At 70.9% G+C, this 45,528-nt stretch carries 47 protein-coding genes and 1 pseudogene; 28 read left to right on the forward strand and 20 right to left on the reverse strand.

All coding sequences use genetic code 11. From position 1 onward, the window contains the following. Nucleotides 1-284: 284 nt before the first annotated feature. From ACIA5D_RS50035 to ACIA5D_RS50050, 4 genes are all read left to right on the forward strand, one after another. The gene (locus ACIA5D_RS50035; RefSeq protein WP_396037810.1) at nucleotides 285-2,441 is read left to right on the forward strand and encodes an FUSC family protein; all 2,157 of its coding nucleotides are present in this window, start codon (nucleotides 285-287) and stop codon (nucleotides 2,439-2,441) included. Between the two features lie 74 nt (nucleotides 2,442-2,515). Beyond that, entirely contained in the window at nucleotides 2,516-3,121 is a 606-nt protein-coding gene (locus tag ACIA5D_RS50040; protein WP_396037811.1) for a hypothetical protein, read from the forward strand. Nucleotides 3,122-3,206: 85 nt separating this feature from the next. Next, nucleotides 3,207-4,004: an endonuclease/exonuclease/phosphatase family protein gene (locus ACIA5D_RS50045; RefSeq protein WP_396037812.1), complete on the forward strand. Its 798-nt coding sequence runs from the start codon at nucleotides 3,207-3,209 to the stop codon at nucleotides 4,002-4,004. Nucleotides 4,005-4,015: 11 nt separating this feature from the next. Further along, nucleotides 4,016-4,924 (forward strand): phosphotransferase family protein, encoded by a 909-nt coding sequence (locus ACIA5D_RS50050; protein WP_396037813.1) that lies wholly within the window; start codon nucleotides 4,016-4,018, stop codon nucleotides 4,922-4,924. Between the two features lie 1,143 nt (nucleotides 4,925-6,067). On the opposite strand, the gene ACIA5D_RS50055 is transcribed toward ACIA5D_RS50050, so the two are convergent. From ACIA5D_RS50055 to ACIA5D_RS50075, 5 genes are all read right to left on the reverse strand, one after another. Further along, entirely contained in the window at nucleotides 6,068-7,087 is a 1,020-nt protein-coding gene (locus tag ACIA5D_RS50055) for a branched-chain amino acid ABC transporter permease (protein WP_396037814.1), read from the reverse strand. Further along, nucleotides 7,084-7,941: a branched-chain amino acid ABC transporter permease gene (locus ACIA5D_RS50060; protein ID WP_396037815.1), complete on the reverse strand. Its 858-nt coding sequence runs from the start codon at nucleotides 7,939-7,941 to the stop codon at nucleotides 7,084-7,086. Before ACIA5D_RS50060 ends, ACIA5D_RS50055 begins: the two co-directional genes overlap by 4 nt. Then, a complete protein-coding gene (locus ACIA5D_RS50065) occupies nucleotides 7,941-8,597 on the reverse strand; it encodes an ABC transporter ATP-binding protein (RefSeq protein WP_396037816.1) in 657 nt (218 codons plus the stop codon). Before ACIA5D_RS50065 ends, ACIA5D_RS50060 begins: the two co-directional genes overlap by 1 nt. Before the next feature lie 97 nt (nucleotides 8,598-8,694). After that, nucleotides 8,695-9,459 carry an ABC transporter ATP-binding protein gene (locus ACIA5D_RS50070; RefSeq protein ID WP_396037817.1) on the reverse strand — a complete coding sequence of 255 codons (765 nt, stop codon included), beginning with the start codon at nucleotides 9,457-9,459 and terminating at the stop codon, nucleotides 8,695-8,697. Then, the gene (locus ACIA5D_RS50075) at nucleotides 9,456-10,634 is read right to left on the reverse strand and encodes an ABC transporter substrate-binding protein (RefSeq protein WP_396037818.1); all 1,179 of its coding nucleotides are present in this window, start codon (nucleotides 10,632-10,634) and stop codon (nucleotides 9,456-9,458) included. The genes ACIA5D_RS50070 and ACIA5D_RS50075 overlap by 4 nt, the downstream gene beginning before the upstream one ends. A gap of 119 nt (nucleotides 10,635-10,753) precedes the next feature. On the opposite strand from ACIA5D_RS50075, the gene ACIA5D_RS50080 reads away from it, so the two are divergent. Together ACIA5D_RS50080 and ACIA5D_RS50085 are read left to right on the forward strand one after the other, a co-directional pair. Beyond that, a complete protein-coding gene (locus tag ACIA5D_RS50080; RefSeq protein ID WP_396037819.1) occupies nucleotides 10,754-11,542 on the forward strand; it encodes a PaaX family transcriptional regulator C-terminal domain-containing protein in 789 nt (262 codons plus the stop codon). Nucleotides 11,543-11,590: 48 nt separating this feature from the next. Beyond that, on the forward strand, nucleotides 11,591-12,580 hold the full coding sequence (locus tag ACIA5D_RS50085) for an SEC-C domain-containing protein (protein WP_396037820.1): 990 nt from the start codon (nucleotides 11,591-11,593) through the stop codon (nucleotides 12,578-12,580). Between the two features lie 66 nt (nucleotides 12,581-12,646). On the opposite strand, the gene ACIA5D_RS50090 is transcribed toward ACIA5D_RS50085, so the two are convergent. Next, nucleotides 12,647-15,142 carry a LamG-like jellyroll fold domain-containing protein gene (locus ACIA5D_RS50090; protein ID WP_396037821.1) on the reverse strand — a complete coding sequence of 832 codons (2,496 nt, stop codon included), beginning with the start codon at nucleotides 15,140-15,142 and terminating at the stop codon, nucleotides 12,647-12,649. A gap of 211 nt (nucleotides 15,143-15,353) precedes the next feature. Between ACIA5D_RS50090 and ACIA5D_RS50095 the strand changes: the two genes are divergently transcribed. Together ACIA5D_RS50095 and ACIA5D_RS50100 are read left to right on the forward strand one after the other, a co-directional pair. Further along, a complete protein-coding gene (locus ACIA5D_RS50095) occupies nucleotides 15,354-16,916 on the forward strand; it encodes a diguanylate cyclase domain-containing protein (RefSeq protein WP_396037822.1) in 1,563 nt (520 codons plus the stop codon). A gap of 131 nt (nucleotides 16,917-17,047) precedes the next feature. Beyond that, a complete protein-coding gene (locus ACIA5D_RS50100; RefSeq protein ID WP_396037823.1) occupies nucleotides 17,048-17,779 on the forward strand; it encodes an AAA family ATPase in 732 nt (243 codons plus the stop codon). 267 nt (nucleotides 17,780-18,046) lie between these two features. Here the strand turns inward: ACIA5D_RS50100 and ACIA5D_RS50105 are convergent, their stop codons facing one another. Next, nucleotides 18,047-18,964 carry an SDR family NAD(P)-dependent oxidoreductase gene (locus ACIA5D_RS50105; RefSeq protein ID WP_396037824.1) on the reverse strand — a complete coding sequence of 306 codons (918 nt, stop codon included), beginning with the start codon at nucleotides 18,962-18,964 and terminating at the stop codon, nucleotides 18,047-18,049. 126 nt (nucleotides 18,965-19,090) lie between these two features. Here ACIA5D_RS50105 and ACIA5D_RS50110 point away from each other — a divergent pair, with 126 nt between their 5' ends. After that, nucleotides 19,091-19,909 (forward strand): helix-turn-helix transcriptional regulator, encoded by an 819-nt coding sequence (locus ACIA5D_RS50110; RefSeq protein WP_396037854.1) that lies wholly within the window; start codon nucleotides 19,091-19,093, stop codon nucleotides 19,907-19,909. Between the two features lie 3 nt (nucleotides 19,910-19,912). On the opposite strand, the gene ACIA5D_RS50115 is transcribed toward ACIA5D_RS50110, so the two are convergent. Together ACIA5D_RS50115 and ACIA5D_RS50120 are read right to left on the reverse strand one after the other, a co-directional pair. Beyond that, nucleotides 19,913-20,410 carry an LURP-one-related/scramblase family protein gene (locus ACIA5D_RS50115; protein WP_396037825.1) on the reverse strand — a complete coding sequence of 166 codons (498 nt, stop codon included), beginning with the start codon at nucleotides 20,408-20,410 and terminating at the stop codon, nucleotides 19,913-19,915. 97 nt (nucleotides 20,411-20,507) lie between these two features. Continuing rightward, nucleotides 20,508-21,110, reverse strand: coding sequence for a hypothetical protein (locus ACIA5D_RS50120; RefSeq protein ID WP_396037826.1), 603 nt, complete (start codon nucleotides 21,108-21,110; stop codon nucleotides 20,508-20,510). 212 nt (nucleotides 21,111-21,322) lie between these two features. On the opposite strand from ACIA5D_RS50120, the gene ACIA5D_RS50125 reads away from it, so the two are divergent. The 4 genes from ACIA5D_RS50125 to ACIA5D_RS50140 all read left to right on the forward strand — a co-directional run bounded on the left by ACIA5D_RS50125 (nucleotide 21,323) and on the right by ACIA5D_RS50140 (nucleotide 25,169). Then, the gene (locus ACIA5D_RS50125; protein ID WP_396037827.1) at nucleotides 21,323-23,098 is read left to right on the forward strand and encodes a glycoside hydrolase family 6 protein; all 1,776 of its coding nucleotides are present in this window, start codon (nucleotides 21,323-21,325) and stop codon (nucleotides 23,096-23,098) included. 212 nt (nucleotides 23,099-23,310) lie between these two features. Then, nucleotides 23,311-23,811 (forward strand): MarR family winged helix-turn-helix transcriptional regulator, encoded by a 501-nt coding sequence (locus ACIA5D_RS50130; RefSeq protein ID WP_396037828.1) that lies wholly within the window; start codon nucleotides 23,311-23,313, stop codon nucleotides 23,809-23,811. Further along, the gene (locus ACIA5D_RS50135; RefSeq protein ID WP_396037829.1) at nucleotides 23,811-24,410 is read left to right on the forward strand and encodes a hypothetical protein; all 600 of its coding nucleotides are present in this window, start codon (nucleotides 23,811-23,813) and stop codon (nucleotides 24,408-24,410) included. Before ACIA5D_RS50130 ends, ACIA5D_RS50135 begins: the two co-directional genes overlap by 1 nt. Before the next feature lie 9 nt (nucleotides 24,411-24,419). Continuing rightward, nucleotides 24,420-25,169 carry a PP2C family protein-serine/threonine phosphatase gene (locus ACIA5D_RS50140; RefSeq protein WP_396037830.1) on the forward strand — a complete coding sequence of 250 codons (750 nt, stop codon included), beginning with the start codon at nucleotides 24,420-24,422 and terminating at the stop codon, nucleotides 25,167-25,169. Here the strand turns inward: ACIA5D_RS50140 and ACIA5D_RS50145 are convergent. Genes ACIA5D_RS50145 through ACIA5D_RS50160 form a run of 4 tightly spaced genes read right to left on the reverse strand, consistent with a single transcriptional unit; the run spans nucleotide 25,147 to nucleotide 28,006 of the window. After that, nucleotides 25,147-25,875, reverse strand: coding sequence for a sugar phosphate isomerase/epimerase family protein (locus ACIA5D_RS50145; protein ID WP_396037831.1), 729 nt, complete (start codon nucleotides 25,873-25,875; stop codon nucleotides 25,147-25,149). The genes ACIA5D_RS50140 and ACIA5D_RS50145 overlap by 23 nt on opposite strands. Before the next feature lie 19 nt (nucleotides 25,876-25,894). Then, nucleotides 25,895-26,677, reverse strand: coding sequence for a hypothetical protein (locus ACIA5D_RS50150; RefSeq protein ID WP_396037832.1), 783 nt, complete (start codon nucleotides 26,675-26,677; stop codon nucleotides 25,895-25,897). Then, nucleotides 26,674-27,177: a SigE family RNA polymerase sigma factor gene (locus ACIA5D_RS50155; protein WP_396037833.1), complete on the reverse strand. Its 504-nt coding sequence runs from the start codon at nucleotides 27,175-27,177 to the stop codon at nucleotides 26,674-26,676. Before ACIA5D_RS50155 ends, ACIA5D_RS50150 begins: the two co-directional genes overlap by 4 nt. A 31-nt stretch (nucleotides 27,178-27,208) precedes the next feature. Then, nucleotides 27,209-28,006 carry a PaaX family transcriptional regulator C-terminal domain-containing protein gene (locus ACIA5D_RS50160; RefSeq protein ID WP_396037834.1) on the reverse strand — a complete coding sequence of 266 codons (798 nt, stop codon included), beginning with the start codon at nucleotides 28,004-28,006 and terminating at the stop codon, nucleotides 27,209-27,211. A gap of 66 nt (nucleotides 28,007-28,072) precedes the next feature. Here ACIA5D_RS50160 and ACIA5D_RS50165 point away from each other — a divergent pair, with 66 nt between their 5' ends. Genes ACIA5D_RS50165 through ACIA5D_RS50180 form a run of 4 tightly spaced genes read left to right on the forward strand, consistent with a single transcriptional unit; the run spans nucleotide 28,073 to nucleotide 31,804 of the window. Then, on the forward strand, nucleotides 28,073-28,975 hold the full coding sequence (locus tag ACIA5D_RS50165) for an SDR family NAD(P)-dependent oxidoreductase (protein WP_396037855.1): 903 nt from the start codon (nucleotides 28,073-28,075) through the stop codon (nucleotides 28,973-28,975). 1 nt (nucleotide 28,976) lies between these two features. Continuing rightward, nucleotides 28,977-29,843: an amidohydrolase family protein gene (locus tag ACIA5D_RS50170; RefSeq protein WP_396037835.1), complete on the forward strand. Its 867-nt coding sequence runs from the start codon at nucleotides 28,977-28,979 to the stop codon at nucleotides 29,841-29,843. A gap of 11 nt (nucleotides 29,844-29,854) precedes the next feature. Then, complete coding sequence (locus tag ACIA5D_RS50175; RefSeq protein ID WP_396037836.1) at nucleotides 29,855-30,307, forward strand: MaoC family dehydratase; 453 nt, start codon at nucleotides 29,855-29,857, stop codon at nucleotides 30,305-30,307. A 3-nt stretch (nucleotides 30,308-30,310) separates the two neighbouring features. After that, complete coding sequence (locus tag ACIA5D_RS50180) at nucleotides 30,311-31,804, forward strand: long-chain fatty acid--CoA ligase (protein ID WP_396037837.1); 1,494 nt, start codon at nucleotides 30,311-30,313, stop codon at nucleotides 31,802-31,804. Nucleotides 31,805-31,885: 81 nt separating this feature from the next. Here ACIA5D_RS50180 and ACIA5D_RS50185 read toward each other — a convergent pair whose 3' ends face one another. Continuing rightward, nucleotides 31,886-32,656, reverse strand: a complete 771-nt coding sequence (locus tag ACIA5D_RS50185; protein ID WP_396037838.1) for an enoyl-CoA hydratase/isomerase family protein — start codon at nucleotides 32,654-32,656, stop codon at nucleotides 31,886-31,888. A 192-nt stretch (nucleotides 32,657-32,848) separates the two neighbouring features. Between ACIA5D_RS50185 and ACIA5D_RS50190 the strand changes: the two genes are divergently transcribed. Then, nucleotides 32,849-33,727 carry a fumarylacetoacetate hydrolase family protein gene (locus ACIA5D_RS50190; RefSeq protein WP_396037839.1) on the forward strand — a complete coding sequence of 293 codons (879 nt, stop codon included), beginning with the start codon at nucleotides 32,849-32,851 and terminating at the stop codon, nucleotides 33,725-33,727. A 4-nt stretch (nucleotides 33,728-33,731) separates the two neighbouring features. Beyond that, the gene (locus tag ACIA5D_RS50195; RefSeq protein WP_396037840.1) at nucleotides 33,732-34,544 is read left to right on the forward strand and encodes a fumarylacetoacetate hydrolase family protein; all 813 of its coding nucleotides are present in this window, start codon (nucleotides 33,732-33,734) and stop codon (nucleotides 34,542-34,544) included. Here ACIA5D_RS50195 and ACIA5D_RS50200 read toward each other — a convergent pair. Then, nucleotides 34,537-35,457 (reverse strand): RNA polymerase sigma-70 factor, encoded by a 921-nt coding sequence (locus tag ACIA5D_RS50200; protein WP_396037841.1) that lies wholly within the window; start codon nucleotides 35,455-35,457, stop codon nucleotides 34,537-34,539. The genes ACIA5D_RS50195 and ACIA5D_RS50200 overlap by 8 nt on opposite strands. Continuing rightward, entirely contained in the window at nucleotides 35,454-36,356 is a 903-nt protein-coding gene (locus tag ACIA5D_RS50205) for an NAD-dependent epimerase/dehydratase family protein (RefSeq protein WP_396037842.1), read from the reverse strand. The genes ACIA5D_RS50200 and ACIA5D_RS50205 overlap by 4 nt, the downstream gene beginning before the upstream one ends. A gap of 114 nt (nucleotides 36,357-36,470) precedes the next feature. Here ACIA5D_RS50205 and ACIA5D_RS50210 point away from each other — a divergent pair, with 114 nt between their 5' ends. The 4 genes from ACIA5D_RS50210 (at nucleotide 36,471) to ACIA5D_RS50225 (ending at nucleotide 39,148) form a co-directional block, all read left to right on the forward strand. Then, a complete protein-coding gene (locus tag ACIA5D_RS50210; protein ID WP_396037843.1) occupies nucleotides 36,471-36,620 on the forward strand; it encodes an SDR family NAD(P)-dependent oxidoreductase in 150 nt (49 codons plus the stop codon). Between the two features lie 87 nt (nucleotides 36,621-36,707). Then, entirely contained in the window at nucleotides 36,708-37,889 is a 1,182-nt protein-coding gene (locus ACIA5D_RS50215; protein ID WP_396037844.1) for a serine hydrolase domain-containing protein, read from the forward strand. A 291-nt stretch (nucleotides 37,890-38,180) separates the two neighbouring features. Beyond that, nucleotides 38,181-38,507 (forward strand): hypothetical protein, encoded by a 327-nt coding sequence (locus ACIA5D_RS50220; RefSeq protein WP_396037845.1) that lies wholly within the window; start codon nucleotides 38,181-38,183, stop codon nucleotides 38,505-38,507. A 26-nt stretch (nucleotides 38,508-38,533) separates the two neighbouring features. Next, entirely contained in the window at nucleotides 38,534-39,148 is a 615-nt protein-coding gene (locus tag ACIA5D_RS50225) for a class I SAM-dependent methyltransferase (protein ID WP_396037846.1), read from the forward strand. A 201-nt stretch (nucleotides 39,149-39,349) separates the two neighbouring features. Here ACIA5D_RS50225 and ACIA5D_RS50230 read toward each other — a convergent pair whose 3' ends face one another. Beyond that, nucleotides 39,350-40,219, reverse strand: coding sequence for an oxidoreductase (locus tag ACIA5D_RS50230; RefSeq protein ID WP_396037847.1), 870 nt, complete (start codon nucleotides 40,217-40,219; stop codon nucleotides 39,350-39,352). Nucleotides 40,220-40,320: 101 nt separating this feature from the next. Here ACIA5D_RS50230 and ACIA5D_RS50235 point away from each other — a divergent pair. The 3 genes and pseudogenes from ACIA5D_RS50235 to ACIA5D_RS50245 form a co-directional block, all read left to right on the forward strand. Further along, nucleotides 40,321-40,884: pseudogene (locus tag ACIA5D_RS50235) on the forward strand (helix-turn-helix domain-containing protein); the annotation flags it as partial. After that, nucleotides 40,808-41,161 (forward strand): hypothetical protein, encoded by a 354-nt coding sequence (locus tag ACIA5D_RS50240; protein WP_396037856.1) that lies wholly within the window; start codon nucleotides 40,808-40,810, stop codon nucleotides 41,159-41,161. The pseudogene ACIA5D_RS50235 and the gene ACIA5D_RS50240, both read left to right, overlap by 77 nt. 72 nt (nucleotides 41,162-41,233) lie before the next feature. Further along, on the forward strand, nucleotides 41,234-41,815 hold the full coding sequence (locus ACIA5D_RS50245; protein ID WP_396037848.1) for a histidine phosphatase family protein: 582 nt from the start codon (nucleotides 41,234-41,236) through the stop codon (nucleotides 41,813-41,815). On the opposite strand, the gene ACIA5D_RS50250 is transcribed toward ACIA5D_RS50245, so the two are convergent. From ACIA5D_RS50250 to ACIA5D_RS50260, 3 genes are read right to left on the reverse strand one after another with little or no spacing between them, the layout of a single operon-like run. After that, complete coding sequence (locus tag ACIA5D_RS50250; RefSeq protein ID WP_396037849.1) at nucleotides 41,768-42,346, reverse strand: carboxymuconolactone decarboxylase family protein; 579 nt, start codon at nucleotides 42,344-42,346, stop codon at nucleotides 41,768-41,770. The genes ACIA5D_RS50245 and ACIA5D_RS50250 overlap by 48 nt on opposite strands. Next, a complete protein-coding gene (locus ACIA5D_RS50255; RefSeq protein WP_396037850.1) occupies nucleotides 42,343-42,801 on the reverse strand; it encodes an IclR family transcriptional regulator in 459 nt (152 codons plus the stop codon). Before ACIA5D_RS50255 ends, ACIA5D_RS50250 begins: the two co-directional genes overlap by 4 nt. Beyond that, entirely contained in the window at nucleotides 42,798-43,100 is a 303-nt protein-coding gene (locus ACIA5D_RS50260) for a helix-turn-helix domain-containing protein (RefSeq protein WP_396037851.1), read from the reverse strand. The genes ACIA5D_RS50255 and ACIA5D_RS50260 overlap by 4 nt, the downstream gene beginning before the upstream one ends. A gap of 142 nt (nucleotides 43,101-43,242) precedes the next feature. Between ACIA5D_RS50260 and ACIA5D_RS50265 the strand changes: the two genes are divergently transcribed. Beyond that, on the forward strand, nucleotides 43,243-44,502 hold the full coding sequence (locus tag ACIA5D_RS50265; protein ID WP_396037852.1) for an amidohydrolase family protein: 1,260 nt from the start codon (nucleotides 43,243-43,245) through the stop codon (nucleotides 44,500-44,502). After that, nucleotides 44,499-45,251, forward strand: a complete 753-nt coding sequence (locus tag ACIA5D_RS50270) for an alpha/beta fold hydrolase (protein WP_396037853.1) — start codon at nucleotides 44,499-44,501, stop codon at nucleotides 45,249-45,251. The genes ACIA5D_RS50265 and ACIA5D_RS50270 overlap by 4 nt, the downstream gene beginning before the upstream one ends. The last annotated feature ends 277 nt before the right edge of the window (nucleotides 45,252-45,528 follow it).

The following is a 45,528-nucleotide window of genomic DNA, read 5'->3' on the forward strand; positions in this document are numbered from 1 at the left end:
AACCCGCCAGCATCCGCCACCGGACGCCAGCCACGATCCGCCTGCAACTCTTCCCACCACCAACACCATGATCAACTTAAGCTACGCGGCATTGGACAAGCCCCCACGCGCGCTGCCGGGCATGCACCCGGCGGAACTCTTCACGCGCCGGCGAATAACGACGAGGGCCATGGGGTGGCACACGGCAGCCCAGCCCGCTCGAACCAGACCCCCATCCAGACAGATCTCTGGAGCGATGTCGCGGCCGGTGTTCCGCTCCCGGCCGAGGTGGCAAGATCTGGCACGTGAGCTGGCTGAGGCGGCACGACCCGCAACTGGTGGCGGTCCGGCGGGCCGTCCGGGTCACCCTGGTCGCCTGCCTGGGGTTCTACCTCTGCCGGTACGTGCTGGACGCGCCTGCCATGGCGCCGTACGCGTTGTTCGGCGCGGTCGCGCTCGGTGCGCTCTCGCAGATACCCGGCACGCCGCGGCGCCGCGCCCGTACGCTGATCATGGTGTTGCCGGTCGCCTGGGCCCTGGTGTCGGTCGGCACGCTGCTGTCGTTCAGCACCGTCGCGGCGACCGCCGGCATGTTCCTGCTCGGCTTCGCGGTCAGCTACGTCGGCGTCGGCGGCACACGGCTGGCCGGGCTGGCCGCCGGCATGCAGCTGCTCTACATCCTGCCGTGCTTCCCGCCCTACGACCCGGGGTCGCTGCCGGCCCGTCTGATCGGCGTGACCATGGCGATCGTGCTGCTGTCGATCGCCGAGGTGACGCTCTGGCCCGACCCGTCCCCGGCGCCGTACCGCGAGAAGCTGGGCGCCGCGATCGGCGCGCTGTCCGGGTGCCTCGAAGCCGTGGCCGACACGTGGAGCGGCGACGCCAAGGGCCGCGAGCGCCTGGCCGCGCTGCTGCCGGAGGCCACCGACGCCGCCGACGCCCTCCGGCCGTCGCGGCTTCCCCCGCTGCAACGCCCCGCCTCGGCCGGCCGCCGCGACCGCGCGCTGAGCTCGGCGGCCGGGACGGCGCGGCTGCTGCTGGGCCGGGCGGTCGACCTGTTCTTCACCGACGAGCGGGGCTCGGTCACGCTGCCGGCGGCGACCCATCTCGTACGCGAGACGGCCGGCTGCACCGCGGCCGCCGCGGCCTGGCTGCGCGGCGACGGCCCGCTGCCCGACACCGGTCGCGTCGCCCAGGCGCTCACCGAGTTCCGGGTGGCCCGCATGAACACCGACCCCGGCGGCATCACCCCCGAGCGGCTGCGCCTGGGCGCGCTGGCGCTGTCCCTCGGCGAGTGGACCAAGAACCTGATCTTCGCGATCCGTATCGCCGCCGGCGAGCGCCCCGACCACCCCGACCCCACGCCCGAGTCGGCCCGGCCCGGCCCGTTCTGGTACGCGTACCGCAGGACTCCCGCCCTGTACTGGCACCGCCTGCGCGAGAACCTGACGCCGCGCTCGGTCGCCTTCCAGGGCGCCCTGCGCCTGGCCGCCGCCCTGGCCGCGGCCCGCCTGCTGGCCGGCGTGCTCGACCTCTCGCACGGCTTCTGGGTGCTGTTGACGATCCTCACGGTCCTGCGCACCTCGGCCGCCGAGACCCGCTCGGCCCTGCGCCCGGCCCTGGTGGGCACCGTGGCCGGCTCGCTGGTCGCGGCCCTGCTGCTGATCGGCGGCATCCACCCCACCGCGTACGCGATCGCCCTGCCCATCGTCATGATCGTCGGATTCGCGGCCGGTCCGCTGGTGGGCCTGGGCTGGTCCCAGGCCTTGTTCACGCTGGTGATCACCTTCGTGTTCGCCCAGGTCACCCCCGTGGACTGGCGCCTGGCCGAGGCCCGCGTCCTCGACGTCCTGGTCGGCGCCGCGATCGGCGTCCTGATCGGCCTGTTCGCCTGGCCGCGCGGCGGCGGGGGCGAACTGCACCGGGCCACCAGCACGTTCCTCACCGCGTCGGCCGGCGTGATCCGCGAGACGGTGGCCGTGATGGCCAAGGGTCAGCAGCCCGGCGCCGCGATGCCCGAGGCCCGCCTGGCCGGCCAACTGGCCGACGCGTCCTTCGCCCTCTATCAGAGCGAGCGCCACCGGCCGGCTTCGGTGGACTGGCAGGCCACGCTGCTGGCCGGCCACCACGCCGTGCGCGGCGCCGAGGCCCTCGTGCGCTCCTGCCCCGCGGGCGGACTGCTGCCGTGCGTGGAGCCGCTGACCAGCCTGTCCGCCGACGTGGCCGGCCGCTACGACCAGGCCGCGGCCGCGCTGGCCGAGCACGGTCGGATGCCGTCGTTCGCGGCCGCGCCCACCGGCCTCGCCTGGCCGGCCGATCTGGGCCAGGACCTCTACATCATCGCCGACCTGCGCGTCTGGCTGGACGGCCTGCGCGAGGACATCGGCGCCGTCACCGGCCGCCCGGAAGGCGTGGGCGGCCTGCGGGCGCGGGTGGCCCAGCTGGCCGACGGCGCGACCTGAACCGGCGTGGCCCGGGTGGTCCGAGTTCCGCTGTTCCGGCGGCGCGCGACGTTGATTTGCGACATTCTGCGCAAGTGGCGCAGATGAGCCGGGCCGAGGCGACCCAGGGGGTGGAGCAGCGGCTGGCGGCGACCGTGCACGCCTATCCGGGGCTGCGCGTCGAGGCCGTGCCGGCCCAGTTCCTGCGGATGCCCGCGTCGCACAGCGGCGGGCGGCGGGTGCTGCGGGGCGGGCGGCTGCCCGAGGCCGACGACGAGGTCTTCGCGGTGATCGCCGAGTTGTGGCGCGACGCGGGCTGCCAGGTCACCGACGGGCCGGCCGCGGACGGGCGGCTCCTTCAGGTCGAGGATCCGGACGGGTACTTCATCTCGCTGGCCCGGCATGACCTCGACGACCCGATCCTCACGGTGGCCTCGCCGGCGTTCCCCGCGCCGTTTCTCGATCCGGGGCTCGCCGCGGGCCTGGTGGCCGGGGCCGGTGTCGGATGTTTCGGGCCGTGCGTGGCCAAGGTCGGGCCGTCGGCGATCATCCCGGGGCTGGCGTCCTACTGGGGATGGGTGCCGATCTTCGCCCTGGTGCTGGCGGGGAGCCTGTGGTTCCCGGAGACCAGGCGCTTCGGCATCGGGCTGGCCGTCACGGGCACGCTGATCGGCATCACCGTCTCCGCCATCTTCTCCTGACACCTTCTCCCGCGGCGCCCGGAAGCAACGATCCTGCGACCGGCATTGCCTGCGGTGAGCGCGCCGAGCCGCCGAACGTGACGGCATGCGAATCCGGCTGGTCTTGGCGCTTCTTACTGCCGTGTTGTCCGTCCTGGTGGGTACGCCCGCGCAGGCGACCCGGCCGCCGGCGGTCAAGGCGGTGACGTTCAACGTGTGCGGCAACGTGTGCCGCTACGGGGAAGTGAGCAGCACCGCCGGAAACATCGCCTACAAGATCCGGGCGCTGGGCGCCTCGGTGACGATGCTGCAGGAGCTCTGCTACTCGCAGTTCCTGGGGATCCGGGAGCGGCTCGCCCGCTACGGGTACTCGGCCGAGTTCGCGCGGGCGTCGAGCGGCGGGCGGTGCGACGACGACGACCGCAAGCACGGCAAGGCGTTCGGGATCGCGATCGTGGCGCGCGGAAAGATGACCGGCAAGGTGCTCTACAAGCTGCCCAGCCCGTACGGCACGCACCAGGAGGGCCGGGCGGTCCTCGGCGTCACGGTGCGGCTGCCCGGGCGGACGCTGTTCGCGGTGACGACCCACACCGCGCTCGGGCCCAACCTCTCCGTCCAACTGGGCGCGCTGCGCCGGTGGCTCGTGCCGATCGCGTCGAACCGCCCGGTGCTCTTCGGCGGCGACCTCAACGTGGCGCCGGACAGCGGGGACCTCGACGCGTTCTACGCCGCCTTCGATGAGGCCAACGCCGATCGGGCCAACGGGCTGCCGACGTTCCTGCCCCGCCCCACCCGGAAGATCGACTATCTGTTCGGCAGCAAGGGATTCCTCGCGCCGGCCGGCGTGGCCAGCGCGAACACCGGCTACTCGGACCACAGCATGTACCTCGGGGCGTTCCGGTAGATCATGTCGGCATGGAACCGACACTGCGGGACTGGATCGAGACCGAGGCGCTGCCGGGCCGGCGAGTGGCCGGCGAGCGGACGCTGACCGGGGGCTACAGCAACGACAACGTGCAGGTCACGATCGACGACGGGCGCCGGTTCGTGCTCCGCCGCTACCGGGGTGCCAACCGGTGCGCGGTCGAGGCGGCCCTCGCCCGGCGGCTGACCGGGGTGATCCCGGTGCCCGAGGTGGTGGCCGCCGACGAGACCGGCAAACGGGCCGGCGAGCCGGTGCTGCTGTCGGCCTTCGCCGAGGGCCTCATGGTGGGCGACGACCTGGGCGATCCGGCGGCCGACGGCCTGAGCCGGGAGCTCGGGCTGGTGCTGGCGCGCCTCGGGTCGGTGACCTTCGACGCGCCGGGGTTCTTCGCGGACGAGCGGCTCGAGCCCGACGGCGCCGAACCCACGCTCGGGCTCGACGCCTTCGTGGACCGCAGCCTCCGCGATGGCAACGCGCACGGCCACCTCAGCGCGGCCGAGCAGAATTCGCTGCGGCGTTACGCCGAAGAGGCGGCGCCGGCGGTGGCGGCGCTGGCGGGCAGCCGCCGGCTGGTGCACGCCGACTACAACCCGAAGAACATTCTCGCGGTGGGCGACCGGGTCACGGCCGTTCTTGATTTCGAGTACGCCTTCAGCAGTTCGCCGCTGTTCGACGTGGGCAACATGCTGCGCTTTCCGCGCCGGCCCGGTTTCGCGGAGAGTTTCGTGGCCGGGTTTCGGGACGGGGGCGGAGAGCTCCCACCGGACTGGCGGGAGCTCAGCCAAGCCCTCGACCTCTACTCGCTTGCCGATTTCCTGACCCGGCCGGTCGAGCACCGCTATTTCGGCCGCTCCCTGGAGCGGATCCGGGCGCTGCTCAACGGAAGGTCCGGTGACTGACCAACGGCCCCGGACGGAAGTTCACGAAGGCCGGCGCGTCGCCGAGCCCCAGCTCCAGCGCGGCCCGCTGCAGGCCGGCGGTCGTCGCCCGGTCGTCCCAGCGACCCGTGACCGCCCGGTGCTCGGCAGCCTGGACGGCCGCGATCAGTTCCGACGACGTGAACGAGCAGTGCCCGCGCCGCGCGACATAGGCCTGCCGCAGCAGCGGGCCCTGGGCCTGTTGCGCGTACCGGTTCTCGTACTCGACTGGCGCCAGCTGGTCGTAGAGCGTGTGCATGGTCAGCATCGGTACATCGAGCCGGCCGGTCACCGTCGAGGTGCGGGTCAGCGACGCCACGGCGGGCCGGTCGGCGCGCACGGACGCGTCGCGGGTCAACGTCTTCAAGTCGGCCGAAAGAGAAAGTCCCGCCGACCGGTAGAGGGATTCGACCGTCGCGCGGTAGGGCGACCGCGACAGCAAAGACGCGTAGTTCACGCCGGCGTTCCAGGAAGCGTTTCCGCCCGCGCTGAGCTCGATGTAGTAGCGCGACGGCATGATGAACGGCAGCGTGGCGACGAGCCAGTCGTACTGGGCCTGCGCGATTCCCTCGGGGTCGGCGGGCGGGGTGGCCTGCGAGGCCGACCAGGTGGGCATGTTCAGCAGGGCGGTTCCCAGGGCGACCCGGGCGCGCCCGGCCGCGGAGTCGCGGGCGGCGGTGGCCGCGGCGGCGAGCTGGGAGGCCGCGGCGGCGCCGTCGGCGGGACTCGCGTATCGGACCAGCGGGACGGCGACGCCGAGCAGGCGGGACAAGGCGTACTCGCCGTCGAGCTGGTAGTTGTTCAGGTCAATGCCGCCGCCGAGCAGGCCGCAGGTGGAGACCGCGGCGTCGAGCCGCCGGCCGGCCCGTTCCGCCTCCTGGGTGCTGATCAGGCCGCCCATCGAGGTGCCGAGCGCGATGGTCGTCCGCGGCTTTCCGATGACCTTCTCGACGGCGGCGAGCGAGGCGAACTGGTCGCGGGTCGCGCTGGAGAGCGCCCACAGCGAGCCGTTCGGATCGTAGGAGGACCCGACCAGCGCGTAGCCGCGGTCGAGCATGGCCTGCTTCGCGTCGGGCGACGGCGCGTTCGAGGCGGTGAGCGTGCCGAACCCGTGGCTGTAGAGGATCAGCGTGCCGCCCCAGTCGGCGGGGACGTCGGCGATCCAGGTGGCGCCGTCGGGGAGGGTTCCGGTGTACTGGGTGTCGGTGGCTTGTGCGGGCGCGCCGACCGAGAGCGTGGCAGCCAGGACGGCGGCCGCCGCGAGACGAAGCATCGTGACCTCCTGCGCAGGGTGGGGACGATTCCGCCGGGCACGAAAAGCACCACGGCGATCAGCAGCAGCGCGTAGACGGCGTACGAGAGCACGCTGGGCGCGTAGCTGGGCATGCCGGGTTGCGTGGCCAGCGTCGTGAGCAGCTGGACGACGAGGGTGATCAGGGTGGCGCCGACGAGCGCTCCGGCGATGCTGCCGATGCCGCCGACGACGGCCATCACGACGTACTCGATGGAGAGCAGCACCGGGAACGAGCCCGGCGCGAGATATCCGAGAAAGAAGGCGTAGATGCCGCCGGCAAGGCCGGCGAAAGCCGCCGAGATCGCGAAGACCAGCAATCGGTACGCCCCGACGGGCACCCCGCTGGCCTCGGCCGCCATCTCGCCGGTGGCGAGCGCGCGCAGCCCCCGCCCGACCCGCGAGCGCACCAGGTTCCACGCGACGACGCTGACCAGCGCGACGCCGGCCACGGCCAGAAACAGGTAGTGGACATTTTCGTCGAGCTCGAAACCGCCGATCGAGAGGTAGGGGAGGCCCTGCAGGCCGATCGCGCCGCCGGCCCAGTCCGCGTCGCCGAGCACCGACAGCAGGATCAGCTGTAGCGCAAGTGTCGCGAAAGCCAGCTGATGCCCGCGCAGCCGCAGGATCGGGATGCCCACGACCACGGCGGCGAGGGCCGCGGCCACCGGCGCGAGCAGGAGGCCGAGCAGCGTCGGCACACCGTGCAGCGAAAGCAGCCCGGCCGTGTACGCGCCGATCGCGTAGAACGACGCCTGCCCGAGCGAAACCTGCCCGGCGTAACCCATCAGCAGCGAAAGCCCGACGACCGACATGGCGGAGAGCCCGAGCAGGATCAGGACGGTCTGGTTCACGCCGCCGCCTCCACCACGTCGCGGCGACCGGCCCGGACGATCAGCACGGCCAGCATGAAGATCAGCGCGACCTCCGTCTGGTACGACGTGCTGAGGTACCCGCCGACCAGCGCCTGCACCACGCCGAGCAGCAGCCCGCCGACGAGCGTGAGGCCGGGCCGGGTCAGGTTGCCGAGGATCGCCGCCGAGAAGCCGTTGACGACCAGGGCCACGTCGCTGTCGAAGGAAACTTGCTGCACCGGGGTGACCAGCACGCCGGCCAGCCCGCCCAGCGCGCCGCCGACCGCGAAGGCGAGCAGCCCCATCCGCAGCACGCTGATTCCCACGACGCGGGCCGCGTAGGGGTCGGCGGCCGTCGCGGTGAGCGCCTTGCCGAGATCGGTGCGGGCGAACAGCAGCGCCGTCGCGGCCAGCACGACGGCCGTCACCCCGATGATCAGCAGATAGTGCGTCTGGACGCGGCCGCCGAGCACGGTCACCGAGCCGGGCAGGCCCGCGAACGACCGTGGCTGGTCACCCCAGAGCAAGATCTCTATCGCGTACGCGAAAATGCCGAGCCCCAGCGTCACGATCAGCGCCGCCTGCGGGGTCGTTCCGGGCTTCCCGGTCGCGACCAGCCCCACCAGCAGCCCGATCAGGCCGGCCACCAGCACCGCGAGCCCCTCGGCGAGGCCGTGCGGCAGCCCGGTCGCGAGCAACGTGGTGACCGTCAGGGCCGCGAGGACCGCGAAACTTCCCTGCGCGAAATTCACCACCCGGGTGACGCGGTAGATGACCACGAGGCCGCTGCCGGTCAGCGCGTACGCGCACCCGACGCCCACCCCCGTGATCAGGTACTGCGCGAGCTCACCCATCACCCCTCCAGCCCCAGGTAGGCGGCGGCCACCGAGGCGCTGCCGGCCAGCTCGGCGGACGGCCCTTCGGCCACGACGCGTCCCGCCTCCAGCACGTAGGCCTTGTCGCAGAGGTCGAGGGCGAGCCGCGCGTTCTGCTCGATCAGCAGCACCGCGAGGCCGTCGGCGGCGTTGCGCTCCCGCAGGTGCGCGGCGAGCCCGGCGACCACTTTCGGCGCGAGCCCGAGCGACATCTCGTCGATGACGAGGACGTCGGGCCGGCTCATCAGCGCCCGGCCGAGCGCGACCATCTGCTGCTCCCCGCCGGAAAGTTTCCCGGCCTGCCGCTTTCGCAGCTTCGTCAGCTCGGGCAGCAGCGCGTAGATGTGCGCGGTGTCCCGGGAGCCGCTGCGCCACGCGCCGAGCCGCAGGTTGTCGTCGACGGTCAACGGCGCGAAAAGATGCCGTCCCTCCGGGACCAGCGCAAGTTTCCCGTGCACCGCGAAAGTGCCGGCGGCCGGCTTTCGCAGCCCGCACAGCGTGTTGACCAGCGTGGACTTTCCGGCGCCGTTCGGCCCGATCAGCGCGACCATCTCGCCGGCCGCGACCGACAGGCTCACCCCGTCGAGCGCCGTCGCCGCGCCATACCGGACCGTCAGCTCCTCGACCCGGATCATGCCGCACCGCCGCGGCCGGCCGCGATGGTTCGTTCGTGGATGCGGGTCATGCCGCACCGCCGGGAGTCGGCGGCGATGGTTCGTTCGTGGATGCGGGTCATTCCGTGCCGCCCAGGTAGGCCGCGATGACCCGCTCGTCGGCGCGGATCTGCTGGAACGTCCCGGACGCGATGACCCGGCCGAGGTCGAGCACGGTCACCCGGTCGGCCAGGCGGGCCACGAACGCCACGTCGTGCTCGACCAGCAGGATCGACAGGCCCTCGCCGCGCAGCTGCTCGATGAGGCCGGCGAGCGCGGACCGCTCGGGGCCGCGCAGCCCCGACGCCGGCTCGTCGAGCAGCAGCAGCCGCGGTTTCCCGCACAACGCGCGGGCCACCTGCAACGCCCGCTGCTGCCCGAGCGGCAGGCCGTCGGCGGGCCGGCCGGCCTGATCGGCCAGCCCGACCCGCTCGAGCGCGCCGGCCGCCAGCGCGCGGATCGAGGCCTCCTCCCGGCGATGCCGCGGCAACCGCAGCACCGCCGACAGGGGACCGGCCCGGGTGACCGCGTGCGCGCCCACCATCACGTTCTCGGCCACCGTCATCCCGGCGAAGACCGGCGCGTCCTGGAACGCGATCGCGATGCCGCGCCGCGCCCGGCGGTGCGGGGCGAGCCGGTCGATCCGCTCGCCGTCGTAGCGAAGAGTCCCGGCGGTCGGCACGAGCTGGCCGCCGATCAGCTTGAACAATGTGGACTTCCCGGCGCCGTTCGGCCCGATCACCGCGTGCGTCTCGCCGGCCCGCACGTCCAGGCCGACGTCGCGCAGCGCGAAGACCCCGCCGAAGCGCCGGGTCGCGCCCTGGACCGAAAGCAGCACGCTCACGCGGGCAGCTTTCCCTTGGCCCAGTCGGTCGGCACGAAAGCGCCGCCCTTGACCTGGTTGATGGAGATGTAGTCGGAGGTCAGTCCGGCGTGGTCGGTGGCCGTGTACTTGTAGACGCCGTTCGGGGTGGTCAGCGTGAGCCCCTCGAACGCGGCCTGGATCTTCGCGGGATCGTCGCTGTTCGCCCTGGTGACGGCCGCGGCGAGCAGCTTCATGCCGGTGTAGCCGTCGGCCGCGAACTGCGGCGGCGGGTAGCCGTACTGGGTGGTGAAGGGCTTGGACAGCTCCTCGATCGCGGTCTTCTGCGCGCCGGCCGGCAGCGCGTCGCCGACCACGGCGATCGAGCTGGCCACGAAGACGCCCTCGGCGGCCGGTCCGGCCGGCTTGAGCCACAGCGAGCTGGCCTGCGAGCCGGTGAACATCAGCGGGATGTCGACGCCGGCGCTCGCGTACTGTTTCGCGAACGCGACGCCGGGCGGGCCGGTCGCCCACACCGTCAGCGCCTGCGCGCCCGACGACTTGACGTGGTTGATGATCGCGCCGAACTCGGTGGTGGATGTCTGGAACTCCTCGTCGGCGACGAGGGTGACGCCGTACTGCGCCGCTTTCGCTTTCATGCCGGCAGTGCCGGCGTTCGCGTACGAGGAACGGCTGTCGTGCGCCACGGCAACTTTCGTGAATCCCTGTGCCTGGAAGTACTGCAGGATCCGATCGGCGTAGGTGGCCGACGTCGCGGGGACGACGAAGACGTACGGATGGATGGGGTTGACCTGCTCGTCGGCGGGCGTGAGCGAGACGTACGGGATCTTCGCCCGATCGACCTGCGGGATGGTCGCCAGCGCCGAGTTGGAGAACGGCGAACCGATCACCGCGGCGACCCCGGCGCTCTTGAGGTCGTTGAAGCTGAGCACGGACTGCTCGGGCTGGCTCTTGTCGTCGCGCACGGTCAGCTCGATCTGCCGGCCGAGCAGGCCGCCCGCGTCGTTGATCTGCTGGACGGCGAGCTTGACGGACTTCTCGTCCTCGCTGCCCAGTGGGGCGTAGTTACCGGTCAGGGAAACGATCAGGCCTATTTTCAACGGCTCGTCGCCGGCGTTGCCGCCGTCGTCGCTGTCGCCACAGGCGGCGGGAAGAAGCAGAAGGAACGCGGCCATCGCGGCCAGAGGACGTCGCATGAGTACCTCCGGTGTACTCAGGAACGGGTGCCGCCAAGTTAGGCGCAATTTTGACGCTGGTCAATAATCTGCCCGACATCAGAGCACATGCCGCCAACATCGCCGGTACTGTGCGCGACGTGGCCCCACCATCCGCCTCGGCGATCATGCTGACGTTCCTCGGCGAGCACCTGTTCGACCACGGCGTCTGCGTCTACTCCGGAAGCGTCATCGACGTGCTGGCCCGCGCGGGCATCTCCGAGGAGGCCACCCGCTCGACCCTGACCCGCATGACCGCCCGGGGCCTGCTGCGCCGCCAGCGCAACGGCCGCCGCATGTACTTCGGCCTCACCGCGCACAGCACCCAGGTGCTGCGGGATGGCGCGGTGCGGCTGTGGCAGACCGGCGCCGTCAACCGGGAGTGGGACGGAACCTGGACGTTGCTGGCTTTCTCGCTGCCCGGCGAAAGACAGCGCGAACGGCACGACCTGCGCGCGTCCCTGGCGTGGGCGGGTTTCGGTCCCGTGCAGGGCGGGCTGTGGATCGCCCCCGGCGCCGCCGACGTGTCGCACCTGCTGACCGGCCACATCCGGGTCTTCCGGGGCACGGCCGACCCCTCCACCGACGTCGCCGAGATGATCGCCGGCGCCTACGACCTGCTCGCGCTGGCCGCCCGCTACGAGGACTTTCTGGCTCGCTGGTCTCCGGTTTCGTCGTTCACCGACCCGCTTGCCACGAAACTTCTGCTGGTCACCGACTGGCTCCAGATCATCCGCCGCGACCCGCGCCTGCCGGTGTCGCATCTGCCCGCGAAATGGCCCGCGGTCGAGGCCCAGGAGCTGTTCTTCCGCCTCAACGAGCGCCTCGCCGCCCCGGCTGCCGAGATCGCCGCGACGCTTCTGGAAACCATCCCCGACACCGGCGAGTGAGACCCAGATCAACAGTCGTATGCGCATGAGTGGTTGTAGCGTGGCGGCGTGTCTCTCAAAGCCGATCTGACCAGCGCAGACCTTACCGAGATCCGGCAGTCCGCCCTCGGCGCCGCCGACCCGCTCGGCCTCGCCGCCGACCTGGCCGAGGCCGCGGACGCCGGGCGACTCGCGGACAAAGACGATGCCGGGTACGCCCTGGCGCTCGCCGCCGAGATCGCGGAGAGCCGGAGCAAGCTCGACGCCGCGCTCCGGTACGCCGAACGGGCCGTCGACGCGTACGGGACGCGCGACGACCCCCAGGCCGGCGCCGCCCGGGCGCTGCGGGCCCGCATCCTGTTCCGCACCGGACGCGGGGACGAGGCCATGGCCGACCTCGAGTCCGTGCGCCCGCTGCTCACCCAGCACCCGGACGCCGCCGCGTACGTCAGCGCCGCCCTCGCCGCGGGCGGGCGCAACCGGGTCGCCGAACAGTGGCTGACCGACGCGGTGCAGGCCGTCCTGGCCGACCGCGACCAGCCCGCCGAGCCGGCCAGCGCCGAGGACGCCGGGCTGCTGTTCTTCCTGCTCCAGCAGCGGCACCGCACCCGGCACGCGCTCGGGCTGCAGCACGACCACCACGACAACCTCGCCGACCGGCTCGAGACGCGGCTCGCCAACGCGGCCGCCCGCCCGTCGGAGGAGCCGGTCTTCTTCCCGCAGGCCGAGTTCGGCAAGCTGCTCGCGCAGTGGCCGGCGCTGTCCGGGGCGTACGGCGCCGACTGGGACGAGCACCGCGCCCACCTGGAGCGCGAGCTGGTGCGCCAGGCGGGCGCCGGGAGCGTCGGCCTGTCCCTGCTGCCGGCCGACGTCGCCGGCCTGACCCGGTTCGCCGGGGCCGGCGGCGACCCGGCCGCCGAGCAGACCCGGACCGGGTACGCGCGTCAGCTGGCGAGCGGGACCGCGCGGATTCCGTGGCCGCCGGAGCGCAACGAGGCCTGCTGGTGCGGATCGGGGCTGAAGTACAAGAAGTGCTGCCTGCCGCGCTCGCGCGGCTGACCTTCGTCGCACAGCAAGAGTGGGCGGCCCGTGGATGGTCCGCCCACTCTTGCCATCGGCGACGGGTTACTGGCCCGAGGTGTAGAGCCGGCCGATCTCGTCGGCCGAGAGGGCGCGGTCGTACAGGTGGACCTGGTCGACCGTGCCGTCGAGGTAGTCGACCAGGTTGCCGCCGTACTTGCCGCGGCCGATCACGGTGTTGCCGGTCGGCGCGGCCTGGGGCATGCAGGCGCTCGCGGTGCCGGCGAGCGCGCCGTCGACGTAGAGCCGGAGCTCACCCTTCACGGTGTCGCGGACGCCGACCAGGTGGTACCAGCGGCCCACCTCCGGCTTGACCGGCGCCAGTGCCCGCACGCCGGCGAAACTCATCGCGAAACGCTGGTCGGCGCCCGAGTACTGCAGGAAGAAGTCGCTGTTGGTGGCGCCGTCCTGGCTGATGACCGTCTGGAACGCGCCGTCCGCCTTGTCGAGCTTGACCCACGCGGCGGCCGAGTAGTCCGACGCCGTGTTCAGCACCGGCTTGCCGGCGTCGAGGTAGCCGCCGTTGAGGTCGACGCCCTGCCCCGTGTGTCCCTCGGCGAACGGGGCGTTCCCGACCGGGGTCAGCGACCCGTAGGAGCCGTCGAGCGGCCAGAACGCGATCCCGGTCAGGCCGGGCGTCCCGGCGGGCGGCTGCGGCACATTGGCGCCCGACCCGTCCGCCTGTTTGATGATCTTCTGGTTGATGGCGCGCACCTGCCGGAGGTCCATCTTGGCCACCTGGCGGTCATAGGTGAAGAAGCCGTTGAGCTCCGCCTCCACATCGGTGATCTGGGTGTAGATCGCCGCGCTGATACCGCAGTACTTGGCCGAGGTGATGACGGCCTCCTGGTTCGCGACGTATTTCGCGGTCAGCGCCGGCGAGTCGGGTTCCATCTCGTACGCCTGGCCGTCGCCGAACCACATGTGGTTGGAAACCTTCAGCCCGAAGCCGCCGTGCTCGCCGTCGATGGCGACCCGGTTGCCGGCCGGCGCCGGGGTGGCCGGCCCGAGGTACTGGTGGAAGTCGATCACGTCGCCCGCGCCGGAGTCGCCGTGCGAGTTGCAGCAGTTGACGCCGCTGTGCGCGTTGACGAGCCGGGACGGGTCCTGGGCCTTGACCTCGCCGGCGATCCGCCCGGTGTCGTCGCGGCTCCACTCGCCCCAGCCCTCGTTGAACGGGACCCAGGCGACGATCGACGTCCACGACGAGTGCTCGCGGACCATCTCGTGCAGCTCGGCCTCGAACTGCGCGCGCCAGTCGGCCGGGATGGGCCCGGTGTTGGCGGCCGGCATGTCCTGCCAGACGAGCAGGCCCAGCTTGTCGGCCCAGTAGTACCAGCGGTCGGGCTCGACCTTGATGTGCTTGCGCACCGCGTTGAAGCCGAGGGCCTTGTCCTGCTGGAGGTCCCATTTGAGCGCGTCGTCGGTGGGCGCGGTGTACAGGCCGTCCGGCCAGAAGCCCTGGTCGAGGTTGGCCATGTTGAACAGAATCTTTCCGTTCAGGGTGATCCGGAGTTTTCCGTCGGCGCCCGGTGCGGTGCCGATCTGCCGCATGCCGAAGTACGACCCGACCAGGTCGATCGTCTTGTTGCCGTTCAGCAGCTCGACCGACAGGTCGTACAGATACGGATTGTCGGGCGACCAGAGTTTCGCGTGCGGCATGGGAAGCGTCAGGTCGGCGTCGGCCGCGCCGGTGACCGACCCGCCGCCGCGAGCGGCGGCGCGCACGCGCAGACCCGTACCCGCGGATGTGTTGACTTTGATCTTGAGGTTGCCGGCCGGGACGTCCGGGGTGAGCGTGAGCGACGTGATGCTCGCGGCCGGGACAGGCTCCATCCAGACGGTGCGCCAGATGCCGGAGCTGCCCTGGTAGAAGATGCCGCGGTCGGAGGTGCGGCGCTGCTTGCCGATCGGCTGGCCGGTCGCGTCGGTGAGATCCTCGGCCCAGACGATGAGCTCCTGCTCGCCGCCGGCCTTGAGCGCGTCGGTGACGTCCACGTCGAAGCCGTCGTAGCCGCCGCGATGGGTGGTCACCTGCGTGCCGTTGACGAAAACTTTCGCGTCGTAGTCGACCGCCCCGAAATGCAGCTGCAGCCGGTTGCCGCTGCCGACCTTCCAGCCCGCGGGGACCGTGAAGGTCCGGCGGTACCACATGCGGTCCTCGTGCCGCTGAATGCCCGAAAGAGCGGATTCGATCGGGTACGGGACGAGCACGCGTTCGCCGAGCGTCTTTCGGGTCGGCACCGCCTCGCCCGGCGCGGCCCTGGCGAATTCCCAGACGCCGTTGAGGTTCTGCCACTTCTGTCGGGTCAGCTGCGGGCGGGGGTATTCGGGCAGCGCGTTGTCCGGATTGACCTTGCCGGTCCAGGGCGTGGCGATCGGCGGGATGCCGGCGTGCCACCCGTCGGCGGCCTGGATCGCGGGGGCGGGCTGCGGGACATAGGCCGTCGACTCGTGGAAGCCGGAGGCGGTGGCGGAGGAGGCGACGCTGAGGACGAGGACGGTTGCGGACCCGGCAGCGGACAGCCAATGTTTTTTCACGCGCGAAAGTCCCTTCGGAGCGGAAGAGTGCGCTCGTGTTTCGCCATGAGCCAACACAGTCCAACAAGGTTGCTCAGGTTACGTCAAGGTTTCGTCGCGATCTATGTACAAGGGGGCAAGCCGTCGTGCGAACGCCGCATGGTGACGGGCGCAACCCAACTGCGACCGAGCCTCGATAAAGCGCCGGGCGCCGGTGCCGACCTATAGGGCCATGAGCGTGAGCAGCGGAGTGCGACCGGCAGCCGTCCTCGGCTCGCCGGACGGACCCGATGCCGCCGGCGACCCGCAGGACGCGCTGCTCGAGGCGCTCGTCACGTTCATGACCAAGGACACCCCGTCGGTGCAGCACGTGCTCGACGTCGCCGCGCCGTACCTGAAGGCCGCCGCCGGGCTCACCGCCGCGACGGTTTTCGAGCTCGACGCGGAAACCGGGCTGCTCAACCCGACCGCGCGCCTCGGCGAGCCGGGCGGCCGTGACCTGCTCACCGCGGGCAAGGTGTTCCGGATGGCGGCCGGCGCGAAACCGCTCGCCGACGGCGAGCGCCTGGCCGTCCGGCTGCGCATCGGCGGGCAGACCGTCGGCGTGCTGCTGCTCACCGGCGCCCACCTGGACCTGCTGCGCCTCGCCACGCTCTCCCCGCTCGCCCTGCACTTCGCCACCACTCTGCAGGGACTTTCCGCCGAGAAACAACGCCAGTTCATGGCCCACGTCTCCGCGATCATCCGGCGCCTGTTCGAGCAGGGCATGGAGGCCACCACGGTCGACGAGGCCGGCCGGATCCTCGTCTCGTCGGCGGCTGAGGCCTTCCGCACCGAATACGCCGCCGTCGGCCTCGTCGACGGCGACGGCCGCGTCCGGTACCTGCACACGGTCGGCCTGGACGGCAGCGACGAAAAGCTCGCCCACCTCATCGGCATGCCGGCCGCCGAGGCGCCCGTCTGGCGGACCCTCGGCGACGGGAAGCCGTTGCTGATCGGCGACGCCTCCACCGCCGCGGCACTGCCCAACGGGATCATCCGGCACATGCGCCTGAAGTCGTACGTGGCGATCCCGATCCGCTCGGCCCAGGGCGCCGTCGGCATGATCATGTGCGGCGACGGCACGCCCCGCGAGTGGACCAGCCGCGACCGGATCCTCGCCGAGCAGTTGTCCGTCGAGGCGGCGCTGATCGTGGACAGCGCCGGGATGCGGCAGGCCGCCCAGGCGCACGTCGCGCAGCTCAGCCACCAGGCGTTCCACGACTCGCTGACCGGGCTGCCGAACCGGTCGTACCTGCTCGAGCGGGCCGAGCAGGCCGTCGAGTTGGCCGCCGCGACCGGCACCCGGGTGGCGCTGTTGCTGCTCGACCTCAACGGCTTCAAGGAGGTCAACGACACCGCGGGCCACCAGGCCGGCGACGCGCTGCTGCAGCAGGTCGCCAAGCGCCTGCTCGGGGCCGTTCGCGACAACGACGTGGTGTCGCGCCTCGGCGGCGACGAGTTCGCGATCCTGCTCACCCGAAACCCCGACGACGAGGTCGCCACCGGGGTGGCCGGCCGGATCGTGGACCGGCTGCGCGAGCCGTTCACGATCGAGGACCGCGCGGTGCGGATCGGCGGCAGCGTCGGCATCGCCCTGTTCCCGGACGACGCCGGCGAGTACGAGGAGCTGATGCGGGGCGCGGACGCCGCCATGTACGAGGCGAAACGCGACACGAAGAGGTTCGGCGGCGGCGCTCGCCGATATTCCGGCGAAGGATCCGGCGGCGGGTGGGACCAGCCACGCTCTGCTTGACGCGTACCCTTCAGGGCCGTCTGAAACCCGGTGCTCCCGCTCTTGCCTCGCGACTCGGCCGGAACCTCGCCACCCCTCAGACCGCGCAGCGATCCGGTTCGTGACTGGATACCCCGGATTATGGTTGGTCAATGATCCGGCCTCGGACGGTTGTCCTCAACGGTGATCTCGGCGGCGGCAAGACCACCGTCTCGGTGATGCTGGCCGAACGGCTCGGGGTGCGCCGGGTCAGCGTCGGCGACCTCTACCGGCGGATGGCCGCCGACCACGGCATGACCGCGCTCGAGTTCAACCTGCACGCCGAGCTCGACGACAAGGTCGACCACTACATCGACCAGCTGCAGCACGACATCGCCACCTCGGGGGAGAGCCTGGTCGTCGACAGCCGGCTGGCCTGGTTCTTCTTCACCGGCGCGCTCAAGGTCCACCTCGTCACCGATCCCGTCGTGGCGGCCCGGCGGGTGCTCGGGCGGCCCGCCGACGCGGTCGAGAGCTACGACGATCTGGACTCCGCCTGCCGGCAACTGGCGGCCCGCAGCGAAAGCGAGCGACAACGGTTTCTGTCGCGGTACGGCGCCGATAAGACCCGGCTGCGCAACTACGACCTGGTCTGCGACACCACCCGGGCGGCGCCGGCCGAGATCGTCGCGCGGATCATCGAACTGCATTCGTCGCCGCCGGACGCCACGCCGGTCTGCTACCTCGACCCCGACCGCGTGCGGGTGACCGGGGAGACCGATGAGGACGGCGAGATCGTCGTGCGTCATCGGGCGCCGCACTTCGTCGCGGTGCTCGGGAACCGGCGGCTTCGCGCCGCCACGCGCGCCGGCGAGAAGCTGACCCCGATGCGTCTCGCCGATTAGCCGCGGCCCGTTCTGCCGCACGCCGGCATCAACCCGTGTTGGATCTTGATAACTTGCGGTCCGATGCGAACGGAAAGTCACCAGCCTTGCGCGCCGTTGATCAAATCCTGGCAAACTTAAACGGATATATCCGGTGCAGGCGGGCGCCACGCCCAAGTGCAACGGGCCGCACCAACCTCAGCCACGCACACCCAGGCATGGCAGGCCCCAGCCCGGCCACCGAAATACCGCGACCCGCCGATCACTACATGATCGACAGGACGGGCCCTACGTGCGCACCTGGGCCAGCAGCTCGGCGGTGGCGGCCCACAGTCGGCGCTCGCGGGCCGGGTCCTGGGCGATCGGGTGCACCTCGGTCAGCTTTCCGCGCACCACGAAAGCGCCGTCCCGCAGCGACGCCCACTTCGCGTCCAGGGCCATCGAGGCCAGCACGGGAGCGGAATTGTCCGGAGTGGCCACGCCGGGGATGCGGGCAATTCCCCGCGCCATCGCCTGGAAGGCCGCGGGTGCGTCCCGGCCGAGGGCGGTGCCGGGCATCCAGCCGGGCTCGTACACCGCGACGTTGACGCCGGCGGGGGCCTGGCGTTGCAGTTCGTGCGCGTAGTAGAGGATCGCCAGCTTGGCGTCGGAGTAGGCGACGCCGGAGGCGGTCATGCCCGGGCTCTGGTCGCCGGTCGCGGGGCGGGCCAGTTCGACGGGGTCGCGCCACTGCGCCTCGGGAACTTTCAGGAGGCGGCGCCAGAAGTTGGCCTTGTAGGTGTTCGAGCCGAGCAGGATCACGCGGGCCGGCGCTTTGAGCGAGGGCAGCAGGTCGGCGATCAGCTGGGCGTGGGCCAGGTAGTTCACCGCGAAAGTCAGCTCGTATCCGTCCGCGGACGCCCGGCGGGTGTCCGCGGACATGGCGCCGGCGTTGGCGACGATGGCGGAGAGGGGATCGGCGGCGCCGGACGCCAGGAGATCGCGGACGGTGGCGGCGGCGGACCGGACGTCGGCGAGGCGCGCCAGGTCGGCGGGGATCGCGTGGACCCGGGCGCCGCGGGCGCGTGCCGCGGCGGCCACCGCGGTCAGCGCCGGGCCGCCGCGGCCCACCAGCAGCAGGTCGGGGTGGGCGGGGTGGCCGGCCATGGCCAGGGTGGCGGCGCGGCCGAGGCCCCGGGTCGGGCCGGTGATCAGCACGGTTGTCATGAGCCGAGCCTGCGGCAACGGCGCGGCGACAGGCAGCCGTCCGGTTTTCGTAGGACTGGCAGGGCCAGGACAACCGCCGCGGCGGCGCGGAGACTGGTACGCGTGGAGACGTGGGAGTTCGGGCGGATGCTGCGGCGGTTCCGCGACCGGGTCGCGCCCGGGACCGTGGGCCTGCCGGTCGGGCGGCGACGGCGGGCCGGCGGGCTGCGCCGGGAGGAGCTGGCCGGGCTCGCGGGGATCTCGGCGGACTACCTGACCCGGCTCGAGCAGGGGCGGGCCACCGCGCCCTCGGCCCAGGTCGTGGAGGCGCTGGCCCGGGCGCTGCGGCTGCCGGACAGCGAGCGTGACCTGTTCTACCGGCTGGCCGGGCACGCGGCGCCGGGGCTCGACGTGGTGCCGTCGCGCGTCACGCCGAGCGTGCAGCGGCTGCTCGACCGGCTGGCGCACACGCCGGTCGTCGTCTACGACGCCACGTGGACGCTGGTCATGGCCAACGCGCCCTACGACGCGCTGATGGGCGAGACGACGACGTGGCGCGGAATCGAGCGGAACGCGATCTGGCGAAACCTCGCCGGGCCGGGCGGGCGGGTCGTGCACACCGCGCAGGAGCAGGCCGAGCACGAGGCACGACTGGTCGCCGACCTGCGGCTGACGGCCTCGCGGTACCCGGCGGACCGGGAGCTGAAGAGGCTCGTCGGAGAGCTGGCGTCACGGTGCCCGCGATTCGGGGACCTGTGGGAATCGGACGCGCCGCCGCCGCTGCCGGACCCGTCGAAGCGGAAGGTCGTCGACCACCCGGCGGTCGGGCGGATCGCCCTCGACTGCGACACGCTGATCGTCGCGTTCGACGATCTGCGCATCACGGTCTACACGGCCGAGCCGGGCACCGAGGACGCCGAGCGGCTCGCGCTCGCGATCGTCCTCGGCACCCAGACGCTGGTCTAGGTTTCAGTCGGACGGGTTGGCGTCCTTCTCGCGGTCCAAGGCCAGGTCGAGGGCCAGCACGCCGGCGATGATGAGCAGCGGGTCGATGCCGTCGGCCACCCGGACCGCGTACGTGTCGCGGATCGTCAGCCATCGCTTGGACACCGCGGCCACCTCGTCGCCGTCCTGCTCGATCACGTACTCGTGGTCGAGCAGGTCGCCCTTCATCTCCAGGTCGCCGGGGCCGGGCACGTCGATGGTGAACTTGTCGCGGAACGGGGTGAAGAGTTTCTTGCGGACCTCGGCCGCCTTCTCGCCGCCGATCCGGATCTCGTAGGTCGGGCGCAGCGCGATCAGCTGGCGGTGCACCGACGCGACCTCCTCGCCGGACGGGTCCTCGATGACCACGCGGCCGCGGACGCTGAAGACCTTGCCGTCCACGCGGTAGAGCTTGGCGCCGTGCTCGTCCAGCACGTCGAAGTCGTCGCCGATCGCGAAAAAGCGTTCCCTGATCAAGTACATGAGGCGATTCTCCGCCACCGGCCCGGCGGCCGGGGACGGCCCGGTGCCGCACCCGGCCGGTCCCGCACGGCGGCGACGGCCGCCGCTGCGGTGGGGATCAGGCGAAACCTCGTACGATGTCGTCCTGATTTTGGTTCCGGGCCTCCGCCACGTCGGCGAGCAGGCGATCCCACTCGGCGTCCTCCCGCAGCGGAATCCGGGTCGTGGCGCGCGAGTTCGTGTACTCCCACCACGCGCCGACGCGGACCGGCCAGAGGCCCATGCGGATCGCGCCGCGCAGGAAACAGCGGTGGGCCAGGAGCGTCGCGGCCAGCATCTCGGCGTCGAGACTTTCGCTGTCGACGGCCTTGCCGAGCGCGCGGACGTCGCGGTGCATCTCGGAGTACGCGATCAGCGACGGCATCGCGGGCACGACCAGCTCGGCGTCCTCGGCGATCAGGTCGTCGGCGTAGGAGGGCGTGAAGACCAGGTCGTCGACGGTCACGATCAGCGGGAGAATTTCGCGGCCGCGGCGAACGTCGAGCTGGACGGCGGGCGCCCGGGTGGGCACGAAGACGTCGGCGGCCTCGACCACGTCGTCGGGATCGAGCGACGCGGTGTCGCCCAGCGCCGGCACGTGGATGTGCAGAGCACCCCGGCGAATTGTCACGTCAAGGCCGGGGACCTCGGACAACGCCTCGGTCAGTTCGTAGCTCCGCATGCAGCCGTTATACGTCACGGTGGCCGGCGGCCGAACCCCGGGCGGGCGGCCGGGGCGACAAATGTTTCCTGGGGGTATCCGAATCATTGCGGTGGGAGCGCTCCCATGTCATGCTGTGCGAACGGCCGGGAGCGATGCCCCTCGATACGTGAACCCGGCTGAATCCCCCTGGCGCGAGGGTGCGCCATTCGCATGTCTCGAGGAGCCACCACATGAGACCTGTCCTCATCCGCGGACTGACCGCGGCTGCCGCGGCCTCACTCGTCACCGGTCTGGGCATCTTCGCCGCGACCAGCGCGAGTGCGGCCGCCGGCTGCCGGGTCGACTACACGGCGAACTCCTGGAACACCGGGTTCACCGCGAATCTGAACGTCACCAACCTGGGCGACCCGATCTCGGGCGGCTGGAACGTCACGTGGACGTTCCCGGGCAACCAGCAGGTCACCCAGGGCTGGAGCGCGACGATCGCCCAGTCCGGCGCCAACGTGACGGCGACCAACCCCTCCTGGTCGACCGGTATCGCCACCAACGCCAGCGTGAGCTTCGGCTTCAACGCGAACTACTCGGGTACGAACACCGCGCCGTCGTCCTTCAAGCTCAACGGTGTGGCGTGCACGGGCGGTGTGGGCCCGACCAGCTCACCCACCGCGTCGCCGACGTCCTCGCCGACCGCTTCCCCGACGTCTTCGCCGACCTCGTCGCCGACGTCGTCGCCCACGGGAAACCCGGGCACGAAAGTTGACAACCCCTACGCCGGCGCGAAGGGCTACGTCAACCCGGAGTGGAAGGCCAAGGCCGACGCGGAGTCCGGCGGCAGCCGCGTCTCCAACAACCCGACCGCGGTCTGGCTCGACCGGATCGCCGCGATCGCGGGCACGACCGGCAGCAGCTCCAACGGCTCGATGGGCCTGCGCGCCCACCTGGACGCCGCTCTCGCGCAGGGCGCGGGCTACATCCAGCTGGTGATCTACAACCTGCCCGGCCGGGACTGCTCCGCGCTCGCCTCCAACGGTGAGCTGGGCGTCAACGACCTGCCGCGGTACAAGGCCGAGTACATCGACCCGATCGCCGCGATCGAGGGCGACGCGAAGTACAAGAACCTGCGGATCATCAACATCGTCGAGATCGACTCGCTGCCGAACATCGTCACCAACACGTCCGGCCAGGCCGGCGCCACGGCGACCTGCGACACGATGAAGGCCAACGGCGGGTATGTGCAGGGCGTCGGCTACGCCCTGAACAAGCTCGGTGCGATCGGCAACGCCTACAACTACGTGGACGCCGCGCACCACGGCTGGATCGGCTGGGACTCGAACTTCGGCCCGACCGCGGACATCATGCTGCAGGCCGCGCAGGCCTCCGGCAGCGTCAACAACGTCACCGGCTTCATCACCAACACGGCCAACTACTCGGCCCTGCAGGAGCCGTACTTCACCATCAACTCCTCGGTGAACGGCACCAGCGTCCGGCAGAGCAAGTGGGTCGACTGGAACCAGTACGTCGACGAGCTCTCCTTCGCCCAGGCGTTCCGGACGAAGCTGGTCTCGGTCGGCTTCAACTCGAACATCGGCATGCTGATCGACACCTCGCGCAACGGCTGGGGCGGCTCGGCCCGTCCGACCAAGGCGAGCACGTCGACCGCCGTGGACACCTTCGTCAACGAGTCGCGCATCGACCGGCGGATCCACGCCGGCAACTGGTGCAACCAGTCCGGCGCCGGCCTCGGCGAGCGGCCCAAGGCCTCTCCGGCCAGCGGCATCGACGCCTACGTCTGGGTCAAGCCTCCGGGCGAATCGGACGGCTCGAGCTCCCTCATCCCCAACAACGAGGGCAAGGGCTTCGACCAGATGTGCGACCCGACCTACACCGGTAACGCCCGCAACGGCAACAGCAACAGCGGTGCGCTGCCCAACGCTCCCATCTCGGGTGCATGGTTCTCGGCTCAGTTCCAGCAGCTGATGCAGAACGCGTACCCGCCGCTCTCGTAACCCGCCCCCATAACCGCCGGGCCCCGCTCTCTTCCCACGAGGAGCGGGGCTCGGTGTGTTGGTACCGGTGTAGATCAAAGACCAAAAGCTAAGAATCATTTAGTACGGGCTTTGACAAGTTTCCTGGTCTTCGGCCCGGCGCCGTCGTTGGTCACCCTCCGATCGCGGCTGCCGGGCTGTCCTGATGGCAACCGTGAGCTATGCTCACTATGATGAACGCTCACTTATCTGGCGACGCTCACTTACCCGGCGATGCTCACTTATCCGGCGATGCTGGCTTTGCCGCGGCGCTGGATCGGCTGCTGTTGCTGACCGTGCTGCTCAATGACGACATGCATCGCGGTCTCGCGGCCGACGGGCTGACGCCGTCGCGTACGTCGTTGCTGTGGACTCTGTGGCGGCTCGGGCCGTCGCCGCAGAAGGACATCGCCGCCGCCATGCAGGTGAGCGCGCGCACGGTGACGGGGCTTGTCGACGGGCTGGTCGCGACGGGGTTCGTGACGCGCGAGCCGCACCCCTCCGATCGGCGGGCCTTTCTGGTCACTTTCACGGCGCGGGGGACTGCCGCGGTGGAAAAGCTGGAGGCCGATCAGCGCGAATTTTCGCGGCAACTTTTCGCTCACATGCCGGCCGAGCGGTTCGAAGGGCTGGTGGCGGGGCTGGACGACGTGCTGGCGACGCTGCACGCGCTGGGGTTGAGGAGTCCGTTCTGATGAAACTCGTCAAGTTCGTCGTCATGTACGAGATCCGGTTGTGGATCGCCCTCTACCGGTGGGTGTTCCGGCGGCCGGCGCCCGTTCCGCCCGGCAGCGAAAGGTTTCCGTACTCCGGTGCCGTGATGACGATCCTCATCGCGTTCATCGTGGTGTCGGCCGTCGAGATCCCGATCCTGCATCTCATGCTGCCGTGGGAGGCGGTGCGCGTCGCGTCGCTCACCGTCGGCTTCTACGGGCTGTTCTGGATGTTCGGGTTGCTGGCGACGATGCGCGTCTACCCGCACCTGCTGGGGCCGGACGGGCTGCGGATCCGCAACTCGCTCATCCTCGACCTGCCGATCCCGTGGGACGACGTCCGGGACATCCGGTCGCGGGGCCGCTCGCTGCCGCCCGGTGGCAAGACCCAGTTCGAGGACGGCGTCCTCTCGTTCGGCCTGGCCAGCGGCACCACGGTCGATGTCGTCCTGGCCCGCCCGCTCGTCCTGCCGGTCAAGCAGGCCGGCGGCGAGCCCGTCACCGAGATCCGCTTCCACGCCGACACGCCCGGCGATCTCGTCGCGGCCGCGCGGGCCCACTTGCGATCGGAAGTGGGCTAGGAAAGGTACGTGGAAATTTCCAAGGTCGCCTGGTCGGCCGCCGGCCGGCGTCTGACCGCCGCGGCCGGCTCGGTGACCGGCAACCGCTACCAGGACAATTACGACGTGGTGCACCTCGATCCGGGCCGGGTCCTGGCGGTGGTGGCCGACGGCATGGGCGACGGCCCCGGCAGCGCCGCCGCCGGCCGCACGGCCGTCGACGTCTTCGTCCACGACGTCCCGGTCAACTGCGCCCCGGCCGCGCTGCGGGTCGCGGTCGATCAGGCCCAGCAGGAGGTACGCCGGGCGGCCCGCACCCTCGACGAGCTGACCGGCTGCACGATGACGGCGTTCGTGGCGGACGCGAACGCGGCGGCGTGGATCGTGCAGATCGGCGACTCCCGCGCGTACCGCCTCCGGGACGGTCTCCTGGAGTTGCTGACCGTCGACCACACGGTGGCGTGGCTGGGCCTGCTCCACGGCTGGTTCGCGCACGACTCGGAGGACGCCCGCGTGGCGCGGTACCGGCTGACCCGCTACGTGGGCCACCCGGAGGGCCCGGAACCGGACGTCCTGAACGTCACCTTGCGGCCCGGCGACGTGTATCTGCTCTGCTCCGACGGGGTGAGCGATCAGCTCTCCTACGAGCGGCTGATTCAGCTGCTGGGCACCAACCCCGACCCGGCCGCCGCGGCCCACTTCATCCTGGAGGACACCCTCGAGGCCGGCGGCGCCGACAACGCCACCGCCGTCGTGATCAAAGTCGAGCCGACGATCTGAGCAGAGCCGTCGCCCCGGCGATCGCGTCGTCGATGGGCGCGGCGCCGGGATGCCAGCGGGCCTCGTGCTCCAGCACCACCGGCACGTTCCCGCTTCGTGCCAGCACGTCTCCCAGCGGGATCGCGCCCGTTCCCGGGACCAGGGGCGTGCGGTCGTTTCGCGATGGCACGTCCTTGATCTGGACCTCCGCCAGCCGGGACCCGAGCGCGGCGGCGGTCTCCGCCGGCTCCTCGCCGGCGCGCCATGGGTGCAGCGCGTCCCAGATGGCGCCGATCTCCGGGAAACTTTCCAGCACGCGGCGCAGGTCGGCGCCGCGCAGGTAGGCGTCGTGGGTCTCGATCATGAGCCGGACGCCGCTGCCGCGGGCCCGCTCGACGGCCGTCGCGAGCGCCGCGGTGGGGTCGCCGTCGCCCGGCATGAGCCGCAGCGCCGGCGCGCCGAGGTCGTACGCGAGGTCGAGATGCGCCTGCAGGCCGGTCGCGCCTGCGGAGAGGTCGACGTAGGTGGCCAATCCGGTGAGCGTCAGCCCGTCGCCGGCCAGTTGCCGCCGGGTTTTGCGTCGCTCGCGCGTCCCGAGCCCGACGTGAACCGGCTCGTCCCCGGCGCAGCGAAGCTGGACTCCGGTGACGCCGTGCCGTCGCAGCAGCGCGCCCACCCGATCGAGCGGCAGCCCCGGGCACCCGAGCGTGGAAACCGCGAGAACCATGACGCCATCATCCGGGCGTTCACCCGGATCCGGCCGCGAAGTTGCCGTACACGTGGATCCGCTTGTGCTCCACCGAGGTCACAAAGGACTCGTACGTGTCGTCGGCGGCGTTGCGCTCGCCCGCGGTGTACTCGGCCGCGAAAACGTACGTGCCGGACTTGAGCGTGGCGCCCGCGCGCATGACGAAGTGGTAGAGCAGCGCGCCCGGCTCCCTGGTCACCGTGGCGGTGATGCTTTCGGCGGGCGTCCCGAAACCGGTCGACGAAAGACTGGGGGAGGTCAGCGTCACGCGGATCGTCAGGTCCAGCTCGGTGAGGTCGGCGCCGGGCTTGAGCGTGACCTCGCTGCGGCCCTTCGCGGGGATCGAGCCGTCCGACCAGAGGCTGCCCTTCTCGGCCTGGGTGTCGCCGGGGTGGCCGCGCACGGGGCCGGCCGGCGGGCTTTCCGGGGCGCCGGATGTGACCGGAGGCGAGGTCACCGAGGTGCGCGGCCGCTCGGTGACGGGCCGGGAGGCGGGCGAGGTGGCGGTGGCGACCTCGCTGGGCGACGCGGATGCGGTGGGGGCGGCGACCACCGGGGGCGGCGGCGGGGTCCGGTCGTCCGCGAGGGCCCACTTGGCGACGCCGCCGAGCCCGAGCACCAGCAGAACGCCCAGGCCCGAGCCGGCCAGGCGCAGGAAGCGGCCGCGCGGCCGATCGGCGGCGGCGCGATTGGCGGCGATGCGGTTGAGCATCGCGGTGCGGTCCGGCGTGTGGGAGTCCCGCTCGTCACGCAACGCGTCGCGCAGGAAGTCGTCGCTCACCGGGCCACCTCCGGGTCGAATGTGAGGTCCTCGAGCAGGTCGGCGAGCTGCTTCGCGCCGCGCGAGGTCTGCGACTTCACCGCGCCGACCGAGATGCCCAGGATGTCGGCGACCTCCCGTTCGGGCAGGTCGAAGGCGTACCGCAGCACCACGCACGCGCGCCGCCGGTAGGGCAGGCGCTTGAGCGCGGTGCGCACGTCGAGCACGGCCGGCACGTCGGGGCTCGGGGCCCGGTCGCCGCCGAGGCCGATCAGCGCCAGGCCGCGCCGGGCGCGGCCCTGCCGGCGGATCCAGTTGCGGGTGAGATTCGCGACGATCCCTTTCGCGTACGCGGCCGGGTCGCCGCTCGCCGCGACCCGGTCCCAGTGCTTCCACACCTCGGTGAGTGCGTCGGCGGCGAGGTCGTCCGCGACCGTCCGGTCGCCGCTGAGCAGGAAAGCCAGCCCGGCGAGTGCGGCGTGGTGCTTCTCGAAGAACGCGTGGAAGGCCTGGTCGCGCACCGCACCTCCCACCGTCTCCGCCGCGAAAAGATCAGCCTGGAGACGATAGCGGAAGGGTGTCGAGCAGGTCATCCGCGACCGCGCGGGCCGGCTCGCGACAGGCCTGCTCCCGTTCGCGGAAGACATTCTGCGCGCGGGCGGCCGGCCAGTCGGCGGGGAGGTGCTCGAGCGGCAGCCGGGGATCGGGCCGGATGGCGTCCAGCCACTCTGCGATCAGGCGGAGCCGGTCGGCGAGGGGGTCACCGGTCGTTCTCGCGCCGTCCCAGCAGCTCAGGAACTCGTCGTATCGGGCGCCCACCTCGGCAAGGTCGTAGGCGTCCCCGATCAGATCGGCGATGTCGGTCGTGTCGTCGGCGCGCGCGAAGAAGACTCGCGCGTGCGCTTTCAGGCCCAGCGACGAAACTATTCCGGCCGCGTCGACCCGGCCGGGCGCGATCCACAGACCGCCCTGCACCGGGCCGAAACCGGACCAGGCGAGCCGTGAGCGCAGATCGTGCCGCGCGCGCTGCATCGACTCGGGCAGCGAGAAGCTCAGCAGCGTCCACGTGCCGTCCCACCGGTCGTTGACCGCGCCGTCGTGCCAGATGCGGGCGCGCCCGTCCCGCAGGATCGCCGACGAGCGCTCGGTGAGGCCGAAGTACATCTTGCGGCCGACCGGCCGCCGGCGCAGCAGGTCGCGCCCGACCATGCGGTTCAGCGTCGAGCGGGTGGCGTGCGCCGAGACGCCGGACCGGCCGAGCGCGTCGATGATGCCGCCGGCGCCGAGGCAGACGCCCTGGTCGAGTGCGTACGTGCCGAACAGCATGAGCATCAGGTCCTGCGGTTGCATGCCCCAATGTTAGGCACATTCTTGACGACCGTGAAACTGACGCCTAACTTCGGAGACGTGGACGACATCAATCTCACCGGCCGGGTGGCCATCGTCACCGGCAGCGGTCGCGGGCTCGGTCTCGCGTACGCGAAAGCCCTTTCCGCCGCCGGCGCGTCGGTCGTGGTCAACGACGTCGATCAGTCCGCCGTCGACGACGCGGTCGCCTCGCTGCCGGGCGACGCGGTCGGCGTGACGGCCGCGGTCGGCGACACGGAAAGTGCCGACCGTCTTGTCGGGGCGGCAGTGGAAAGTTTCGGCCGGCTCGACATCCTGGTCACCAACGCCGGCATCCTGCGCGACCGCGTGCTGTGGAAGATGAGCGACGACGATTTCGACGAGGTCGTCCGCGTCCATCTGCGCGGCACCTTCACGTGCGCCCGGGCCGCCGCCGTCCGGATGCGGGAGCAGGGCGAGGGCGGCCGGATCATCCTGATCTCGTCGCCGGCCGGTCAGCGCGGAAACTTCGGGCAGACCAACTACGCGGCCGCGAAAGCCGGGATCGCGGCGATGGCCCGCACGTGGGCGATGGAGCTGGCGCGCAACGAGATCACGGTGAATGCCGTCGTGCCGGTCGCCGCCACCGCGATGACCCGCACGATTCCCGCTTTCGCGCCGCTCATCGAAAAATCCGAGAGCACGGGCGAGCCGCTGCCCGCGTGGGTGCGCCGCGACGAAGGCCTCGGCAGCGTCGACGACGTGACCGGCCTGGTGGTCTTCCTCGCCTCCGACGCGTCCCGGGGCATCACCGGGCAGGCGATCGGCGTGGGGGGCGATCGCCTCGCGCTCTGGGCGCACCCCCAGGAGAAGACCGTCGCCTTCGCCGACGGCGGGTGGAGCGCTTCGGCCATCGCCGCCGGGTGGGCGTCGGGTGTCGGCTCCTCACCGGAGACGTACGGGATTCCCGCCCCCAAGCCGCCGGCGGATTGACGTGGATCTCGAGTCACTGGTCGCCATCGACGTGCACACCCATGCCGAGGTGGGGCGGGACGGGCGCACGTCGCTGAGCTCGACGTTGCTGGCGGCCTCGGAGGCGTATTTCAAGGCGCACGGTCACCGGCAGCCGACCGTCGACGAGATGGCGGCGTACTACCGCGAAAGGCGGATGGCGGCCGTGGTGTTCACGGTCGACGCGGCTTTCGCCACCGGGCATCCGCCGATCCCGAACGAGGAGGTCGCGGCGAGCTGCGCCGAGCATCCCGACGTGCTGATCCCGTTCGCGAGCATCGACCCGCACCGCGGCCGGGCCGGTGTCCGCGAGGCGCGCCGCCTGGTCGAGGAACACGGCGTGCGCGGGTTCAAGTTTCATCCGAGCCTGCAAGGTTTCTCGCCGGACGACCGGATGGCATACCCGCTCTACGAGGCGATCGAGGAGCTCGGGGTGCCGGCCCTGTTCCACACCGGGCAGACCGGGATCGGGGCGGGAGTGCCGGGCGGGGGCGGGATCCGGCTGCGGTACTCGAATCCGATGCTCGTCGACGACGTGGCCGTGGACTTCCCCGAGCTACGGATCATCCTGGCCCACCCGTCGTTCCCCTGGCAGGACGAAGCTCTTGCGGTCGCGACCCACAAGCCGTACGTGTATATCGACCTCTCCGGATGGTCGCCCAAGTACTTCCCGCCGCAGCTGGTGCGCTACGCCAATACGTTGTTGCAGGACAAGGTCCTGTTCGGTTCCGACTACCCGGTGCTCACCCCCGACCGCTGGCTCGCCGATTTCGACCAGCTCGACATCAAGCCGGCGGTCCGTCCCAAGATCCTCAAGTCCAACGCCGCCCGGCTTCTGAACCTCTCCTGAAGGAGCTCCCCATGGTCACTGTGAACGGACTCGACGAGCTGAAGGGCCTGGCCGGCAAGGACCTCGGGCACAGCTCCTGGCTCGAGGTCACCCAGGAGCGGGTGAACACGTTCGCCGACGCCACCGGCGACCACCAGTGGATCCACGTCGACGTCGAGAAGGCCAAGGCCGGGCCGTTCGGCGGGCCGATCGCGCACGGCTACCTCACGCTGTCGCTGGTCATCCCGCTCTTCGGCGAGATCCTCAAGGTCGACGGCATCAAGATGGGCGTCAACTACGGCCTCGAGAAGGTGCGCTTCCCGCACCCGGTGCCGGTCGGCTCCAAGATCCGGCTGAACGCGAAGGTCGTGTCGGTCGAGGACGTCGCCGGCGGCACGCAGAGCACCTTCGACTTCACCGTCGAGATCGACGGCGTGGCCAAGCCGGCCTGCGTGGCCCGCACGGTCTACCGGCAATACGTCTGAGCCATGCGCAACCTAGGGCTCGGCTCCTGGCCCGCGCGGCGGGCCGCGATCTCGCCGGACCGGGTGGCGCTGATCTTCGGCGACCGGTCGACGACGTACGCGTCCCTGCACGATCGGGTTTCCCGCCTCGCTTCTCAGCTCCTGGACGCCGGGGTCGAGGCGGGCGACCGCGTCGCCTATCTCGGGCCGAACCATCCCGCTTTCGTGGAGACGATGTTCGCCACGTACGCGATCGGCGGAATTTTCGTGCCCTTGAATTTCCGGCTGACCGCGCCGGAGATCGATTACCAGCTGGGCGACAGCGGGGCTCGCCTGCTGGTGTACGGGCCGGAATGCGCCGACACGGTCGCCGCCTGTGTCACGTCGCTGACGCGGGTGCCGCATTCGGCGTACGAGAAAATGATTTCGGACGGCAGCCCGGCGGCGCACGACGTCGCGGTCACCCTCGACCAGCCCGCGTGCATTCTCTACACCTCGGGGACCACCGGGCGGCCCAAGGGAGCGGTGCTCACCCATGGGAATGTGATCTGGAACAGCTACAACGTGCTCGTCTGCGTCGACGTCGCCGGCGACACGGTGACGCTCACGAGCGCGCCGCTTTTCCACGTGGCGGCGCTCAACCAGTGCCTGCTGCCGACGTTCCTCAAGGGCGGCTGCTCGGTGCTCATGCCGTCGTGGGACGTGGACGGCTGCTTCGATCTCATCGAGCGCCACCGCGTGACCTGGATGTTCGGGGTGACCACGATGTTCGCGGGGCTCGCGCAGTCGCCACGTTTTCGCGACGCCGACCTCAGCTCGGTGCGAAACATGATGGTGGGCGGGTCGGCGGTGCCCGGCGCGCTGATCCGGACGTATCAGGAGCGCGGGCTCACCTTCTGCCAGGGCTACGGGATGACCGAGACGGCGCCCGGGGCAACTTTCCTCGAGGCGCCGGAAAGTTCCGCGCACGCAGGGTCGGCCGGGGTGCCGGTGATGTTCGCGGATGTGCGGTGCGTGCGGCCGGATCTCACCGATGCTCCGGTGGGTGAGCCGGGGGAGGTGCAGGTGCGCGGGCCGAATGTCTCGCCCGGGTACTGGCGGGACCCGCGGGCGACGGCGCAGGCCTTCACCGAGGACGGGTGGCTGCGGACCGGGGACATCGCGGTGGTCGACGACGGAGGGCACTACCGGATCGTCGACCGGCTCAAGGACATGTTCGTCTCCGGCGGCGAGAACGTGTACCCGGCCGAGGTCGAGGCGGCGATCTTCGAGCATCCGTCGGTGCTGGAGGCCGCGGTGGTCGGGGTGCCGGATGACAAGTGGGGTGAGGTGGGGCGGGCCTTTGTGGTGCTGGCGCCGTCGGCTTCGCTTTCGCTGCCGGATCTGGCGGAGTTTCTCGGCTCGCGGCTCGGTCGCTACAAGATCCCGAAGTATCTCGATGTCATGGAGTCGCTGCCACGGACGGGGTCGAACAAGGTCCGTAAGGCGCCGCTGCGGGAGCTGCCGCTGCCGACGTGAGGCGAGTCAGGGCCAGCTCGGTTCGCGGCGGTCAGGGCCAGCTCGGTTCCCGGCGGTCAGGGCCAGTTCGGTTTGCGGCGGTCAGGGCCAGTTCGGTTTGCGGCGGTCGACGAAAGCCCGCACTCCCTCGCGGCGGTCGTCGGAGAAGACCGTGGCGCGCCAGGCGGCGTCCTCGATGTCCAGGCCGGCGGCCAGGTCGACGTCGAGGCCGCGGCGGATCGCGTTGCGGGCGTTGGCGACCGCCACCGGCGAGTTGGCGGCGATCTGTGTCGCCAACTCGGTCGCCGCCTCGAGGTCCTTTCCGGCGGGCACCAGGCGGTCGACCAGGCCGAGCCGCGCGGCCTCGGCGGCGGGGACGTGCCGGCCGGTGAGGATCAGATCGGCGGCGACGCCGTAGCCGACCCGGCGTGGCAGCAGCTGCGTGCCGCCGCCGCCCGGGACGATGCCGACCCTCACCTCGGGCAGGCCGACCACGGCCGTTTCGTCGGCGACGATCAGGTCGCAGCACAGGGCCAACTCGTAGCCGCCGCCGAGCGCGTACCCGTGCACGGCCGCGACCACCGGGACCGGTATGGCGAGAATGCTGCCGAAAGCGCGCCGGAAAACCAGACGCTGCGCCATGAAGTCGGCGTCGGTGAGGCGGTCGCGTTCCTTGAGGTCGGCCCCGACGCAGAAGGCGGCAGGGGCCGCCGAGCTGAGCACGGCGGCCCGGACGCCGGTCTCGTGCACCGCAGCCGCCGCGGCGGCGGCCAGTTCCTCGGCGAGTCCGGTGGAGAGCGCATTGCGGGCGGTGACCCGGTTGAGCCGGATCTCGGCGACATTGTCGTGATGGCTCAGCTCGACGTCCGTCATGCGTCGATTCTCCGACGACCGCAACGCCGTCGCTGATCTCTGCGGGTGTCGCGGCGGTTCGCCGGCCGGCCGTGCGGGCTCCCGGTTCCATCGCAGCGCCGGGTGCGCGTCGTGCCTTGACAGGTGGACGGGCTCGGGCGGAGGATTTCCCGGAGAGAAAGTGACTTTCGGAGAGCGAAAACAGGGGATGCCATGCGGCTGGTGACTTTTGACGCGGGACGGGTCGGGCGGCTCGACGGAGAGACCGTCGTGGAGCTCGACTGCGGGTCCACGCGGGAGTTCTTCGAGCGTGGCGGGGCCGTGGGCGAGACGGGGGAGCGGCCGGCGCTCAGCGAGGTGACGCTGCGTGCGCCGATCCAGCCGAAGAAGTTCTTCCACACGGCCGGTAACTTCTCCGTGCATCACGAGGAGTTGCAGAAGGTCAACTGGTCGCACCCGGTGCACAAGGGGATCGTGTTCTTCCAGAACGTGGACGCGATCGTCGGGCCGGAGGACGCGATCGTCTACCCCGAGGGGCTGACGAAGGAGCTCGACTACGAGCTCGAGCTCGCGGTGATCATCGGCAAGTCGGGGCGGTGGTTCGGGCCCGAGGAGGCGAACGACTACATCGCCGGGTACACGGTCTTCAACGACATCACGGCGCGCGACATCCAGCGGGTCGAGATGAAGTCCGGCGTGTTCTCGTTCTCGAAGGGCATCGACACGTTCTGCCCGATCGGGCCGTGGATCATGACCGCCGACGAGGTGCCCGACGCGCAGAAGCTGGCCATGGAGCTGCGGGTCAACGGCGAGGTGCGGCAGAGCGGCAACACCGACCAGATGGTGCTGTCGATCCCGCACCTGGTGGCGTTCCACTCGCCGCAGGGTTACTCGGCCGGCGACATCATCACCACCGGCACGATCTCGGGCGTGGCGGCCGTGCAGCCCAATCCCTTCGACTTCTACCTCAAGCCCGGCGACGTCGTCGAGGCCGAGATCGCGGGTATCGGGACGCTGCGTAACCACGTTGTCCCGTGGAGCGCGGCGCATGACACGCCCCCTTACTCCGGGTCGCTCTACAACGAGGGCTGAGACCATGCGCTTCGGTACGCAGAACGGCCGCCTGGTACTCGTACGCGAAAATTTGGCCCTCGACATCGCCGAGCACAGCGACCTTCCGAGCGACGTCAACGCTGCCCTCGAGCGCTTCGACGAGCTGGTCGGCTGGACCGATTTCTCGCAGGCGAAACCGATCGAGAAACTCGGCCCGCCCGTCCCGCGCCCGCAGCAGGTTTTCGCGGTCGCGCTCAACTATCGCCCGCACGCCGCCGAGGCCGGTTTCCAGCCGCCGGACGAACCACTGATCTTCACGAAGTTCCCGTCGTGCATCGCGGGGCCGGACACCGAGGTGACGCTGCCGCCCGGCAAGCCCGATTGGGAGATCGAGGTGGTCGCGGTGATCGGGCGGGGCGGCTACCGGATTCCGCGCGAGCGCGCCTGGGACGCGGTCGCCGGCCTGACGGTCGGCCAGGATCTTTCCGAGCGTGCCTCCCAGCTGCGCGGCGCGCCCGCGCAATTTTCGCTGGGCAAGTCGTTCCCAGGTTTCGGTCCGATCGGCCCGGTCGCCGTGACGCCCGACGAGTTCCCCGACCGCGACGACATCGGCTTCGAGTGCCACCTGGGCGGTGAGCTGGTCCAGCACGGCCGCACCAGCCAGATGATCTTCCCGGTCGACGACCTGGTCGCCCGCATCTCGGCGGTCTGCCCCCTGCTGCCCGGCGACCTGATCTTCACCGGCACGCCCGCGGGCGTCGGCAACCGGCGCAACCCCCCGCGCTACCTGCAGCCCGGAGAAACGCTGGTCAGCCGCGTCGACGGCATCGGCGAGATCCGCCAGGCGTTCATCTGACCCGCCGGGCTCGATTCGTCTCGCGGATGACTGACCAGGCGTCGGCGACCGGGCCGAGGTGGCGCAGCTTGTCGGGGTTGAGGACGGCGCGGATCGTCTGGACCCGGCCGTCGAGGATGTCGAGGGTGATCGTGTTCACGATGCGGCCCTCGCGGTCGCGGAAGAGGGCGCCCGGCTGGCCGTTCAGGTCGTGCGGCTCCATCACGCCACCGACCTCGGCGAACGGCGCCGTCAGCGCGGCCAGCACCCGGGCCACGTTCGCGGCGCCGAAGACGCCGTCGCCCCACAGGGGCGCCTTGCCACCGCTGTCGCCGATCAGGCTGACGTCGGCGGCCAGCAACTCCTTGAGGCCTTCGACGTCGCCGGCGCGGAAAGCGGCGAAGAAACCGTCGGCCAGCTGCGCGCGGGCGCGGCGGTCCGCCGCGAAACGGGCCCGGCCGTCGTCCATGTGGCGGCGGGCGCGCACCGCCAGCTGGCGGCAGGCCGCCTCGGAACGGCCCACCGCGGCCGCGACCTCGTCGAAGCCGAAACCGAACACCTCACGCAGCACGAAAACCGCGCGTTCGAGAGGGCTGAGTCGTTCCAGCAGCAACAACGCCGCCGTCGACACCGAGTCGGCCAGCTCCGCGGAGCGCGCGGGATCCTCGTACGGGTCGTCCAGCAGTGGCTCGGGGAACCACCGGCCGACGTACTCCTCGCGGCGGACCCGGGCCGAGCGCAGCACGTCGATCGCGATCCGGGACACGGTCGCCGAGAGATAGTTTCGCGCCGACTCCGGCTCCGTGCCGGCGCGCGAGTAGCGCAGCCAGGTCTCCTGGACGGCGTCCTCGGCCTCGCTGACGCTGCCGAGAATCCGGTACGCGATCGAGAACAGCAGCGGCCGCAGCCGTTCGAATTCCTCCGCACGGGTCATGCCAGCTCCTCCTTGAAACCCTGCCGCCAGGAGGCGTAGCGCGGGTGCCAGCCGAGCTCGCGCTTCGCCTTGGCGTTCGCGAAACCGCGCCCTTCGGTCATCATCGAGACCGCCGTCTTCCCGGCCAGGGGCCGGGCCAGCCAGACCGGGATCCGCATCGGCGGCTTGGCGCCGGCGCACTCGGCCAGGTACGGCAGCCATTCCCGGGCCGGCGCCGGCTCGTCGTCGACGATGTTGAACACGCCCCGGGCCTTCTGCTCGGCGGCGAGCACGGTGGCGCTTGCCGCGTCGTCGAGATGTACCCACGAGCAGTACCCGCTGCCGTCCCCGACGATCGGGTACTGCCGCTTGCGAATCAGCGCGACCTGGTCGTCGGTGGCGCCCGGCCCGTAGAACGAGCCGTACCGCAGCACCGCGCCGCCGGCGCCCACCACGACCTCCTCGAGGTGGCGGATCGCCGCGGCGCCCTCGCCCGTGCTGGTCGGATCCAGCGGGTCGTCCTCGGTCTTCACCCAGCCTCCCGACCGGAGCCCGTTCCACGCGCCGTAGCTCTGCGCGACCACGTGGGCGTCGCCGGCAGCCGCCAGCAGGTGGTCGGTGCCCTCGGTGCGCAGCCGGTTGGTGGTGGCGAACCAGCGGTCGAAGTGCCGGATGTCGGGCTTGCCGGAGATCGCGGTCATCTGATGCACGATCACCTCGGGCGCGGCCTTCTCCACGGCTTCGCGCACCGACGCCGCGTCGAGGCCGTCCATCGCCACGGCAGCGGCGCCCATCCGCTCCAGCAGGCCGAACTTGGCCGCGCTGGTCGTCGTGGCCGTCACCTCGTGCCCGTGCGCCACCAGCTGCGGCACCAGCCGCCGCCCGAGCACCCCGGCTCCACCCGCCACGAAAACCTTCATCTCCAGCACCTTCCTCTCGTCTCTACCACTCGGGACGAGACAGCGCAGCGGGCTGTGACATCACGCCGCCGGCGTGGCATGTCACAGGACGGCGGCCTGTCCCGTCCCGAGAACATGAACGTTGTATTGATCACCGGAGCGAACAGAGGCATCGGGCGGGCGGCCGCGGAGCGTCTCTCGGCCATGGGCACGACGGTCGTGGTCGGGGCGCGGGACGCGCGGCAGGGCCGGGAGGCGGCCGTTGCGGTAGCGCCGGGGGGTTAACCCCACTCGGTTTCCGGGGGCTCGCGGGATGTCGTACGCATCGACGGTCTTCTTATGGTCGAGGTCTCCGGCCAGGAAGGATCTGACATGCGAAGACATCATCTCGGACGATGGGGGCCGGCCGTGGCAATGACGGCGACCCTGATCGCCGTCGCCGCGGGCCCCGCCGTCGCCGCAGGACCCGCCGTCGCCGCGGCACCCGACCGGCGGCTTCAGGCCGCGGTCGAAGATCTGCACGAGTTGGGCATCACCGGAGTCCAGGGACTGACCCGGGTCGGCGGGGACACCGCCCGAGCCCGCGCCGGGGTAGGTGACCTGCAACGGGGGACGCCGGTGCCGCTCGACGGGTATTTCCGGATGGGCAGCAACACGAAAACTTTCGTCGCCGTTGTCGTGCTGCAGCTGGTGGGCGAAGGAAAGCTTTCGCTGGACGACACGGTGGACCGGTGGCTGCCCGGGATGGTCGCGGGCAACGGCAACGACGGCCGCCGGATCACCGTGCGGCAGGTGCTCCAGCACACCAGCGGCATGTGGAACTACACCAACGACATCGAGGCGCTCGGATCGTACGAGGCGTACCTGGCGCACCGCTTCGACCACTACGACGCCGCCGACCTGGTGGCGCTGGCGATGAAGCATCCGCCGGAGTTCGCGCCCGGGACGCACTGGGACTACTCCAACACCAACTACATCCTCGCCGGAATGATCATTGAGCGGGTCACCGGACGGTCGTGGGCGACCGAGGTGCGCGACCGGATCCTGCGGCCGCTGGGGCTGCGGCACACCATGGCGCCCGGCGACCGGCCGACCGTGCCCACCCCGCACGCCCAGGGCTACCAGCAGTGGGCGCCGGGCGGCGAGCTGACCGACACCACGGTGTTCAACCCGTCCGTGGCGGACGCGGCCGGCAGCCTCATCAGCACGCCGACCGACCTCGCCCGCTTCTGGCAGGCGCTGCAGCGTGGAAAGTTGCTGCACCCGCGCGAGATGGCGCAGATGCACCGGACGGTCCTGGCGGAAACTTTCCAGGACTGGATCCCGGGCGCCCGCTACGGCCTCGGCATCATGTTCCTCCCGAACCGGTGCGGCGGGTACTGGTCGCACGGCGGGGACGTGCCGGGCACGAGCACCGCCAACGGGGTGAGCGCCGGCGGCGACCGGGTGGCCGTGCTCTCCCTGACCACGCAACTCGCCGACGAACAGGCGGCGGTCGCGGTGCAGCGGCGGTCGCTCCAGCTCATGGACGACGTCATCTGCGGTCACGCGTGAGCACTGCGGTGCCGGGCCGGTGAAGGCCCGGCACTGCGACCGTGCCTGTGAGCGGGACGCGAGCGGTCGCGAGTGGGTCGGGAGCGGTCGCGAGTGGGTCGGGAGCGGTCGGCGCCGGTGCGCCGGTGTCGGCGCCGACCACGACGCGGTGGACGCTCACCTCGGCGATGTCGTCGAGCGTGGCGCCCGCCGGTAGCGCGACCGTCGTGGCCGCCGGGATGTCGCGGGGCTTGTTCTAAAGTTGGGCGGGGTATCCGTTGTCGCGGGTGGTTCGTTGTCGCGGGTGGGGAGGTGCTGCACGTGATCTACATCGTTGGGCCGGCCGTCGTGGCGTTGCTGGTGGCAGGGTTCGTCGTGCTGCGCCGCCGGCGTCGCGGTGGCAGTCGCATGCCGGCAACCTTCGCGCTGGCGCCCGCCGGTAGCGGGCAGTTGCCGGAAACCTTCGCGGTGGCGCCGGCCGAGGGCGCGCGGTTGCCGGATTCCGAGGAAAGTGACGCGGAGCGGCGCGAGCGTTTGTTGTGGACCGCTTTCCGCGCCGGTGACATTCCCGCCTGCTGGTACCGGCAGCAGATGGCGGCGATCGCGGCCGACACCGCCGACCAGGGGCCCGGCGTCTAGGGAGTCCCTCGGCTTACGATCGGGGCATGGCCGGACATCCTGTGGTGACGGGCGAATACGACGACGCCTACCGGGCGGGCAGGCAGCCCTGGGAGATCGGCGGGCCGCAGCCCGCGCTGGCGGCGGTGGTCGAGCACGAGGTGAAGGGGCCGAAGGTGCTCGACGCCGGCTGCGGTACCGGCGACCTTGCGATCGCGCTGGCCCGCCGGGGCCACGACGTCACGGCGGTCGACGTCTCCGCGGTGGCGATCGCGGCGGCCCGGGGCAAGGCCGACGCGGCGGGGCTGACGATTCATTTCGACGTTCAGGACGCCACGCGGCTGTCGGTGGCCGCGGCGCCGTTCGACTCGGTTCTCGACTCGGGTTTGCTGCACAGCCTGCCCCGGCTCGCCGACGTCGCGGTCGATGACTATCTCGCGCTGCTGCCGGGCTTGGTCGCGCCGGGCGGGCTGCTGTTCGTGCTGGCCGTGTCGGCCGCGGGTGGGCAGGGTTTCGGCGTGACCGAGGAGTTCCTGCGCGAGAGTTTCTCGCCGCCGGCCTGGGCCGAGACGCGGATCGAGGAGACCACCGTCGCCGCGGAGCCCGGGGACGAGAAACTTTCGTTCCCGGCCTTCCTGCTCCGCGCGGTTCGCGCGTCCTAGGCGGCGCTGCTTCTCAGGCGGCCCCGTTTCGCGGGCGGCCCTGTTTCGCGGGCGGCCCTGTTTCGCGGGCGGCCCTGTTTCGCGGGCGGCCCTGTTTCGCGGGCGGCCCTGTTTCGCGGGCGGCCCTGTTTCGCAGGCGGCCCTGTTTCGCAGGCGGCCCCCGTTTCGCGGGCGGCCCTATCTTTCCGGCGGCGCTGTCTTTCAAGCGGCGATGGTGCCGAGGTCGGCCAGGGCGTCCGGCGGGAGCTGCAGCGACGCGGCGGCGATGTTTTCGCACAGGTGGGCGACCGAGGACGTGCCGGGGATCAGCAGAATGTTGGGGGCCTGGTGCAGGAGCCAGGCCAGGGCCACGGCCTGGGGAGTCGACTCCAGGCGCTTCGCGACATCCGTGAGCGTAGCCGACTGTAGGGGGTTGAAGCCGCCCAGCGGCCAGAACGGGACGTAGGAGATGCCCTGATCGTGCAGGCCGCCGATCAGCGACTCGTCGCCGCGGTGAGCGACGTTGTACCAGTTCTGGACGGTCACCACGGGGGCGATCGACTGGGCCTCGGCCAGTTGCCCGGCATCCACGACGCTGACGCCGAGGTGCTTGATCAGGCCGTCCTTGCGCATCGCGGCCAGGGCGCCGAATGGCTCGGCCAGCGATCCGGGGACGACGGAGTGGCCGTCGGGGCCGCCGCCGACCCGCAGGTTGACCACGTCCAGCGCCTCAACGCCGAGGTTTCGCAGGTTTTCGTGAACCTGGGAACGCAACTGCTCGGGCGACCGGGCGTGCAGCCAGGCGCCGTCGTCGCCGCGCACCGAGCCGACCTTGGTGACGATCACCAGCTCCTCGGCGTACGGGGACAGCGCCTCCCGGATGATCTCGTTGGTGACGTGCGGGCCGTAGAAGTCCGCGGTGTCGATGTGGTTCACGCCCAGCTCGGCGGCCGCGCGCAGGACGGCGACGGCCTCGGCGCGGTCCTTCGGCGGGCCGAAGACGCGGGGGCCGGCCAGCTGCATCGCGCCGTAGCCCATCCGGGCGACGGTTGTGCCGGCCAGGGAGTAGGTGCCACCAGGTGTGTTCGTCATGGGAACAGCGTCGCGCGCGGCCGTTCGCGCAGGCAGTTCCCTGCCGATACTGGGTGTGACAGGGACAGGATGACGACAGCCGGCGAGATTACCGTGGCGCTATGAGCGACAACCTGATCGGCGACTTCCTGCGGGCCCGGCGCGCCCTCGTGCAGCCGGAGGAGGTTGGCGTCCGCGTCACCGGCACCCGCCGCGTCGCGGGACTGCGTCGCGAGGAGGTCGCCATGCTCGCCGGGATCAGCAGCGAGTACTACCTGCGGCTCGAGCAGGGCCGCGACCGCAACCCGTCGGTCCAGGTGCTGGAAAGTCTCGCCCGCGTTCTCCAGCTCGACGAGGACGCCACCGACTACCTGGTCTCCATCTCCGCGCCGAAACCCAAGCGCGCTCGCCGCCCCCGGCGAGAGGCGGTCCCGGCCGGCCTCCGCCAGCTGCTCCAAGTGATCGGCCTGCCCGCGTTCGTCGAGGGCCGCTACTTCGACGTCCTCGCCGCCAACGATCTCGCCGCGGCACTGTCGCCGAACCTGCAGGCAGGCGAAAACAGAATGCGCGCGGTTTTCCTGGACCCCGCCGAACGCGCCCTCTACCCGGATTGGGAGCAGGACACGGTCACGCTCGTGGCCGGCTTTCGCGAGTCGGTGGGAAACGACACCGACGACCCGCGTTTCGTTCAACTGGTCGGCGAGCTTTCGCTGGCGAGCGACCGTTTCCGCCAGCTGTGGGGCCGACACGACGTGCAGGGCCGGGAGGGCCGACCGACCAGGATTCAGCACCCCGCAGGTCGGCGAGCTCACGGTGCGCCGCGAGAAACTTGTCGTGGGTGGCGCGAAAGATCAGATCCTGGTCGTCTACCACGCCGAGCCGGGCACGAGCAGCGCCGACAAGCTGTCCCTGCTCGCCTCGCTGGACCGCCCGCCGGACCGCCGGACCGCCCGGCGTGCCTGACACGCGTCGGCGGATTCTTCCGCTCGACCTGATGACCGGCTTCACGACACGGTCGGCCTAGGATTCGCGTCGATGGCACGCACTCGGCTGTACCTTGTCCGGCACGGTGAGCACGACCCGGCGTCGGGCCATGCACCCGGCGGTGGCCTTTCGGCGCTCGGTCGCGAGCAGGCCGATCGCGTGGGCCGGCGGCTCAGGAAACTTTCGTTCGGGTCTGTCCACCACAGCCCGCTGGCGCGGGCAGCGGAGACGGCCGACATCGCCGGGCGACACTTTCCGGGGACGCCGCGACATTCGGGTGACTTCGTCGCCGACCGCACCCCGTGGCCGTCCGCGAAGACCGGGTATCCGCAGCGGTGGCACGGCTGGCTCGACGGCGTGCCGATAGACGAGCGGGATCGGGATGCCACCGCGCTGCGCGCTGCCGTCGAGCACTTCGGGGTGCTCGGGGACGGCGACCGGGACGAGCTGCTGATCACGCACAACTTCGTGATCGGGTGGTTCGTGCGGCACGTCCTGGACGCGCCGGACTGGCGGTGGCTCGGACTCAATCAGGCCAACGGCGGGATCACCGTCGTGCAGTGGGAGTCGGGCCGACCCGCGACGCTAATCGCTTTCAACGACACCGGGCACCTGGACGCGGAAGACGCGTAGCTGCAGGGCGAGCGTGGCGTAGTAGCCGACCAGGGTGGTGAGCTCGAAGAGGGCCGGCTCGCCGAGGGTTTCCACGGCGGCCGCGTACTCGTCGTCGGTGAGGTCGTTGCGGACGGCCAGGGCCGTGCTGACTTCGAAGATCAAGCGCTCGCGAGGGTCGGTGAAGACCTGAGGGTCACCGTCGCGCAGGGCGGTCACCTCGGTCTCGGACATGCCCGCCGCGCGGGCCACCGCCTCGTGGGCGTGCCGCTCGAAGGCGCTGTCCCAGGCGCGGGCCACGGTGAGGGTGGCGATCTCGCGGGCGCGCACGTCCAGCGCCGTACGGTATCGAATCGCGCCGCCCAGAGCCTGCAGCGCGGCGCCCAGCTCGGGTTGCAGGAGCATCGCGTTGAACGGGCCCCGCAGGGCGCCGGTCTCGTCGACGAGGGCGAAAGGGCCGTTGGCGCGGGGACCGCCGGCGATCGCGTCGTAGACGGCACGTTGTGCGTCGTTCAGATCGCCGGGGCGGAAACCACGCAGGCGCGGCGTCATGCGACGAAGCCCAGGATCGCGGAGATGTCGGCGCAGGCGTCGGTGACCAGGGGGCGTAGCTCGCGGACTTTGCGCCGGCTGGACCAGTCCCGGGACTGCACCGCGAGGTTCGCGCCGGCCACGACCGAGCCGTCCGCGTCGCGCACCGGGGCGGCGACCGACCTCAGCCCGTACGCGAGCTCTTCGTCCTGCATCGCCCACCCGTCGTTTCGTATTTTCGTGAGCTCGTCGCGCAACTCGTCGAGGGAGAGTTTCGCGTTCGGGCCGTGGTTGACCTTGAACGAAGTTTCCGAGACGACGGACAGGTCTTGCGAGTAGGCCAGCAGCAGCTTGCCGATCGACGTGTGCACCGCGGGCAGCGTGGAGCCGACCTGAATGTTCGCCGTGACGAGGTCGCCGTTGCGCAGGCGTACGAGATAAAGCACCCTATCCCCGGCCAGCACGGCGAGATTCACGGTTTCGCCGGTGGCCGACGCAAGTTGCTGCAGACGCGGCGTAGCCGCGGAAACGAGATCGAGACCGCGCAACGCCGCGGTCCCAGCGTCAGGACGCGTACGGCCGGCCGATAGTCGCCCTTCGGTAAGTGGTCGAGGTAGCCCTCGGCGGTCAGCGTCATCACGACGCGGTACACCGTTGGCAGCGGCATGCCTACCGCCGGCGCGATGTCGCTGACCCGCCAGGTCGGCCGCTGCTCGGTGAAGAGCGACAGGATCCGCAGGCCCTTGGCGAGCGCCTCCACTCGATACTCGACCATATGACGGAAGCTACTTTCGCAGAGCGAGAAACGCAAGGTTGCTGAAAGCCGCGTAGTGACCATTGACACCCGGGGGCGCGACCGGAAACACTCGGTAACACGCGGTAGAAAGTCATTCTCGGCTGGTGAAAGTAGGGACCCGATGACGCGCACGGTCTTCACCAAAGGGCTGGTCCTCGACGGCAGCGGGGCCGCCCCCGCGCCGGGCGAGGTCGTCGTCGAGGGCGACCGCGTGGTCGAGGTGCGCGCCGGCTGGCAGGACGATCATGGCGAGGACCAGGTGTTCGACGCCAATGGCTGTACGGTCATGCCCGGCATGGTCGAGTCGCACTCGCACCTGACCTTCCCGTCGGCGGTCGGGCACATCGACCCGTCGTTCAACCCGCCGCTCGATGTTTCGTTCTTCCACCACATCGAGGGCATGGAAACAGAGCTGGCCCGCGCCGAGCGCAACGCCGCGATCCTCCTCGATGCCGGCTTCACCTCGGCCTACTCGGCCGGTTCGCTGCTGCCCATGCCGGTCGAGGTCATCCTGCGCGACAAGATCAAGGCCGGTGCGGCGCCGGGTCCGCGCATGCGCGCGGCGAGCATGGAAAGAGACAACCATCCCGTACGTCCCGACGGGCACGTCGAACCGGACTGGCAGGGGCCGGACGCGTGCGCCAAGTGGGTCCGTGACATGGCCGCGCAGGGGTACGACAGCGTGAAGTTTCTGCTCAGCAACGACGACGTGTTCGTCGAGGGCGGCTCGCACATCACGCAGTACACGCTCGAGGAGGCGATGGCGGCCGGCGCTGCCGCTCGCGAAGCGGGCGTCTGGCTGAACTGTCACGCCCAGTCGGCCGAGTCGGTGAAGATCGCGGTGAAGGCGGGTTTCCGCTCGATCTATCACTGCACCTACGCCGACGAGGAGGCGCTCGACCTGCTCGAGTCGGTCAAGGACACGGTCTTCGTCTCGCCCGCGCCCGGCATCATTTTCGCGAATGTCTACGAGGGCGAGGAGTTCGGCATCAGCCGTGAGGTCGCCGAGAAGATGGGCTCGGTGGCGGCGCTCGAGGGCATGGCGGCGATCTACCCGGAGATTCGCCGACGGGGGATCCGCGCGCTGCCCGGCGGCGACTACGGCTTCCCGAACAACCCGATCGGCCGCAACGCCCGCGACCTCGAGCTCTTCGTCGACGTGCTGGGATACACCCCGCTCGAGGCGCTGACGGCGGTGACCCGGTACGGCGGACAGCTGCTCGAGCTGGGCGACATCGGAATGCTCAAGCCGGGCTGGGTCGCCGACGTCCTGGTGGTCAAGGGCAACCCCGCCGACGACGTACGCATTCTCCAGGACCCCGAAAACTTGCGCGTCATCATGCAGGCGGGCCGGTTCCACAAGGCGCCCGCGGTCGCATGAGGGAGATCGTCTACGCGCGGGTGCCGGGCTTTCGCCCACTTTCGCTCGACCTTTTCGTGCCGCCGGGCGCCACCACGCTCTGCGTGTACCTGCACGGCGGTGGCTGGCGGGTCGGGAGCCGGCGGGAGGAGCCGGCGGCCGGCTTCTTCGAGCAGGTGACGTCGATGGGCATGGCGGTGGCCAGCGTCGACTACCGGCTCAGCGGCGAGGCCGCGTATCCGGCGCAATCGTCGGACGTGGCGGCCGCACTGAAGTTTCTTGCCACGGTCGACCACGGGTGCACGCGGACCGTCGTGTGGGGGGCGTCGGCCGGTGGACAGCTGGCGGCGATTGCGGCGCTCACGCAGCCGGCGCCGATCGCGGCGGCCGTGTGCTGGTATCCGCCGACCGATTTCGACGCGCTTTCCAAGGACATCGCGTCCGCCGGTGGCGTGGGCGATCGCAGCGCCTCGTCGCGGGAGGGCCAGCTGATCGGCGCCACCCTGGACGAGAGGCCGGATCTGGCGGCCGCCGCCAGCCCGATCAGCCATGTCCGGCCCGGGGCGCCCCCGTTCTTGTTGGTGCACGGATCGGCCGACGTGGCCGTGCCGCCTCGGCAGAGCGAGCGTCTCGCGGAAGCGCTGCGAGGGGTGGGCGGCTCGGTCGAGGTCCAGGTGATCCCGGGGGCGAGCCACATGTTCCCTGAACTCGACGCCGAGGCGATCCGGCCGGTGGTGCGGCGTTCGGCCGATTTCCTGCTGTCTGCATAGGCCGGCCGCCGGTGTGGTCTCGGCTGCCGTTGACGGGTTGCGGCTCCGGGGGCCGCGGTTCCGCAGGCAAAGCGCGTTGGTGATGAGTTGTTGCGCGGCGCGCGCGGCGATTCATCAATGATGAGCTGGCGTTGGGTGCGCGCGGCGATTCATCAATGATGAGCTGGCGTTTGGGTGCGCGCTGTCCTGTCCCGAGACATGTGTCAAGGGGAAGTCCCGGTAGATGTGTCAGGGGTTGTTGGTCATGGTGTTCGGGTGAGGGTGATGTAGTTCTTGC

The organism is Actinoplanes sp. NPDC051513 (assembly GCF_044454685.1).
In the GTDB taxonomy this organism is placed as follows: Bacteria; Actinomycetota; Actinomycetes; order Mycobacteriales; family Micromonosporaceae; genus Actinoplanes.

What these genes read in the sequence shown, in the direction of transcription:
- ACIA5D_RS50245 (WP_396037848.1), top strand. Translation starts at nt 41,234, where the DNA reads ATGGCACGCACTCGGCTGTACCTTGTCCGGCACGGTGAGCACGACCCG.
- ACIA5D_RS50095 (WP_396037822.1), top strand. Translation starts at nt 15,354, where the DNA reads ATGAGCGTGAGCAGCGGAGTGCGACCGGCAGCCGTCCTCGGCTCGCCG.
- ACIA5D_RS50225 (WP_396037846.1), top strand. Translation starts at nt 38,534, where the DNA reads ATGGCCGGACATCCTGTGGTGACGGGCGAATACGACGACGCCTACCGG.
- ACIA5D_RS50190 (WP_396037839.1), top strand. Translation starts at nt 32,849, where the DNA reads ATGCGGCTGGTGACTTTTGACGCGGGACGGGTCGGGCGGCTCGACGGA.
- ACIA5D_RS50185 (WP_396037838.1), bottom strand. Translation starts at nt 32,656, where the DNA reads ATGACGGACGTCGAGCTGAGCCATCACGACAATGTCGCCGAGATCCGG.
- ACIA5D_RS50200 (WP_396037841.1), bottom strand. Translation starts at nt 35,457, where the DNA reads ATGACCCGTGCGGAGGAATTCGAACGGCTGCGGCCGCTGCTGTTCTCG.
- ACIA5D_RS50105 (WP_396037824.1), bottom strand. Translation starts at nt 18,964, where the DNA reads ATGACAACCGTGCTGATCACCGGCCCGACCCGGGGCCTCGGCCGCGCC.
- ACIA5D_RS50130 (WP_396037828.1), top strand. Translation starts at nt 23,311, where the DNA reads ATGAACGCTCACTTATCTGGCGACGCTCACTTACCCGGCGATGCTCAC.
- ACIA5D_RS50180 (WP_396037837.1), top strand. Translation starts at nt 30,311, where the DNA reads ATGCGCAACCTAGGGCTCGGCTCCTGGCCCGCGCGGCGGGCCGCGATC.
- ACIA5D_RS50195 (WP_396037840.1), top strand. Translation starts at nt 33,732, where the DNA reads ATGCGCTTCGGTACGCAGAACGGCCGCCTGGTACTCGTACGCGAAAAT.
- ACIA5D_RS50100 (WP_396037823.1), top strand. Translation starts at nt 17,048, where the DNA reads ATGATCCGGCCTCGGACGGTTGTCCTCAACGGTGATCTCGGCGGCGGC.
- ACIA5D_RS50210 (WP_396037843.1), top strand. Translation starts at nt 36,471, where the DNA reads ATGAACGTTGTATTGATCACCGGAGCGAACAGAGGCATCGGGCGGGCG.
- ACIA5D_RS50115 (WP_396037825.1), bottom strand. Translation starts at nt 20,410, where the DNA reads ATGTACTTGATCAGGGAACGCTTTTTCGCGATCGGCGACGACTTCGAC.
- ACIA5D_RS50050 (WP_396037813.1), top strand. Translation starts at nt 4,016, where the DNA reads ATGGAACCGACACTGCGGGACTGGATCGAGACCGAGGCGCTGCCGGGC.
- ACIA5D_RS50145 (WP_396037831.1), bottom strand. Translation starts at nt 25,875, where the DNA reads ATGGTTCTCGCGGTTTCCACGCTCGGGTGCCCGGGGCTGCCGCTCGAT.
- ACIA5D_RS50075 (WP_396037818.1), bottom strand. Translation starts at nt 10,634, where the DNA reads ATGCGACGTCCTCTGGCCGCGATGGCCGCGTTCCTTCTGCTTCTTCCC.
- ACIA5D_RS50060 (WP_396037815.1), bottom strand. Translation starts at nt 7,941, where the DNA reads ATGGGTGAGCTCGCGCAGTACCTGATCACGGGGGTGGGCGTCGGGTGC.
- ACIA5D_RS50065 (WP_396037816.1), bottom strand. Translation starts at nt 8,597, where the DNA reads ATGATCCGGGTCGAGGAGCTGACGGTCCGGTATGGCGCGGCGACGGCG.
- ACIA5D_RS50265 (WP_396037852.1), top strand. Translation starts at nt 43,243, where the DNA reads ATGACGCGCACGGTCTTCACCAAAGGGCTGGTCCTCGACGGCAGCGGG.
- ACIA5D_RS50125 (WP_396037827.1), top strand. Translation starts at nt 21,323, where the DNA reads ATGAGACCTGTCCTCATCCGCGGACTGACCGCGGCTGCCGCGGCCTCA.
- ACIA5D_RS50175 (WP_396037836.1), top strand. Translation starts at nt 29,855, where the DNA reads ATGGTCACTGTGAACGGACTCGACGAGCTGAAGGGCCTGGCCGGCAAG.
- ACIA5D_RS50135 (WP_396037829.1), top strand. Translation starts at nt 23,811, where the DNA reads ATGAAACTCGTCAAGTTCGTCGTCATGTACGAGATCCGGTTGTGGATC.
- ACIA5D_RS50120 (WP_396037826.1), bottom strand. Translation starts at nt 21,110, where the DNA reads ATGCGGAGCTACGAACTGACCGAGGCGTTGTCCGAGGTCCCCGGCCTT.
- ACIA5D_RS50215 (WP_396037844.1), top strand. Translation starts at nt 36,708, where the DNA reads ATGCGAAGACATCATCTCGGACGATGGGGGCCGGCCGTGGCAATGACG.
- ACIA5D_RS50270 (WP_396037853.1), top strand. Translation starts at nt 44,499, where the DNA reads ATGAGGGAGATCGTCTACGCGCGGGTGCCGGGCTTTCGCCCACTTTCG.
- ACIA5D_RS50160 (WP_396037834.1), bottom strand. Translation starts at nt 28,006, where the DNA reads ATGCAACCGCAGGACCTGATGCTCATGCTGTTCGGCACGTACGCACTC.
- ACIA5D_RS50230 (WP_396037847.1), bottom strand. Translation starts at nt 40,219, where the DNA reads ATGACGAACACACCTGGTGGCACCTACTCCCTGGCCGGCACAACCGTC.
- ACIA5D_RS50110 (WP_396037854.1), top strand. Translation starts at nt 19,091, where the DNA reads ATGCTGCGGCGGTTCCGCGACCGGGTCGCGCCCGGGACCGTGGGCCTG.
- ACIA5D_RS50260 (WP_396037851.1), bottom strand. Translation starts at nt 43,100, where the DNA reads ATGGTCGAGTATCGAGTGGAGGCGCTCGCCAAGGGCCTGCGGATCCTG.
- ACIA5D_RS50250 (WP_396037849.1), bottom strand. Translation starts at nt 42,346, where the DNA reads ATGACGCCGCGCCTGCGTGGTTTCCGCCCCGGCGATCTGAACGACGCA.
- ACIA5D_RS50045 (WP_396037812.1), top strand. Translation starts at nt 3,207, where the DNA reads ATGCGAATCCGGCTGGTCTTGGCGCTTCTTACTGCCGTGTTGTCCGTC.
- ACIA5D_RS50205 (WP_396037842.1), bottom strand. Translation starts at nt 36,356, where the DNA reads ATGAAGGTTTTCGTGGCGGGTGGAGCCGGGGTGCTCGGGCGGCGGCTG.